Origin of the sequence: Nocardia sp. NPDC059180 (assembly GCF_042754945.1) — a bacterium.
Taxonomy (GTDB): Bacteria; Actinomycetota; Actinomycetes; order Mycobacteriales; family Mycobacteriaceae; genus Nocardia.
The window spans coordinates 569525-624863 of the sequence record NZ_JBHZBU010000001.1; the positions used below are offsets into that span (position 1 = coordinate 569525).

Annotated in this window: 54 protein-coding genes, 2 tRNA genes, 1 other RNA gene and 1 pseudogene (1 of these 58 only partly in view); 31 read left to right on the forward strand and 27 right to left on the reverse strand. The window is 66.7% G+C overall.

Features of this window, described 5'->3' with window-relative positions; genetic code table 11:
* Together ACFXNW_RS02635 and hutC are read left to right on the forward strand one after the other, a co-directional pair.
* Window positions 1-2736: pseudogene (locus ACFXNW_RS02635) on the forward strand (NAD-glutamate dehydrogenase domain-containing protein) (its annotated part extends 597 nt beyond the left edge of the window); the annotation flags it as partial.
* A 38-nt stretch (window positions 2737-2774) separates the two neighbouring features.
* Window positions 2775-3545, forward strand: coding sequence for a histidine utilization repressor (hutC, locus tag ACFXNW_RS02640; protein WP_379415353.1), 771 nt, complete (start codon window positions 2775-2777; stop codon window positions 3543-3545).
* Between the two features lie 39 nt (window positions 3546-3584).
* On the opposite strand, the gene ACFXNW_RS02645 is transcribed toward hutC, so the two are convergent.
* The 3 genes from ACFXNW_RS02645 to ACFXNW_RS02655 form a co-directional block, all read right to left on the reverse strand.
* A complete protein-coding gene (locus ACFXNW_RS02645) occupies window positions 3585-4001 on the reverse strand; it encodes a very short patch repair endonuclease (RefSeq protein ID WP_379415355.1) in 417 nt (138 codons plus the stop codon).
* Window positions 4002-4173: 172 nt separating this feature from the next.
* Window positions 4174-5307, reverse strand: a complete 1134-nt coding sequence (locus ACFXNW_RS02650; protein ID WP_379416259.1) for a DNA cytosine methyltransferase — start codon at window positions 5305-5307, stop codon at window positions 4174-4176.
* Between the two features lie 180 nt (window positions 5308-5487).
* Window positions 5488-5766 (reverse strand): putative quinol monooxygenase, encoded by a 279-nt coding sequence (locus ACFXNW_RS02655; protein WP_379415357.1) that lies wholly within the window; start codon window positions 5764-5766, stop codon window positions 5488-5490.
* A gap of 188 nt (window positions 5767-5954) precedes the next feature.
* Here ACFXNW_RS02655 and ACFXNW_RS02660 point away from each other — a divergent pair, with 188 nt between their 5' ends.
* The 3 genes from ACFXNW_RS02660 to ACFXNW_RS02670 are packed head-to-tail and all read left to right on the forward strand — an operon-like array spanning window position 5955 to window position 10348.
* Window positions 5955-7763: an ABC transporter ATP-binding protein gene (locus ACFXNW_RS02660; protein WP_379415359.1), complete on the forward strand. Its 1809-nt coding sequence runs from the start codon at window positions 5955-5957 to the stop codon at window positions 7761-7763.
* A complete protein-coding gene (locus tag ACFXNW_RS02665; protein WP_379415361.1) occupies window positions 7760-9700 on the forward strand; it encodes an ABC transporter ATP-binding protein in 1941 nt (646 codons plus the stop codon). The genes ACFXNW_RS02660 and ACFXNW_RS02665 overlap by 4 nt, the downstream gene beginning before the upstream one ends.
* Before the next feature lie 36 nt (window positions 9701-9736).
* Window positions 9737-10348: a putative glycolipid-binding domain-containing protein gene (locus tag ACFXNW_RS02670; RefSeq protein ID WP_379415362.1), complete on the forward strand. Its 612-nt coding sequence runs from the start codon at window positions 9737-9739 to the stop codon at window positions 10346-10348.
* A 248-nt stretch (window positions 10349-10596) separates the two neighbouring features.
* On the opposite strand, the gene ACFXNW_RS02675 is transcribed toward ACFXNW_RS02670, so the two are convergent.
* Window positions 10597-11547, reverse strand: a complete 951-nt coding sequence (locus ACFXNW_RS02675) for a prephenate dehydrogenase (protein ID WP_379415364.1) — start codon at window positions 11545-11547, stop codon at window positions 10597-10599.
* Window positions 11548-11605: 58 nt separating this feature from the next.
* On the opposite strand from ACFXNW_RS02675, the gene ACFXNW_RS02680 reads away from it, so the two are divergent.
* From ACFXNW_RS02680 to ACFXNW_RS02690, 3 genes are all read left to right on the forward strand, one after another.
* On the forward strand, window positions 11606-12145 hold the full coding sequence (locus tag ACFXNW_RS02680) for a tRNA adenosine deaminase-associated protein (protein WP_379415365.1): 540 nt from the start codon (window positions 11606-11608) through the stop codon (window positions 12143-12145).
* A gap of 58 nt (window positions 12146-12203) precedes the next feature.
* Window positions 12204-12638 carry a nucleoside deaminase gene (locus ACFXNW_RS02685; RefSeq protein ID WP_379416260.1) on the forward strand — a complete coding sequence of 145 codons (435 nt, stop codon included), beginning with the start codon at window positions 12204-12206 and terminating at the stop codon, window positions 12636-12638.
* 61 nt (window positions 12639-12699) lie between these two features.
* Window positions 12700-12790 (forward strand) — tRNA-Ser (locus tag ACFXNW_RS02690).
* Between the two features lie 58 nt (window positions 12791-12848).
* Here ACFXNW_RS02690 and ACFXNW_RS02695 read toward each other — a convergent pair.
* From ACFXNW_RS02695 to ACFXNW_RS02720, 6 genes are all read right to left on the reverse strand, one after another.
* On the reverse strand, window positions 12849-13100 hold the full coding sequence (locus ACFXNW_RS02695; RefSeq protein ID WP_379415367.1) for a Txe/YoeB family addiction module toxin: 252 nt from the start codon (window positions 13098-13100) through the stop codon (window positions 12849-12851).
* On the reverse strand, window positions 13097-13378 hold the full coding sequence (locus tag ACFXNW_RS02700; protein WP_379415368.1) for a type II toxin-antitoxin system Phd/YefM family antitoxin: 282 nt from the start codon (window positions 13376-13378) through the stop codon (window positions 13097-13099). Before ACFXNW_RS02700 ends, ACFXNW_RS02695 begins: the two co-directional genes overlap by 4 nt.
* 73 nt (window positions 13379-13451) lie before the next feature.
* Window positions 13452-14393: a helix-turn-helix domain-containing protein gene (locus tag ACFXNW_RS02705; protein WP_379415370.1), complete on the reverse strand. Its 942-nt coding sequence runs from the start codon at window positions 14391-14393 to the stop codon at window positions 13452-13454.
* A gap of 96 nt (window positions 14394-14489) precedes the next feature.
* The gene (locus ACFXNW_RS02710) at window positions 14490-15695 is read right to left on the reverse strand and encodes a cytochrome P450 (RefSeq protein ID WP_379415372.1); all 1206 of its coding nucleotides are present in this window, start codon (window positions 15693-15695) and stop codon (window positions 14490-14492) included.
* 159 nt (window positions 15696-15854) lie between these two features.
* Window positions 15855-16163 carry a DUF6191 domain-containing protein gene (locus ACFXNW_RS02715; protein ID WP_379415374.1) on the reverse strand — a complete coding sequence of 103 codons (309 nt, stop codon included), beginning with the start codon at window positions 16161-16163 and terminating at the stop codon, window positions 15855-15857.
* A 205-nt stretch (window positions 16164-16368) separates the two neighbouring features.
* Window positions 16369-16650 (reverse strand): hypothetical protein, encoded by a 282-nt coding sequence (locus ACFXNW_RS02720; protein ID WP_379415375.1) that lies wholly within the window; start codon window positions 16648-16650, stop codon window positions 16369-16371.
* Between the two features lie 197 nt (window positions 16651-16847).
* Here ACFXNW_RS02720 and ACFXNW_RS02725 point away from each other — a divergent pair, with 197 nt between their 5' ends.
* Together ACFXNW_RS02725 and ACFXNW_RS02730 are read left to right on the forward strand one after the other, a co-directional pair.
* Window positions 16848-18020, forward strand: a complete 1173-nt coding sequence (locus ACFXNW_RS02725; RefSeq protein ID WP_379415377.1) for a helix-turn-helix domain-containing protein — start codon at window positions 16848-16850, stop codon at window positions 18018-18020.
* Between the two features lie 40 nt (window positions 18021-18060).
* Window positions 18061-18255, forward strand: coding sequence for a hypothetical protein (locus tag ACFXNW_RS02730; RefSeq protein ID WP_379415378.1), 195 nt, complete (start codon window positions 18061-18063; stop codon window positions 18253-18255).
* Between the two features lie 25 nt (window positions 18256-18280).
* Here ACFXNW_RS02730 and ACFXNW_RS02735 read toward each other — a convergent pair whose 3' ends face one another.
* On the reverse strand, window positions 18281-19426 hold the full coding sequence (locus ACFXNW_RS02735) for an FAD-dependent oxidoreductase (protein WP_379415379.1): 1146 nt from the start codon (window positions 19424-19426) through the stop codon (window positions 18281-18283).
* A gap of 91 nt (window positions 19427-19517) precedes the next feature.
* Here ACFXNW_RS02735 and ACFXNW_RS02740 point away from each other — a divergent pair, with 91 nt between their 5' ends.
* Window positions 19518-20126 carry a TetR family transcriptional regulator gene (locus ACFXNW_RS02740; protein ID WP_379415380.1) on the forward strand — a complete coding sequence of 203 codons (609 nt, stop codon included), beginning with the start codon at window positions 19518-19520 and terminating at the stop codon, window positions 20124-20126.
* Window positions 20127-20132: 6 nt separating this feature from the next.
* On the opposite strand, the gene ACFXNW_RS02745 is transcribed toward ACFXNW_RS02740, so the two are convergent.
* Window positions 20133-21026, reverse strand: coding sequence for a LysR family transcriptional regulator (locus ACFXNW_RS02745; protein ID WP_379415381.1), 894 nt, complete (start codon window positions 21024-21026; stop codon window positions 20133-20135).
* Window positions 21027-21087: 61 nt separating this feature from the next.
* On the opposite strand from ACFXNW_RS02745, the gene ACFXNW_RS02750 reads away from it, so the two are divergent.
* Entirely contained in the window at window positions 21088-21927 is an 840-nt protein-coding gene (locus tag ACFXNW_RS02750; RefSeq protein ID WP_379415382.1) for an oxidoreductase, read from the forward strand.
* Between the two features lie 78 nt (window positions 21928-22005).
* On the opposite strand, the gene ACFXNW_RS02755 is transcribed toward ACFXNW_RS02750, so the two are convergent.
* The gene (locus ACFXNW_RS02755; RefSeq protein WP_379415383.1) at window positions 22006-22380 is read right to left on the reverse strand and encodes a VOC family protein; all 375 of its coding nucleotides are present in this window, start codon (window positions 22378-22380) and stop codon (window positions 22006-22008) included.
* Window positions 22381-22713: 333 nt separating this feature from the next.
* Between ACFXNW_RS02755 and ACFXNW_RS02760 the strand changes: the two genes are divergently transcribed.
* Window positions 22714-22959, forward strand: a complete 246-nt coding sequence (locus ACFXNW_RS02760; RefSeq protein ID WP_379415384.1) for a hypothetical protein — start codon at window positions 22714-22716, stop codon at window positions 22957-22959.
* 162 nt (window positions 22960-23121) lie between these two features.
* Here ACFXNW_RS02760 and ACFXNW_RS02765 read toward each other — a convergent pair whose 3' ends face one another.
* Entirely contained in the window at window positions 23122-25524 is a 2403-nt protein-coding gene (locus ACFXNW_RS02765) for an MMPL family transporter (protein ID WP_379415385.1), read from the reverse strand.
* A 219-nt stretch (window positions 25525-25743) separates the two neighbouring features.
* Here ACFXNW_RS02765 and ACFXNW_RS02770 point away from each other — a divergent pair, with 219 nt between their 5' ends.
* The 5 genes from ACFXNW_RS02770 to tgt all read left to right on the forward strand — a co-directional run bounded on the left by ACFXNW_RS02770 (window position 25744) and on the right by tgt (window position 31899).
* Window positions 25744-26337 carry a TetR/AcrR family transcriptional regulator gene (locus tag ACFXNW_RS02770; RefSeq protein ID WP_379415386.1) on the forward strand — a complete coding sequence of 198 codons (594 nt, stop codon included), beginning with the start codon at window positions 25744-25746 and terminating at the stop codon, window positions 26335-26337.
* Window positions 26338-26376: 39 nt separating this feature from the next.
* On the forward strand, window positions 26377-26874 hold the full coding sequence (locus ACFXNW_RS02775) for an RrF2 family transcriptional regulator (RefSeq protein WP_379415387.1): 498 nt from the start codon (window positions 26377-26379) through the stop codon (window positions 26872-26874).
* A 62-nt stretch (window positions 26875-26936) separates the two neighbouring features.
* Window positions 26937-28670: an ABC transporter ATP-binding protein gene (locus ACFXNW_RS02780; RefSeq protein ID WP_379415388.1), complete on the forward strand. Its 1734-nt coding sequence runs from the start codon at window positions 26937-26939 to the stop codon at window positions 28668-28670.
* Window positions 28667-30577 (forward strand): ABC transporter ATP-binding protein, encoded by a 1911-nt coding sequence (locus tag ACFXNW_RS02785; protein ID WP_379415389.1) that lies wholly within the window; start codon window positions 28667-28669, stop codon window positions 30575-30577. The genes ACFXNW_RS02780 and ACFXNW_RS02785 overlap by 4 nt, the downstream gene beginning before the upstream one ends.
* A 68-nt stretch (window positions 30578-30645) precedes the next feature.
* On the forward strand, window positions 30646-31899 hold the full coding sequence (gene tgt / locus ACFXNW_RS02790; protein ID WP_379415390.1) for a tRNA guanosine(34) transglycosylase Tgt: 1254 nt from the start codon (window positions 30646-30648) through the stop codon (window positions 31897-31899).
* Between the two features lie 8 nt (window positions 31900-31907).
* Here tgt and ACFXNW_RS02795 read toward each other — a convergent pair whose 3' ends face one another.
* On the reverse strand, window positions 31908-32690 hold the full coding sequence (locus ACFXNW_RS02795) for a queuosine precursor transporter (protein ID WP_379415392.1): 783 nt from the start codon (window positions 32688-32690) through the stop codon (window positions 31908-31910).
* 28 nt (window positions 32691-32718) lie between these two features.
* Between ACFXNW_RS02795 and ACFXNW_RS02800 the strand changes: the two genes are divergently transcribed.
* Window positions 32719-33309 (forward strand): DUF4190 domain-containing protein, encoded by a 591-nt coding sequence (locus ACFXNW_RS02800; RefSeq protein ID WP_379415393.1) that lies wholly within the window; start codon window positions 32719-32721, stop codon window positions 33307-33309.
* Window positions 33310-33461: 152 nt separating this feature from the next.
* Here the strand turns inward: ACFXNW_RS02800 and ACFXNW_RS02805 are convergent, their stop codons facing one another.
* Genes ACFXNW_RS02805 through ACFXNW_RS02815 form a run of 3 tightly spaced genes read right to left on the reverse strand, consistent with a single transcriptional unit; the run spans window position 33462 to window position 35739 of the window.
* Complete coding sequence (locus tag ACFXNW_RS02805) at window positions 33462-34208, reverse strand: RDD family protein (RefSeq protein WP_379415395.1); 747 nt, start codon at window positions 34206-34208, stop codon at window positions 33462-33464.
* Window positions 34209-34247: 39 nt separating this feature from the next.
* Window positions 34248-35171, reverse strand: a complete 924-nt coding sequence (gene gluQRS, locus ACFXNW_RS02810) for a tRNA glutamyl-Q(34) synthetase GluQRS (RefSeq protein WP_379415396.1) — start codon at window positions 35169-35171, stop codon at window positions 34248-34250.
* A gap of 25 nt (window positions 35172-35196) precedes the next feature.
* Window positions 35197-35739, reverse strand: coding sequence for a DUF309 domain-containing protein (locus ACFXNW_RS02815; protein WP_379415397.1), 543 nt, complete (start codon window positions 35737-35739; stop codon window positions 35197-35199).
* A 439-nt stretch (window positions 35740-36178) separates the two neighbouring features.
* Between ACFXNW_RS02815 and ACFXNW_RS02820 the strand changes: the two genes are divergently transcribed.
* Window positions 36179-36391: a DUF397 domain-containing protein gene (locus tag ACFXNW_RS02820; protein ID WP_379415399.1), complete on the forward strand. Its 213-nt coding sequence runs from the start codon at window positions 36179-36181 to the stop codon at window positions 36389-36391.
* Window positions 36392-36466: 75 nt separating this feature from the next.
* On the opposite strand, the gene ACFXNW_RS02825 is transcribed toward ACFXNW_RS02820, so the two are convergent.
* Window positions 36467-38083 (reverse strand): cytochrome bc complex cytochrome b subunit, encoded by a 1617-nt coding sequence (locus tag ACFXNW_RS02825; protein WP_379415400.1) that lies wholly within the window; start codon window positions 38081-38083, stop codon window positions 36467-36469.
* 208 nt (window positions 38084-38291) lie between these two features.
* Here ACFXNW_RS02825 and ACFXNW_RS02830 point away from each other — a divergent pair, with 208 nt between their 5' ends.
* Window positions 38292-39854, forward strand: coding sequence for a hypothetical protein (locus ACFXNW_RS02830; RefSeq protein WP_379415402.1), 1563 nt, complete (start codon window positions 38292-38294; stop codon window positions 39852-39854).
* 27 nt (window positions 39855-39881) lie between these two features.
* Here ACFXNW_RS02830 and ACFXNW_RS02835 read toward each other — a convergent pair whose 3' ends face one another.
* Complete coding sequence (locus tag ACFXNW_RS02835; protein WP_379415403.1) at window positions 39882-40292, reverse strand: SRPBCC family protein; 411 nt, start codon at window positions 40290-40292, stop codon at window positions 39882-39884.
* Between the two features lie 182 nt (window positions 40293-40474).
* Here ACFXNW_RS02835 and ACFXNW_RS02840 point away from each other — a divergent pair, with 182 nt between their 5' ends.
* Entirely contained in the window at window positions 40475-41233 is a 759-nt protein-coding gene (locus tag ACFXNW_RS02840) for an SDR family oxidoreductase (protein ID WP_379415404.1), read from the forward strand.
* Window positions 41234-41243: 10 nt separating this feature from the next.
* Here ACFXNW_RS02840 and ACFXNW_RS02845 read toward each other — a convergent pair whose 3' ends face one another.
* Window positions 41244-41606 (reverse strand): hypothetical protein, encoded by a 363-nt coding sequence (locus ACFXNW_RS02845; protein ID WP_379415406.1) that lies wholly within the window; start codon window positions 41604-41606, stop codon window positions 41244-41246.
* A 178-nt stretch (window positions 41607-41784) separates the two neighbouring features.
* On the opposite strand from ACFXNW_RS02845, the gene ACFXNW_RS02850 reads away from it, so the two are divergent.
* Window positions 41785-42870 (forward strand): phosphatase PAP2 family protein, encoded by a 1086-nt coding sequence (locus tag ACFXNW_RS02850; protein ID WP_379415407.1) that lies wholly within the window; start codon window positions 41785-41787, stop codon window positions 42868-42870.
* Window positions 42871-42917: 47 nt separating this feature from the next.
* On the opposite strand, the gene ACFXNW_RS02855 is transcribed toward ACFXNW_RS02850, so the two are convergent.
* Window positions 42918-43628, reverse strand: a complete 711-nt coding sequence (locus tag ACFXNW_RS02855; RefSeq protein WP_379415408.1) for a hypothetical protein — start codon at window positions 43626-43628, stop codon at window positions 42918-42920.
* 280 nt (window positions 43629-43908) lie between these two features.
* On the opposite strand from ACFXNW_RS02855, the gene ACFXNW_RS02860 reads away from it, so the two are divergent.
* Together ACFXNW_RS02860 and ACFXNW_RS02865 are read left to right on the forward strand one after the other, a co-directional pair.
* Entirely contained in the window at window positions 43909-44625 is a 717-nt protein-coding gene (locus tag ACFXNW_RS02860) for an MBL fold metallo-hydrolase (RefSeq protein WP_379415409.1), read from the forward strand.
* A gap of 110 nt (window positions 44626-44735) precedes the next feature.
* Complete coding sequence (locus ACFXNW_RS02865; RefSeq protein ID WP_379415411.1) at window positions 44736-45599, forward strand: Mut7-C RNAse domain-containing protein; 864 nt, start codon at window positions 44736-44738, stop codon at window positions 45597-45599.
* On the opposite strand, the gene secD is transcribed toward ACFXNW_RS02865, so the two are convergent.
* From secD to ACFXNW_RS02885, 4 genes are all read right to left on the reverse strand, one after another.
* Window positions 45523-46416, reverse strand: coding sequence for a preprotein translocase subunit SecD (gene secD / locus ACFXNW_RS02870; protein WP_379415412.1), 894 nt, complete (start codon window positions 46414-46416; stop codon window positions 45523-45525). The genes ACFXNW_RS02865 and secD overlap by 77 nt on opposite strands.
* A 134-nt stretch (window positions 46417-46550) precedes the next feature.
* Entirely contained in the window at window positions 46551-46793 is a 243-nt protein-coding gene (locus tag ACFXNW_RS02875) for a hypothetical protein (RefSeq protein WP_379415413.1), read from the reverse strand.
* 525 nt (window positions 46794-47318) lie between these two features.
* Window positions 47319-47403 (reverse strand) — tRNA-Ser (locus ACFXNW_RS02880).
* A 74-nt stretch (window positions 47404-47477) separates the two neighbouring features.
* A complete protein-coding gene (locus tag ACFXNW_RS02885; protein ID WP_379415415.1) occupies window positions 47478-48455 on the reverse strand; it encodes a hypothetical protein in 978 nt (325 codons plus the stop codon).
* Between the two features lie 121 nt (window positions 48456-48576).
* Between ACFXNW_RS02885 and ffs the strand changes: the two genes are divergently transcribed.
* Together ffs and ACFXNW_RS02895 are read left to right on the forward strand one after the other, a co-directional pair.
* Window positions 48577-48671, forward strand: an RNA gene (gene ffs, locus ACFXNW_RS02890) — signal recognition particle sRNA small type.
* 108 nt (window positions 48672-48779) lie between these two features.
* Window positions 48780-50072, forward strand: coding sequence for an aminotransferase class I/II-fold pyridoxal phosphate-dependent enzyme (locus ACFXNW_RS02895; protein ID WP_379415417.1), 1293 nt, complete (start codon window positions 48780-48782; stop codon window positions 50070-50072).
* Window positions 50073-50158: 86 nt separating this feature from the next.
* Here the strand turns inward: ACFXNW_RS02895 and ACFXNW_RS02900 are convergent, their stop codons facing one another.
* Window positions 50159-50965, reverse strand: a complete 807-nt coding sequence (locus tag ACFXNW_RS02900; RefSeq protein ID WP_379415418.1) for a methyltransferase domain-containing protein — start codon at window positions 50963-50965, stop codon at window positions 50159-50161.
* A 268-nt stretch (window positions 50966-51233) separates the two neighbouring features.
* Between ACFXNW_RS02900 and ACFXNW_RS02905 the strand changes: the two genes are divergently transcribed.
* The 4 genes from ACFXNW_RS02905 to ACFXNW_RS02920 all read left to right on the forward strand — a co-directional run bounded on the left by ACFXNW_RS02905 (window position 51234) and on the right by ACFXNW_RS02920 (window position 55030).
* Window positions 51234-51806, forward strand: a complete 573-nt coding sequence (locus ACFXNW_RS02905; RefSeq protein WP_379415419.1) for an HhH-GPD-type base excision DNA repair protein — start codon at window positions 51234-51236, stop codon at window positions 51804-51806.
* A 138-nt stretch (window positions 51807-51944) separates the two neighbouring features.
* Window positions 51945-52340 carry a hypothetical protein gene (locus ACFXNW_RS02910; RefSeq protein WP_379415420.1) on the forward strand — a complete coding sequence of 132 codons (396 nt, stop codon included), beginning with the start codon at window positions 51945-51947 and terminating at the stop codon, window positions 52338-52340.
* A 336-nt stretch (window positions 52341-52676) separates the two neighbouring features.
* Window positions 52677-53384, forward strand: a complete 708-nt coding sequence (locus tag ACFXNW_RS02915; RefSeq protein ID WP_379415421.1) for a hypothetical protein — start codon at window positions 52677-52679, stop codon at window positions 53382-53384.
* Window positions 53385-53749: 365 nt separating this feature from the next.
* Complete coding sequence (locus ACFXNW_RS02920; RefSeq protein WP_379415423.1) at window positions 53750-55030, forward strand: ROK family protein; 1281 nt, start codon at window positions 53750-53752, stop codon at window positions 55028-55030.
* Window positions 55031-55339: the final 309 nt, after the last annotated feature.

The following is a 55339-nucleotide window of genomic DNA, read 5'->3' on the forward strand; positions in this document are numbered from 1 at the left end:
GGTTTGATCAGGCTCTTCGAGGCCCGGTTCGATCCGACTTCGTCCGCGTCCACCGATTCGTTGCTCGAACTGCTGGAGGAAGGGATCGCCGCGGTTCCGGGCTTGGACGCCGACCGCATTCTGCGTGGATACCTCAGCGTCATCCAGGCCACGTTGCGGACCAACCACTACGTCCATCCCGAGCCCGATGCGTGGACCTGCCTGTCCTTCAAATTCGATCCGCGGCGGATTCCGGAACTGCCGTCGCCGCGACCGCGTTTCGAGATCTACGCCTACTCACCGCGCGTCGAAGGCGTGCATATGCGGTTCGGCACCGTCGCCCGCGGTGGACTGCGCTGGTCGGATCGCAAGGAAGACTTCCGTACCGAGGTGCTCGGCCTGGCGAAGGCGCAGGCGGTGAAGAATGCCGTCATCGTTCCCGCTGGCGCAAAGGGCGGTTTCGTGGTGAAACGTCCGCCCGCACCCACCGGTGACCCGGCGGCCGATCGGGAAGCGGTACGGGCCGAAGGGATCCGGTGCTACCGCTCGTTCATAGCCGCGCTGCTGGACCTCACCGACAATCTCGACCTGACCACCGGTGCGACGATCGCGCCGCCGCGCGTGCGCCGTCACGACGGCGACGACACCTACCTGGTGGTCGCCGCAGACAAGGGCACCGCGACCTTCTCCGATATCGCCAACGACGTCGCGGCGCGGTACGGGTTCTGGCTCGGTGACGCCTTCGCCTCCGGCGGCTCGGTCGGCTACGACCACAAGGCGCTCGGCATCACCGCGCGCGGCGCGTGGGAGAGCGTGAAACGGCACTTCCGGGAACTCGGCGTCGACACGCGTTCCGAGGATTTCACCGTGGCCGGTATCGGCGATATGAGCGGGGACGTCTTCGGCAACGGGATGCTCGCGTCTCGGCATATCCGGCTGGTCGCGGCATTCGACCACCGCCACATCTTCCTCGATCCGAACCCCGATACGGCGGCTTCCTTCACCGAACGGTCGCGCCTGTTCGCGAAACCGCGGTCGTCGTGGGCGGACTACGCACCCGAGCTGATCAGCGAGGGCGGCGGGGTCTGGGAACGCACCAGCAAGGCGGTGCCGATCAGCGACGAAGTCCGAGCAGCGCTGGGGTTACCGGATGGCATCACCCGCATGACTCCGCCCGAGTTGGTACGCGCGATCCTGCGCGCACCGGTCGACCTGCTCTGGAACGGCGGCATCGGCACCTACGTCAAGGCAGGTACCGAAACCCATCTGGATGTCGGCGACAAGAACAACGACGCCGTCCGGGTCGATGGCGCCGAGGTGCGTGCCCGGATCGTCGGTGAGGGCGGCAATCTCGGCTTCACCCAGCGTGGCCGGATCGAATACGCCCAGGCGGGTGGCCGGATCAACACCGACGCGCTGGACAATTCGGCGGGCGTCGACTGCTCCGATCACGAAGTCAATATCAAGATTCTGCTCGACGCCCTCGTCGGATCGGGCAGGCTCGACACCGCCGAACGCAATGAGCTGCTGGCCGCGATGGCGTCCGAGGTGTCCCGGCTCGTCTTGTCGGACAACACCTCCCAGAACCAGCTCATGGGCACGAGCCGCGCCAGGGCGGCTGCCTCGATCGCGGTGCACGGCAGGCTCATCGAGCATCTCGAAGTGACCACCGGCTTGGACCGCGGACTGGAAGTGCTTCCGAGCAAGAAGGAGATCGCCGCCAGGCAACGCGGCGGCCAAGCGCTCACCTCACCCGAACTCGCCACGCTGCTCGCGCACGTCAAACTGGGACTACAGGCCGACCTACTCGCCGGCGACCTCCCCGACAGCCAGGCATTCGCCGACGACCTCGCCCACTACTTCCCACGACAACTGCGCGAGGAGTACGGCGACGCCATCGCCGACCACCCGCTGCGCCGCGAGATCGTGGCAACCGTCTTGACCAATAACGTCGTCGACAACGGTGGCATCACCTACGCCTACCGGCTCTCCGAGGAATCCGGCGCGAGCAACGCCGACGCCGTGCGCGCGTTCGCCGTGGTCGCAGCGGTGTTCGACCTGCCAACGTTGTGGCGCGATATCCGCGGCAGCGGGCTGAGCGCCGAACTCACCGACGAACTGATCGTGCTCAGCCGCAGACTGCTCGACCGCGCATCGCGATGGATGCTGACCCAGCGCCCGCAACCGCTGGCGGTCGGCGCCGAGATCCGGCGCTTCCGTACCCAGATCGCCGAACTGACCCCACACGTCGCGGGCTGGTTGTCCGGCAGCGACGCGGCCGATCTGCGCGCCCGCACTACGGCGTTGACCGATCGGGGTGTGCCCGAGGAACTCGCTGCCCGAGTGTCGTTGCTGCTGGACCGGTTCGCGCTGCTCGACATCGTCGAGGTCGCCGAGATCTCCGGTCGTTCACCCGCCTCGGTGGCCGAGGTCTACTACCTGCTCGGCGAGAGACTTCATGTGGTGCCGCAATTGGTGGCGGTGTCGCGGCTCGAACGCGGCACCAAATGGAACGCCCTGGCCAGAGTCGCCCTGCGCGACGAGCTGTACGCCACGATCCGCGCGCTGTGCCAGGACGTGCTGGTCGACGGTGAGCCCGGCGAACGCGCCGAGGACGTCATCGGTGGCTGGGAGCACCGCAGCGCGGCCAGGCTCGATCGCACGCAACGTATCCTCGGGGCAATCTCGGAATCGGGCGACCGGGATCTTGCGGCCCTGTCGGTCGCGACCAGGCAGCTACGGGCGCTGGCGCGATGACAAGGGCCGGTGCGAAGCCCCGTGAGGCAAGGGAACGGATGTCGGTGGTGGCGATCGAAGTAGTCGACACGGAGCTGGCCGCGCTCTACGGCGGACTGGGAACCGAGTTCGCCGCATACGAACGCGTCAAGCAGCTGATCGTGTCGCAGATCAAGGGCGGCCGGTGGCAGGAGGGCGATCAGATCCCCTCGGAGAATCAGCTGGTGAACGCGCTGGGCCTGTCCCGGATGACGATCAACCGCGCGCTGCGCGACCTCACCGCCGACGGTGTGCTGAACCGGGTCATGGGTGTGGGCACCTTCGTCGCCCCGACCAAGGCGGCGTCACCGCTGTTCGAGGTCAAGAACATCGCCGACGAGATTTCCCAGCGCGGTCACCGCCACCGCACCGAGGTCGTGTTCGTCCGCGCGGAGGAGACCGAGGCCGGGCATCCCGTGCTCGGTAACGACCTGGGCGGGAAGGTCTTTCATTCGCTGATCGTGCATTTCGAGGACGATGTCCCGATCCAGGTGGAGGACCGCTACGTCAACCCGGCCGAGGCACCGCAATACCTCGATCAGGACTTCACCGCCCAGACCCCGAACACCTACCTCAGCGAGGTGGCGCCGCTCGAACGTGGCGAACACGTCGTCGAGGCGGTGCTGGCCAGTGCCGAGGAATGCCGTCTGCTCGGTGTCCCGCGCGCCGAACCCTGCCTGCTGATCCGCCGCCGCACCTGGTCGCACAGCGGATTGGTCAGTGCGGCGCGGTTGATTCATCCAGGTTCGCGGAGTCGGTTGGAGGGCAGTTTCGGGAGCGGGCAGGGCTGAGCAACGTCTTCGGGCCCCGCCGGTCGACAACATCGGTGATCAATCGTGGTGCAGTGCCGCGGAAATCCGGTCGGCCGCCGCAACAGGGTCCTCGTGCTCCCAAATGCGGATGACTTGCCACCCTGCCTCGGCGAGTGCGGCGTCGGTGGCGCGATCACGGGCGACATTGCCTGCGAGCTTCTCCGACCACCATTCGGCGTTGTTCTTCGGGTTGGTGGCGTGTTGCGGGCAGCTGTGCCAGAAGCATCCGTCGACGTAGACGGCGACGCGCAGGCGCGGGAAGACCACGTCGGCGCGGCGGCGCTGGCCGCGAATCGGGGCGCGGTCGACGAAGTAGCGCAGGCCGCGGCGGTGTAGTTCGCGACGCAGGGCCAGCTCGGGCTCGGTGCCCGCACGGCGTTGCCGGGACATGCGGGCGCTCGTCGCGGGGTCGGTGGGCGGGCGCTGACCGGTCATGATGTGTCCAGCGGTGCGTCCCTCACGCGCTCGCACCACCCATCGTGCCCTCCCGAAGCGTCCTGCGGTCCAGCGCCGGATCGCGTGGCTCTGATCTGCCGAGCGCGGCCAGGTGCGGTGCAGATTTGTCGCCGAGCGCGACAACGCCCGGTGACAAACTGCGGCATGGCACTCATGCCGCCCAGCCGCCCATACGGTCGAGATGGGCTTCCATGTCGTCCAGAAACCCCGGGGGAAACCGCAGATTGCCCATCGCGGTGCGGCGCAGGAAACCGGCGGTGGCGCGGGCCGAGAGCAGCCGGGAGTCGGTGAGGAAGTTCTTCAGGTCTTCGTACTGTTCGTGCACCGGCCACGTGGACACGGGGACCTCGAAGGCAGTGCCGTTGCGGCCCCACGCCGCTACCGGCCACGGCTTGCCAGGCGGCAGCGGGCGATCACCGGGCAGCGGGTCGAGCGGCGCGGCCAGCCGGGCGCCCACCCACTCGGCCATTCGGACACTGACGGCATTGCCGACCAGCTTCCAGCGGTGGCCCTGCCGGATACCGGGCACCTCGGTGGCGGGCGCGGTCCAGTCCGGATCGAAGCCCTGCAGCATTTCTGCGTCGACGATGCCCGGCGTGACTATCTCCCCGGACGGCAATCGGACGGCGGGCGGGCTGGCGATACCGAGACCGGAACCACCTTTGAGCGTCGGTACCGCGTTCACCGCCCAACCCAGTCCGCGTACCCCTTCGGTCCAGTAGAAGCCGCACGGATCGCTGCCTGCGTCGCCGACGGTGCGCGCGCCCGCGTCCTCACCGAACAGCACACCGCGCGGGTCCTCGGTGCGGGAGGCGAGCATGAGTACCCGGTTGCGACGCTGCGGCAGTCCGAACGCGCGCGCGTCGACGACCCGGTAGGCCCAGGTGTAGCCGAGTTCCTCGAGCGCCGTAGTGATGTGCCGCATGGCCGCGCCACGGCCGAGTTGCAGCATGAACGGGACGTTCTCGATCAACAGCCAGCGTGGACCGCGTTTGCGCCGCACCAGGCGGAAGACCTCGTCCACCAGGCCGGATCTGTCTCCGGTGATGCCCGCTGTCCGGCCCGCTTGCGACAGGTCCTGGCAGGGAAATCCGGCCGCGACCAATTCCGTTCCGGCGGGGATCGAGCGCAGCCGGGTGATGTCGGCCTGCAGTGCAGTGTCGGGGAACCGCGCAGCCAGCACGCCCTGTGCGCCCGGATCGATCTCGCACAGCAGCTCGGTCTGCCAGCCGTGTTCGGCCAGCCCGAGTTCGAGCCCGCCGATCCCGGCGAACAGCCCGACCATCCGCGCGCCCGTCAACGAACGTCCTCTCCTCAGCGGCTGCCCGCGCACCTAGACCTCGGACGGAACGTTACTGTGTCTGATTTGCGTCGCCTGCGGCGCCGCGGTTCGCGGCCCCTTGGTGTCTCGCTTCGCTCGAAATTTGGTGTTTGACCAGCCCCGTGTTTCGGGGCGTTTGATCCCTTAGAGCCGCATTTCGTTCGTGCACTCGAATTCCCGCACGTCGGCCGCGGTGATGTGCACGTCGAGATCTCCCGAGGTGCCCTCACCGCGGAACACCTCGACCGCGGCGCGGTTGGTCCAGCGTTCGTAAACGTTGACCCGGTCCGGTTCCACCAGATCCGCGCCGAGGGTGAAATCCAGGCAGCCGGGCGCTTCCCGCGCCTGCTCGACGACCTCGCGGCACGCCTCGAGATAACGGTCGCGGTCGGTGACTCGAAGATATCCGGCGACGATCAGCACACCCGGAGTCTATGACCGGTCGCGGCGGTGTGGGCGGGAAGAAAATCGGTTGGCTGTTCGTTGTCGCGATGCCAGTCTGGTTGGACCCGTTTGCTGTCATACCCCGCTGCGATCATCGAAGGCGTCGCCGGAATCGGGGTGCGGATCACCGGAGACGTCGCTGAACCGAAGGGGGAGATTTGTCCGTCATGCTGGACGTGCCTTCCGCCGAAGCGGAGGCCGACAGACCACAGCCGTCGGCGCCTACGCCCGGACGGTTGACCTCGCTGCGCCGGTTCTGGCCGTATCTGCGGCCGCACCGATTCGAGTTGATCGCGGCCACCGCACTGTCGGTCGTGGCGATGCTCACTGCCGTCTTCACGCCGCTGGTGATCGCACGAATCGTCGACGGACCGATCGCGCGCGGTGATCTCGGCGGCATCGTCGCGCCGGTGCTCGCGGTACTGGCGCTCGGTGTGATCGAGGCGGTCGGGGTGTGGGGCAGGCGCTGGCTACTGGCCAAGCCCGCCACCCAATTCGAGATCACCATGCGGGCCAAGATCTTTCGTGAACTACAGGCGCTGGCGATCGGACGCCATGATTCCTGGGAATCGGGTCAGCTGCTCTCGCGCGCCGTCGACGATCTGGCCACCGTGCGCCGATTCATCGGGTTCGCCGGTCCGATGCTGGTGATCCATATCGTGGTGATCCCGGTCGGGCTGGCCGTGCTGGTCGCCATGAGCTGGCAGATCGGACTGATCTTCGCCGCAGCCGCACTGCCTTTGGCGATCATCTGCACCCGTTTCGTCCGGCGCTACGGTGTGGCCTCGCGGCGTTCACAGGACCAGTCGGGCGATCTGGCCACCACGGCGGAGGAATCCGCGCAAGGTATCCGGGTGCTCAAGGCCTTCGGCCGCGGCAGTTACTTCGGCGGCCATTTCACCGCGCAGGCCCGCGAACTGCAGCGCACCGAGATGTACAAGGTGCGCCTGGACGCCACGCTGTGGTCGGCGATGGTGGTGCTGTCGGAGTCGATCCTGGTGTTCGCGCTCGGATTCGGTGCGTACGCGGTGGCGGGCGGCACGATGACGCTCGGCGCCGTCGTCGGTGCGATCACCCTGGCGACCTTCCTGCAGTGGCCGATCATCTGGACCGGCTTCCTGCTCGCCGAACTGAACGACGCGGGCACCGCCGCCGACCGATACTGGGAGATCATCGACACCCCCGTCGACATCACCGACCCGGACGATCCGGTCGCGCTGCCGGAGCGGATCGTCGGTGAACTGCGCCTCGACGGAGTGCGTTTCGCCTTTCCAGAGGCCGAAGATGATGTGCTGCGCGATATTTCGCTGGCCGTCCGTCCGGGGGAGACGGTCGCGCTGGTCGGTGCCACCGGTAGTGGTAAGACCGCCCTACTCAACCTGATTCCCCGCCTGTACGACGTCACCGGCGGCGCCGTCACCATCGACGGTATCGATATCGCCGCTCTGCGGGTGCGCGATCTGCGGTCGCTGGTGTCGGTGGCATTCGAAGATCCGGTGCTGTTCTCGGCGAGCGTGCGCGAGAACGTCGCGCTCGGCGATCCCGACGCCTCCGACGACGATGTGCGCCGGGCGCTGGAGATCGCGCAGGCCATGGATTTCGTGGCGGACCTGCCGTGGGGGCTGGATACCAGGATCGGTGAGCAGGGCCTGAGCCTGTCGGGTGGGCAGCGTCAGCGGCTGGCATTGGCCCGTGCGGTGCTCACCCGGGCCGGTCGGGAAGGCCTCGCCCGCATCGTCGTGCTGGACGATCCGCTGTCGGCGCTCGATGTGCAGACCGAGGAGAAGGTGCAGGAACGCCTGCGCACCGCACTCGCCGGAGCCACCACGCTGCTGGTCGCGCACCGCCCCTCGACCGCCGCCCTCGCCGATCGTGTCGCGCTCCTGGCCGACGGCCGAATCGTCGCCGAGGGCACCCACGACCAACTGCTGCGCACCAGCAGCCGCTACCGCGAACTGATGGGAGGTGAATCATGAGCGTCGACGCTGAGCGGGATCCGGCCGACGCCGGCTTGCGGATCTCGTCGAGTTCCGATGGCGCCGATGCGGGTGTCGGACAGGATGCTCGCACAGGTGTGGCCGTCGCCGAGCGTGCCGACGAGGCCGCTGATTGGCGCGGTATCGCCAGCGAGGACAAGGAGGTCACCGAGACCGGAAACCTGGTGCTCGCGGCCCGGTCGCGGCGGCTGCTGGCCGAATTGGTTCGTCCGTATCGCAGGCTCGCGGCGCTCGCCCTCGCCATCATCATCGTCGACAACGCGGCAACGGTGGCGGGGCCGTTGTTCGTCGCTTACGGGCTCGACCGTGGCATCTCAGAAGGGCGCGTGGGCAACTGGGCTCCGCTGATGTGGGCCGTCGGCGGGTACCTCGGAGCCGCGCTGCTCGGCGGGGTCACCACCTTCTGCTTCGTTCGGGTCGCGGGCAGGCTGAGTCAGAACGTGCTGTTCGATCTGCGGGTGCGTGCATTCGCTCATGTTCAGAGCCTCGATGTCGGGTTCCACGAGAAGTACACCTCCGGCAAGGTCGTCGCCCGGCTCACCGGCGATATCGAAACGCTGCAGGAGCTGCTGGAAGGCGCCCTCAACGAGGCGTTGAGCGCGATCCTGTCGGTGCTCACCATCGCGGTGCTGCTGGTCTACCTGGACCTGACCCTGGCCGCGGTCGTGTTCGCGGGTTTCGTGCCGCTGTTCCTGGTCACCCGCTGGGCGCAGCGCAGGCAGCGCGCCGGCTACCGCCGCACCCGTGGCGCCATCGCCAAAGTGGTCGTGCAGTTCGTGGAGTCGATGGGCGGGATGCGCGCGGTGCAGGCGTTCCGCCGCGAGGAACGCAACGAATCGGTGCTCGCCGCCGAGGACGCCGCCTACCGCGAAGCCAACGTCACCGCGGTGCGCGGTATGGGTGAATATGCCGGCCTCACCCGGCTGCTCGGCAACCTCACCACCGTCGTGGTGATCATCGTCGGCGCCTGGCAGGTCATCGAGGGCAACCTCGCCGTCGGCGTACTGGCCGCCTACCTGCTCTATCTGAAGAACTTCTACGGCCCCCTCGACGAACTCGCCCAGGTCTTCAACTCCTACCAGTCCGCGGCCGCCGCGCTGGAGAAGATCTCCGGAGTGCTGGAGGAGCAGCCGGCAGTCGCCGAGCCGAATGACCCGGTTTCGCTCGGCAAGGTCGCCGGTGGGATGCGGTTGGAGCGAGTGTGGTTCGACTATGCGGCACGTCCGCGCAGTCCGGTGCTGCCCGAAATGTCACTCGACATCCCCGCAGGCCAGGTCGTCGCGCTGGTCGGCCCCACCGGAGCGGGCAAATCCACGCTGGCCAAGCTGCTGACTCGCTTCTACGACCCGTCCGGCGGCGTCGTCAGCCTCGATGGCATCGACCTACGCCGGATCACCGACGCCGACCTGCGCCGGCACATCGTCATGGTCACCCAGGAGGCGTATCTGTTCTCCGGATCGGTCGCCGACAACATTCGGTTGGGCAGGCCCGAGGCCACCGACGCCGAGGTGCACGACGCGGCGCGCGCTGTCGGCCTGTACGAGTTCGTCATGGCCCTGCCGGACGGATTCGACACCGATGTGCGCAGGCGCGGCGGCAGGCTCTCGGCCGGACAGCGGCAGCTGGTGGCGTTCGCGCGGGTGTTCCTGGCCGATCCTGCGGTGATCGTGCTGGACGAGGCCACCTCGAGTCTGGACATTCCCAGCGAACGCCTGGTGCAGGACGCCCTGGAGACGGTGCTGCGCGATCGCACCGCGGTGATCATCGCGCACCGGCTGTCCACGGTGGCCATCGCGGACCGGGTGCTGGTCATGGAGGCGGGCCGCATCGTCGAGGACGGCGCCCCGCAGGAGCTGATCGCGGGCAACGGGCGCTTCGCGGGTCTGCACGCGGCGTGGCGCGAGTCGCTGGTGTGATGCGGTCATGACGGTGTTGTCGCTTACGGTAGATACGTGACGCACGCGACCGACGCAGCATCAGGCCAAGTGAGCCCGTCGCCCTCCCGGTGGCCCGCGGTCCTCACCTGGCGCGCACATGACGCGTCGCGGATGGAATCGGTCCGCGTGACGGTCAACGGCAACCGCATCCGCGCCACCGGCCGCATCATCGGTGGCGCGGGCGCCGAGCATCCGGCGTTCAGCGCCTCCTACGACCTGGTCACCGACGAGAACGGCGCCACCAAACGCCTCTCGCTGCGCAGCACCACCGCGGCGGGGGAGCGGCACGCCTCGATCTCGCGGGACGAGGAGAACTACTGGCTGATCGACGCCACCGGAACCCATATCCGCTCCACCTTCGGCGGTGCACTCGATGTGGACGTGGTGCTCAGCCCGTTCTTCAACACCCTGCCCATCCGCCGCTTCAGCCTCCAGCACGCAGTGGAAGACGTGCAGGTCCCCGTCGTCTACGTCCGCCTGCCCGACCTGACCGTCCAGGAAGCCAGCCTCACCTACAGCAGCGCCAGCGACGGCATCAGCGTCCTCTCACCGGTCTCCAGCGCGACGGTCACCGTCGACCCGGACGGCTTCCTCCTCGACTACCCGGGCCTGGCCGAACGCGTCTGAGCCGCCCGCCGCGGCGCAAGCGCACCGGCCCCTCCGAGCGCGGTCCGGCTCGACTCGATCCAGCCGGGGCTCCTATCGCCTCACCAGCTCCTCGCCGCCGTCGACATCGGGCCGTCAACGTGGACGAGGCATCGGCGAGTGGTACCTGGCTGCGGCAAACATCGAGTAGGGCCCGCCGTCAGGTACCACTCGCGGGCGAGGTTTGGTCTTTGGGTGTGGGCTGAGCGTGTGTCGTGCACGAGGGGCCCTCACTCGATGTGGGTGAGAACCCCGCCTCTCTGGCCCGCCTCCCGCAGCCGCTTCAGCCAGTTCTCGTCACCCGGCCGGATCCCGCTGATCTCCCAGCGCTCGGCCGTCTCGTACCGCTGACGCGCATCGTGGCCGGCCTCGGTGAGATCGGTGAGTGAACCGTCCTCGGCCAGCACCTCGCGGGCGGCATTCAGCACGGTCAGTGTTTCGTCGAGCACCTCGAGCAGGGCCGCGGCGTTGGGTTCGCAGATCGCGCGCACCAGGTCGGGGGCGGTGCCTGCGACCCGAGTGCCGTCCCGGAACGAGCCCGCGGCCAGCCCGAGCGCCAGTTCGCCACCGCCCGCACCGGCCAGCGCCAGCGCCTCGGCCAGTACATGCGGCAGGTGCGAGATGCGGGCCACCGCGCGGTCGTGTTCGTCGGACACGACCGGGACGACCACCGAGCCGCAGGCCAGCGCCAGCCGAACCACCCGCATCCACGGCTGCGGATGCGTGCCCGCGTCGACACCGACTGCCCAGGCCGCGCCCTGGAACAGGGTGGGATCGGTTGCCGCCCAGCCGGACTGCGAGGTGCCCGCCATCGGATGACCGCCGACGAAACTCGCGCCGAGCCCATGCCGCTGGACCGCCGCCGCGACCGGCGCTTTCACACTCACAACATCGGTCAACGCGCACTCCGGCGCGAATGTGGCGACCGCGGACAGGATCTGATCCACCGCTGGCATCGGCACCGCGACCACGATCAGCGCATCGGTCTGAGCGGCCCGGGTCAGCACTGCGGGCAGGTCGCCGGTGACGTCGAATCCGTCCGCGCGGGCGGCCTCGGCGCCGGCCTCCGACCGGTTGTATCCCCACGCCTGAAATCCGGCTCCGACCGCCGCGCGCAGCAGCGATCCGCCGATCAATCCGGTCCCGAGAACGCATACGGACCCTTGCTGGTCACCAGTCACCGGAACAGATTCGCATACGACTTCAACATTTGACCTCGAGCCGACTACCGTTGCGGCCATGGCAGCACAGCGCTCGGGCGGGAACAGGGCGGCGTCGGACGATTTCGACGACGTGGAAGGTTTCGCGGTAGCCGTTGTCCGTGAAGACGGCGCCTGGCGGTGTAGTCCGCTGAGTTCGGCCGCGCTCACCAGTTTGTCCGCGGCTGAAGACGAACTCAAGGAATTGCGCAGCTCGGGCGCGGTGTTCGGCCTGCTCGACGTCGACGACGAGTTCTTCATCGTGGTGCGCCCGGCACCGAGCGGCACCCGGCTGCTGGTGTCGGACGCGACCGCCGCGATCGATTACGACATCGCCGCCGACGTGCTCGAGGCGCTGAACGTGGAGATCCCCGATATCGATCCGGACGAATTGGACGATGTGGACCCCTGGGAGGAGGGCGATCTCGGTGTGCTCGCCGACCTCGGCCTACCCGAACCGGTCTTCAGCGTCATCCTCGCCGAAACCGATCTGTACCCCGACGAGCAACTCGGCATGATCGCCCAGCGCCTCGGCTTCGCCAACGAGCTGTCGGCGGTGCTGGACAAACTGCCGCGCTGACGTGACGGAAGCGCCGTTCGGTTCAGGGCATGCCGGGGTCCGGCCATCCGACGCCGACATGGTCCGCGCCGCCATCGAGGCCGCCCGAGCCGCCGATCCACGCGACGTCCCGGTCGGTGCCGTGGTCTTCGACGCCGACGGCCGCGAACTGGCCCGTGCGGCCAACGCGCGGGAGGCCCTCGGCGATCCCACCGCGCACGCCGAGGTTCTTGCGCTGCGGCGGGCGGCGGAGATCCACGGCGATGGCTGGCGGCTGGAAGGCGCCACCCTCGCCGTCACTCTCGAGCCCTGCACGATGTGCGCTGGCGCCCTGGTACTGGCCAGGGTCGGCCGCCTCGTATTCGGCGCCTGGGAACCCAAGACCGGCGCGGTCGGCTCCCTCTGGGACGTGGTCCGCGACCGACGCCTCAACCACCGCCCCGAAGTTCGCGGCGGCATCCTCGAAACCGAATGCGCCGCCCTCCTCGACGACTTCTTCCACTCCCAGCGCTGACCCAACCCGGACCTGACCTGCCGATTTAGCGATCAGCCGCGATTCCGGTAGCCTAGTCGGCGGTGGCGTGTCCGAGCGGCCTAAGGAGCACGCCTCGAAAGCGTGTGAGGGGTATCCCCCCTCCGAGGGTTCAAATCCCTCCGCCACCGCCATAAAGCCCCTCGCCTGTTCATTCAGGCGAGGGGCTTTTTACGTCAGCAAGCGGGGCCCTCAGCAGGCGATGACGATCACGTTGTCGTCATCCGACCGGTAGACGATCCGGTGTTCGTGATCGATGCGGCGTGACCACCATCCGGACAGGTTCTGTCGCAGTGGTTCAGGTGTGCCGGTGCCTCCGGCATTGCCGTTGTGCCGGATGTCGTCGATCAACTGGTTCAATTTTCTGAACGTCGCGCGGTCGGTGTGCTGCCAGTAGAGGTAGTCGGTCCAACCGGTGTCGGTGAATGCGAGCGTGCGGCTCACAGGTCGTCCTCGGCCGGCGCGTCAGGATCAATGAGTTCGCGCGCGGTGGCCTGCCCCGCCTCGGCCTGTGCGATGCCGACGGCCAGCCATGCGGCGTTGGCCGGATCGGAGAGCAGATAGGCGGTCTCGGTCATCGCCTCCCACTCGCGCAACGATATGACCACGGCGGCTTCCTTTCCGCCACTGCGAGTGATCACTACTTGGTCGTTGTCTTCCGTGGCGGCGTCGAGCACGGCCGCGAAATTCTTGCGTGCATCAGTGGCGTGCATCGCGCGCATGTTGATTCATCTCCTCGAATCTGAACCCACTGCAAGGTGGCGATCCTATAAGTGAAAGGTCGGTGTCCACCGCTCACACAGGGGGCGGACTCACGGCGAGTTGCTCGGACACACGGCGCCGCCGAAAATTCCGTGGCGTTTCGCCGTATTCGGATTTGAACGCCGTCGAGAATCCGGCACTGGTGAACCCGCTGCGTGCGGCCACCTCGCCGATGGACAGTGGGCCTGGACGCGCCAGCAGATCGCGGGCGGCGCGCAGTGCTTCTGTCCGCCGCAGGTCTCGATAGGTGATTCCCGTCTGGTGCAGGACCGACCGTAGTTGGCGCGGCGACCAGCCGAGCGCACGAGCGACCGCGGGCAGCCGCACGTCACCGGAGCCGAGGTTCGTTCGCACGAATGCTCGGATGGCATCGACGGTTTCGGCCACATGGGCCTGTTGCGGCCCGACGTCGCCGATGAGCATCAAGCACAGCAGTTCGGTGACCCGGTCGCAGATGGCGTCGAATTCCAGCGTCGTCAGGTCCGATTGTCCGGCGAGTGTGGTGGTGAGCATGCTCAGCACCACTCGGCCCAGACCCGATGACATATCGAGCACCGTCTGCGAGCTGCTGCCTGCGGGCAGCCGCTGTTCGAGCTGCGCGCGGGGCAGCAGGAGCGCATGGGCCGTCGAGCCGGGTAGCAGGACCCGGCAGGTCCGGTCCAGCTCGAGGACGAACCCGTGCCGGGGTGGTACCCGGGTGAGCCGGTCGGGCTGCTGGATGACGTATTCGCCATGCTCCGGGAACACGATCCAGCAGTGATCGGTCGGGCCGCGCTGGATATGTGAGCGGCTGCGGTTCATCAGGTGGTCTCCGCGCTGCTGTGCGCGCAACAGGGTGTAGCCCGAGGACTCCTGCACCGTGATCCGAGCCCACCAGTCGGCCGGGTCACGGTACCGGTGATCCGCGGTCAGAAGATGATCGGTGACCTCGGTCCACACCGCTGTGCTTGTTACGGTCAGCTCGGAATACCGCATGACGGTAACTCGGTCGCTCTGATGGTGATCTCCACGTATCCGCTCAGCGGTGGTCAGACAGCATTCTTCCGGCTTCCCGCCGGTGGGCGGCCTGGCTCAGTTGATGGCTTGGAGCTCGACCGGCACGCAGAGTGGGCCGTTGGTCATGAACTGCGGGGCGTACGGGATCTCGGCCGGATCGCACGCGAGCCGCAGGTGCGGGAACCGCCCGAACAAGGTGGACAGTGCGATGCGAGATTCCAGCCGGGCCAGGTGTGCGCCGAGGCAGAAGTGCGGGCCGCGTCCGAATCCCAGCTGATCCGAGTGATCTCGGTCGATATCGAAGACATCGGCGTCCGGATACTTCTCCGGATCGCGTCCCACGCCGGCGAACCAGCCCACGATCGCGCCTGCGGGGATATCGACACCGGCGATCTGGGCATCGTGCAGGGCGTATCGGTTGAACATGGCGCAGGCCGCGTTCCGATAACGCAAGGTCTCCTCGACGACATCGGCCCACCGGTCACCGGCCCGGGCCGCCGCGAGCTGCTCGGGATAGGTGTACAGCGCCACCACCGCATTGCCGAGCAGATGCATGGTGGTCTCGTGTCCGGCCACGATGATGATCCACAGCATTTCGACCAGCTCGGCGTCGGCGATACCGTGGTCGGCCTGGGCCTGCACCAGGTCCGAGGTCAGGTCGTCACCGGGGTTGCGGTGCTTGTCGGCGACCAGCTCGGTCAGATAGCCGACCATCTCCTGCATGGCCGCCTGAGTCTGCTCGCCGGTGCTGGTGTGCGAGATGAGCGTGGAGGTCCATCCACGAAACTTCGGCTGGTCGCTGGTGGGTACGCCGAACAGTTCGCAGACCACCCCGACCGGCAGCGGCATGGTGAAGTTCTCGACGAGATCCACCTCAGGCTGGTCGGCGAATCGGTCGATGAGGTCGTTGGTGAGCTGTTGGATGCGTGGTTCGAGTTGGGCGACTCGGGCGGGCGTGAACGCGCGGGCGATGGCCCGGCGCATCCGCATGTGGTCGGCACCGTCCTTGTTGAGCAGGTGATCGGCGTCGGTCAGCACGCGAAGCGGCCAGTCCGCCGGGACCGTCCCGTCGTGCATCGCCGGGCAATTCTTCGCGCTGTGGCTGAACAGCGTGCCGTCACCGGCAAGGACCTCGCCGACCGCCTGATGGCTGACCGCCATCCAAGCTTTCACCCCACCCGGCAGTTCGTAGGGCACGATCGGCCCGGTCCGGATCATCCGGTCGAAGGTGTCGATCACTGGTTCTCCAGCCGTGGGCAGCTGAATGAGGGACTCGGTCATACGGTTCTCCGGTGCGTTGATCGGCCTCTGACGGTGCGCGTTCGATAAGCGCTTGAAGAGTGTGGGCCGGTGCCGGTGACCGAATCGACTCGATCGGGATTCTCTGCCCCGCAGCGAAATCCGCCGGTGCGAAATCCAAAATTCAGGTGTGTGCGGGGTTCACTGCGGTGACGGCGGCCGCAGCACAACGGTATTGCCGTCGAGATCGACCACGACCGGGTGATCGTCGCCGGTCGCCAGGTCCACCCGCAGCGTTTTCTTCGCCTCGACCTCGCTGATCGTGTGCCGGTAGGAGGGCGAAAGCAGCGCTTGCATCTCGCCGAACATCCCCGCCACCCCACCGCCGCCGGACGGCTCGGGCCTGCGCCTGCGCCAGTAGATCCACCCGCGCCGCTCGGCCCAGAACCCGATCTGGTCGACCACCAGCCCGATGATCACCAGGACCGCCCCACCGATAACCCATTGCACGTTCCGCGCCCTCCGCCGATTGTGCGCCGCTCGAAATCGACGGTACCCGCGCCCATCGCCGTATGGCGGTCATGCTCACTCCTCGTCGTCCTCATCGGACCGGCGATCCCGCGCCGAAGGCCACCACACCGCAGCAGCGATCACCGCCAGCGGTAATCCGAGGGCGATACCGAAACCGATCGCAATGCTCACCGCGACGTTCCGATCACGGTCCAACGAGTGAAAGACAGTCGTGGGCAGACAGATCACAGAGGTGCATGATCGAGTCCAGGGCGAGTGGGTCGATGTGGTTCGGGCCAGGGATGATCACCGCATCGACCTCGGCGCCACGGACCTGGTCGGCGACCGGTAGGCGGGAATGTTCCTGTGGGAAAACCAGATGAAACCCGAGCCTGCGTGCGAGGCGCTGCACCTGGGCGGAGTCCCAGTCTGGTGCAGTGCTGATTTCGGGGTCGATCCATCCCAATGCTGCTGGTCGGTCACGCATCGCCTACCCCCTCGGTCGAATGGTGGAATGCTCCCGCCGCCGAGGTTGCTGCCCTCCCGGCGGCGGGGCACGGAACACATTCGCTGCTGGCAGGCATGGGGAGTGCCAGTCGAGTAACAGTGCGGCCATCGCGCGGGGCCTGCTTCGGTACGCTCGGAAGGGAATCGACGTGGACTCCCGACAGATGGAGGGACGCGGTGACGACTACGGGCGACCGCATCGCCGGCCTGCGTAAACTCGCGGGCCTCAAGCAAGTCCAGCTAGCTCAGCGAGCCCGCTACAGCCTTTCGATGGTGCGCGCTGTCGAGCAGAACCGAGAACCCGCGTCGCCTGGTTTCGTTGCCGCCGTCGCCGGTGTGCTCGGCGTCGAACCCGAGTATCTGACCGGTACTCCGTACTACGACCTGATCGAGGAAGACGGGCCGCTGGAAGGTCTGGCCGAGCTGCGTTCAGTGCTGGCCGAGGGGCCGTATGTCCGCGCGGTCGAGCCGCCGTCGTTGGCCGAACTCGAGGCGGAGATGACGGCAATCGACTCGGCCTACCGGAACGACAAAGGGCGCACGGCGCTCGCCCGGATCCCGGTACTGCTTCGCCAGTTGTACGGCGCATTGCATGGCGCGCCCGATGACGAGCGCGGCAAGGTGTTCTCGCTGCTATGCGGTGCCTATGTGACCACCGAACGGCTGTGCAGGCGTTTCGGCTTCACCAGTCTGGCGCCGTCTGTGCTGGACCGCCTCGACTGGGCCGCCGCCCAAGCAGACGACCCGCTCTACCTGCCACAGGCGAGGATCAAGCGCGCTCGAATCCTCATGTACCACAACGCGAATGACGTAGGGTTGCAGCTTGTCGAACAAGGCTTGGACATGATCGAGGGCGACAACCGGCGCGCGAAGGCGGTGCGTGGCTACGGACATCTATGCGGCGCGATCGTTGCCGCGCGAGGCATTCGCCCGGACACGGCGGCCGACCACATCGAGCACGCGCGTGCCTTGGCGTCGACGATGCGTGGTGAATCCGACCTGTACGGAACCCTATTCGGCCCCGCCAACGTCGGAATCCACGCCTGTGCGGTGGCGCTCGAGTCCGGCGATCCCGACCGCGCTGCCCGCGAAGGCTCCGTCCTGACCTTGCCCGCCGAGATCGCCCCGCCACGCGCCGGCCACCATTGGCAAGACGTCGCACGCGCTTGGGTCCTGGTCGGGCAGCCGGACAAAGCGCTGCGAGCGCTCTACTCCGCCCGCGCCGCCGCCCCCCAGCAAACCCGACTCCACCCCTCCGTCCGCGAAACCGTCTACGGCATAGCCTCCGCCCAACGCCGCCAATCCGACAGCCTCCTCGGCTTCGCCCACTGGCTCGGCACCACGCTGTAGAGCGTCGTCCGCACCGTTTCGCCGCGGAACAATGGTCCGCATGGAGATGACGCGGCGATTGGATGAGGACGACGCCCGGAAGGCGAGTGAACGCGCCGATGTTCCGGGTCGCCGAGGCGAGGTTGACGACGATGAGGGCGTCGACTGGGATGGCACCAGGCGCCGGGAGCACGTTGCAGCCCTGATCAATGAATCGATCGCCAAGCACGCTGCGCTCTTATCGAAGCTGGAGTGAAGCTGGCGCCAGGTTGCGTTCACACTCAACGGCGGTCGAGGCCGGACAGGCGCCAGGCGAGGCGGCGGCGGATCGCCGGAATCTTGCCTGCGAGGCGCATGGCCAGGTTGCGAAGAGGCCGCACCCGCGCGGAAACGGTTGCCACGTCGGTGAGCCGGCTCGCGATCGAGACCACGCTTTCGGCGGTGTTGCGGCGGGAAGTGGCGAGATCGTCGAGGAGGGTGTCGGGGGCGCCGCCGAGGACTTGCGACAGGGCCTCGGCGGAGGTGATCGCGTCCTCGATGCCGAGGTTCATGCCCTGACCGCCTGCCGGTGAATGCACGTGGCCCGCATCCCCTGCCAGCAGGATTCGGCCGAGGCGGAAGCTGTCGGCGATGCGGTGGTGGACGCGGAAGCGGGAGCCCCACACCACTTCCTCGACCACTGCGGGGTGGGATTGCGGGCCGCGCTCGTCCAGTAGCCGCTGCACGAAGCTGATGTCGGGGTCGTGCGGGGCTTCGTCGACGGTGGCGACGATGCGGTACATATCGTCCGGCAATGGTGCGACGACGACCAGGCCTGCGGGGGAGAAGTACAGGATCACCTCGTCCTGCGGGACACCGCCGGACATCCGGACGTCGGCGAGGGTGAACGACTCACCGTAGGTTCCGCCGGTGAATCCGATGCCTGCCTGTTCGCGCACCAGGCTGTGCATGCCGTCGGCGCCGATGAGGTAGCGGGCGCGGATCTGCTTGCCGTCGTCGAAGGTCGCGGTGACGCTGTCGGCGTCCTGCACGACCTCGGTCACCGTCGCGGGTCGGATCACCTTGCCGCCGAGCTCGGAAAACCGCTCCAGCAGGAACTTTTCGGTGTCGGCCTGGGAGATCATCAGCGTGTAGGGGTAGGCCGTGGGGAGGTTGCTGAACGGGACGCCGATCAGCAGTTGGTCGCGGTCGCGGATGGAGAAGGCCGGGGTGTGCAGGCCCCGCTCGACCAGCGCGGGCGTCACGCCGTAGGGCTCGAGCAGTTCGAGTGTGTGCGGGTGGACCACCGCGGCCCGCGAGGTGTTCGCGCCTTCGCTCTGGCTGTCGACGATCACCACATCGTGGCCGAGCTGTTCCAGGACGACCGCTGCGGTCAGGCCGACGGGACCGGCTCCGATGATCAACACGTCTGCGATGGAGTTCATCATTTCGCTCTCCTCAGAAAGTCAACAACTGTTGGCATTCAAGGTAGAGCGGCAGATTCGCTATGTCAACAGTCGTTGGCCTACACTCGTTGACATGAGAAGGTCCTCGGGTGAAACGAAAGCCGTCATCCTCGCCGCGGCTCGTGAACGCTTTGCCGCCGACGGATACGACCGGGCCACCATTCGCGCCATCGCGGCCGACGCCGGCATCGATCCGGCGATGGTGATGCGCTACTTCGGCAACAAGGAGGGGCTGTTCGCGGCCGCTGCGGAATTCGACCTGGAACTACCGGACCTGTCGACGGTGCCGCGAGAGCGACTCGGCGCCACCGTCGTCGCGCATTTCCTGGAACGTTGGGAGCGCGATGAAGCCCTGCTGATCCTGCTGCGTGCCGGCGTCACCAACGCTGCCGTCGCCGAGCGGATGCGGTCGATCTTCGCCGCGCAACTGGCGCCGGTGGTCGCCCGCACGGTCGAGGATCCGCAGCAGGTGCCGTTGCGGGCCGGGCTGGCCGCCTCGCAGATCCTCGGCATGGCGCTGTGCCGGTTCGTGCTGGAGTTCCCGCCGCTGGTCGCGATGAGCAGACAGGAAGTCGTCGCGTGGATCGGGCCTACGCTCCAGCGCTATCTCACCGGGGAGCCCGATGCCGGCGCTGTGGAGCTGCTGCCGCCGGCTGTGGACCAGGAAGGCCGCCCCTGCTGATAACGCTCAGCGCTCAGCGGTAGCGCGGCGGGTCGCCTCGATATATCCGAGCACGAGCGGGCGATGGTCGTCGCGGCGACGAGCGACGGCAAGTTCGGCAGGGGCGATCCCGTGCACGGGCCGCACCACCACATCGTCGCGGGCGATCAGCGGCGCATTGCCGGCCGCGAGTAGCACGAGCCCCAACCCGGCCGCGACGGCTTCGTGGGTTTCCTCCGCGCTGGTGATTTCCGCGCCGATCACCGGCGGACGTCCACCACGGGAGTCCATGGCCAGCCAGTAATCGCGTAGTGCGCCCGCCTCCGGCGGCAACGCGAGGAAGGGCTCAGCGATGACGTCGGCGAAATCGATGAACTCACGTCCGGCCAGCGGATGCGAGGCAGGAAGCGCGATATTGTGTGGTTCACGCGCCACCACGACGGTGTCGAAACGGTCCTGCTCGGACAACGGCAGCCAGACGAACGCCACATCGGTACCGCCGTCGGCCAGTCCGGCCGTGGGATCGTTCCACGCGATCTGCCGCAAAGTGATGCTGACCTGCGGAAATCGTTCGGTCATGCGGGAGCGGATGGCCGGTAGCAGCCCGCGGCTGGGGCTGGTGCTCATGCCGATGACGAGGGTGGCCGCCTGGGCGGTCTTCGCGGCGTCGACGTCGGCGCGGGCGTCGGTCCATTGGGCGAGGATCGCGCGAGCGTGCGGGAGCAGGGCCGCTCCGACCGGCGTCAGAGTGACGCTACGGCGGTCGCGTTCGAACAGCTGTGCGCCGAGCTGACGTTCCAGTGCGCGGATCTGCTTGCTCAAGGCGGGCTGGGAGATGAACAGCCGTTCGGAGGCCCGGCCGAAGTGCAGTTCCTCGGCGACGGCGACGAAATATCCGAGATCCCGGCCGTGTACATCCATAACCAATGGTTATCACAAAGGGTCTTGGACGGGCGACCCTGCGCCGGGACAGGATGGTCCCATGAACGAATCCAAGGTATGGCTGATCACCGGCGCGACAAGCGGTTTCGGCCGCGCACTCACCGACGCTGCCATCGCGGCCGGCGATACGGTCGTCGCGGCGGTGCGGCGCCCCGAAGCGCTCGACGCCCTTGTCGCTGCCCACCCCGACCAGGTGGATCCGGTCCAGCTCGACGTCGCCGATGTCGCACGCGCCGAGGAAGTGGTTGCCGACGTTCTTGCCCGCCACGGCCGCATCGACGTGCTGGTCAACAATGCGGGTCGCACCCAGGTCGGCGCCGTGGAAGCGACCACCGATGCCGAACTGCGCGACCTGTTCGACGTGCACTTCTTCGGCCCGTCGGCCCTGATCCGCGCCGCACTCCCGCCGATGCGCGAACGCCGAAGCGGCGCGATCGTCAACCTGAGCAGCATGGGTGGGCAACTGTCGTTCGCCGGGTTCTCCGCCTACAGCGCAACGAAATTCGCGCTGGAAGGACTGTCGGAGGCGCTCGCCGACGAGGTCAAGGGCTTCGGTATCAAGGTGCTCGTCGTCGAACCGGGTTCCTTCCGCACCAACCTGTTCGGCAAGAACGCTGCCTATTTCAGCGCCGACCACCCGGCCTACGCCGAGACCGTCGGTGCGACCAAGCAATTCGTGCAGGGCGGCGACGGCGGGCAGGCCGGTGATCCGGCAAAGGCGGCCGCGGCAATCGTCACCGCGCTCAACGCCGAGCAGACTCCGCTGCGACTGCCGCTCGGCAGCGATGCCGTCGACGCCATCATCGGTCACCTCGACGGCGTCCGCACTGAACTGGACGAGTGGGAAAAGCTGGCCCGCGACACCGCTTTCGACGAATGAGCGCCGAGCTACTCGACGCTCAGATCCCGACGAGAGCGCGAACAGCCGGTGATCGCTGCTCGTGAGGACCCGAGTCGCTCAGTGCGGCAGCCACACCAGGCAGAAGGTGTGGCCCACCGGATCGGTATACACCCGGAAGTTCTCCGCCGCGAGAATGAACTTCGCGCCTGCCTCGAGTATCGCAGGCTCGGCAACGTCGACATCGCTGACGAGGATATCCAGGTGGAGCTGCTGTGAGGCCTTCGGATCAGGAAAGCGGGGCGGTTGGTATTCGGGGGCGAGCTGGAATGCGAGTCGGCTACCCTGCGGCTCGACCATCGCGACCCAGGTGTCGTCGCTTTCGCTCTCGATGATCTCCCCACCGAGTAAGTCCAGATAGAACTCGGCGAGTCGACGTGGTTCCGGACAATCCAGAACCACCGTCCGCAAGCCGACAACGCCTTGCAATGCCATCCACGGCCTCCTGATTCCGTCGGGTGATCACCCGACGGTTACCCGGTGACGCGACAGGTAATCGGTCGTTGATTGTCAGCCCGATGACGGCGGCGGGTCCGGTGACTTCGAGCAGGCACTTGGCCCCCGCCGTCCCGGGCTGAATACTGGTTCCTAGCGTCCGAGTTGATCAGGGGCGCGGGCACGCTGCCGAACCTTCGTTCGGTCGGGCCGTACGCCGACCGGGCATCAGTGTCCGGTTCGGCCGCGATGGTGACACCACCTGCCCGGCTGATAGCCACGGGCCGGGCCGGGTACCCCACCGGTACTCGGAGATGGAAGGAAGCGATTGCCATGCGCGAGCCTTCGATTCGCGCCAGATCGTCGCGCGGCTTCGGCGCGAGCATACTGAGTTTGCTGTTGATGGTGTGGTTGGTGATCGGGTTTGTCGCGGCATTCCAGCGCGACTACTTCACCGCAGCCCCGGCCGAATGCCGCGATTTCGCCACCATCGCATTGACCGTGGTTGCGGGCCCACTCAACTACGCGGGCCTCAACCCGAAGGTCGAGCACTGCACATTGCCGGAACCGAGCCAGTAGTAGCTCGGTGATCGGCCCTGTGGTCGTCGGTCGCCGGCCGACGAGCACAGGCCACGTATGTGGCTGCCACGGGAGGGCGGCCTCCGGGACACTCGGGAAAAGGACGAACCCCGCCCGGCAGATCGCCGGACGGGGTTCGTGTCATCAGTGGAGCCGTGGGAATCAGACCCCGGCTTCCACCGGCTTCTTCGCGGCTTCGGCATCGCGCTGCTGAAGTTCGCGCAGCTTGGTGCCTTCCACGTCGATATCCGGCAGGATCTTGTCCAGCCAGGCCGGCAGCCACCAGGCCCACTTACCCATCAGCACCAGCAGCGATGGGATCAGCACCATGCGGACCAGGAAGGCGTCGAAGAACACGCCCGCCGCCATCGCGAAGCCCATGGACTTCGAGGTGACATCCGAGGACAGCATGAATCCGGCGAACACCGAGATCATGATGATCGCGGCCGAGGTCACGACGCGGGCGCCGTGGTGGTAGCCGTCGATCATCGCCTCCGTCGGCGACTTGCCGTGCACGAATTCCTCACGCATACGCGTCACCAGGAACACCTGGTAGTCCATGGCGAGACCGAACACGATGCCGATCAACATGATGGGCAGGAAGCTGATGATCGGATGGGTGTCCTCGATGAGGCCGAGCGCGCCCTCCTGGAAGAACAGCACGGTGACACCGAAGGTGGCCGCCATCGACAACAGGAACCCGAGTGCTGCGGTCAACGGCACCAGAATCGACCGGAACACCAGCACCAGCAGCAGGAACGCCGCACCGGCCACGATCGCCAGGTAAGGCACGATGCTGGCGAGCAGCACGTGGTTGACGTCGGCGTAGATCGCGGTCTCACCGGTGATGCCGTATTCCATGCCGTACTTCGAGGTGAACTCACCTTCGGCATCGCGGACATCGGAGACCAGATCCTGGGTCGCAGCACTGTTCGGGCCGGACTTCGGCACCGCCATGAACAGCGCGGCCTGCCCGTCCTCGCTCGGCTGAGCGGTGGTCAGGTAGTCCATGTCCTCGTAGCCCGACAGCCGGTCCCGCAGCTCCGTCAGCGCGGTGTCGCGCTGATCCTGCGGCACCTCGGACAGGTCGACAGCCACCACGAGCATGCCGTTCTTGCCCTCGCCGAAGCCTTCGGTCTGCAACTCGTAAGCCTTGCGGATCGAGGAATCCTTGGGTGCGCTGTCACCGCCGGGCAGGCCGAGGTTCAGGTTCAGCGCCGGCGCGGCGAGCGCACCGAGCACCACAACGCACAGGATCAGCGTCACGGCGGGAGCCTTGGCGATGAGCTTGGCGAACCGCATGCCGTTGGTGACCGAGGTGTCGTCTTCGGGATCGTGCTTGGCGACGAACGGGACCTTCGGCTTGAAAAGGAACCGGCCGAAAGCGCCCATCAGCGCAGGCAGCAGGGTGATCGCGGTGACGACGGCGAACGCGGCGGCGATCGCACCACCGATACCCATGGCGGTCAGGAAGCTGACGCCGACAATGCTGAGCCCGAGCAGCGCGATGAGCACGGTCAGGCCGGCGAATACGACCGCCGAACCCGCGGTGCCGACCGCGACACCCGCGGCCTCTTCCGGCGAATCCTGGACGACGAGTTCGTGTTTGTACCTGGACACGATGAACAGCGCGTAGTCGATCGACAGTGCGAGACCGATCATGGAGGCCAGGATCGGGGTGAAGGTCGGGACAGCGGTCAGCGAGGTACCGGCCACGATCACCAAGCCTGCGGCGCCGACGCCGACGATGCCGGTGATGATGGGCACGAAGGCGGCGACCAGCGCGCCGAAGGCGATGATCATCACGATCAGCGCGACGCCGATGCCGATCATTTCCGCCGAGCCCTGCTCGGGCTGCTCCTGGGCGAGGACGCCGGTCATCTCGGCGGTCAGGCCTGCCTCATGGGCGCGCTCGGCAACGGCCTCGGCGGCTTCCCGATGCTCGGGTTTGACGTCGGAGAACTCCGCCATCGTGAACGGCACGGTGATCACCGCGACGGTGCCGGGCTTCTGCTCGTTCAGCACGTTCAGCGGCGCACCGGAGCACATGCCCTTGAAGTCGGGCGCCTCGGGATTGTCGAGGCAGTTGGGCGACGGGATCGGTGGTGTCTGACCCGGTTCCAGCGCGGCCATGGCCTCGGCCTGCTGCTTGGCCGCCTCAGGGCTCGCGGGCATCATCTGGGTCTCGGTGACCGGATTGACGATCTTGCGCGTGTGGTCGACGATCTCCTGGTCACCGAGCTTCGGCGCGTTGAGCTCCGCGACCATCGCGTCGAGGGCGGCCATGTTGTTCGGATCGGAGAGCTTGCCGTTCTGGGCGGCAACCACGTAGGTGGCGGTGATCGCGTCGATGCTGAAACCCGACGCGTACTCCGGCATGTGCTCTTCGAGGATCTGGGTGGCCCGCTCGGACGGTAGGCCGGGCATCTCGAATTTGTCCTGGAATGGCTTCGACAGCGTCGTCGCGACCCCGCCGAGCAGCACCAAAAGGAGCAGCCAGACGGGCAGCACTATCCACTTCCGGCGGAAAGCGAACTTTCCCCATCGGTATAGATAAACGGACACGGGGGTCTCTCCTAGCTATCGCTGGGCTTGCTATGGGTCGGTTCAATTGCTGGAGCGTGTAGACAGCACCTCTGCCGCGGGTGCTTGCCGTCCCCGCCTCCAATTGACGCGCTCTGCCTACCGTGCGGTAGGTAGACTACCGTAGGTACTAATCGGAGGCGCAACCTCAATTTCTCGGGCACCCGGAGCCGGGCAGGACAGTGATGAGAGGATCATCCCATGACCATCAGTGACGCATCGGGCACTGTTGTCGCAGGTGGAGGCACTAAACAGGCCATCCGGGACGCCGCGGTCACACTCTTCACGAACAAGGGTTTCGAGCAGACGAGCCTGCGCGAGGTCGCGGATGCGGTGGGAATCACAAAGGCGTCCCTCTACTATCACTACGCTTCCAAGCTCGATCTGCTGCTCGCGATCATCGACCCGGTGATCGACCACATGCGCTCGGTGGTCGAGGACATCGACGCCGTCCCGCACAACCCCGAAGGCATCCGGGCGGTCCTGCGCACCTACGTCCGCGGCATGGTCCGCCACCGCGATGCGGGTGCGATGTGCATGCGCGACACCATCGCCATCGTCAACGCGATGGCCGACCGCTACCCCGACGTGGCCGACAGCACCAGGGAACTGCGCCGTTGGCTCGCAGGCCCGAACCCGACCGACGAGGCCATGCTGCGGGCCAGTGCCGCACTGGAAATCCTCGGCGTGGCGCTGCTGTCCACCGAAATCGTGCCGGGCGCGTCGGACTCGCTGGTGGAAGCGACGCTGCTCGACGCCGCCACATGTGTGCTGACCGCCCACGCGACCGCGTAGATTCGACCGCGTCAGTCGCCGACGTCAGGAGCCGGACAGTTGCACATCACCGCGAAGGTCGATCACGCGGTGCGAACGTTGCTCGAGATCGCCGACGCGGCCGGGACCGGTGCGGCGGTGAAAGCGGAGACGATCGCATCGGCGCAGCGGATCGCCCCGAAAGTGCTCGAGGGTGTGCTTGCCGAGCTGCGCCGGGCGGGTCTGGTGACGAGCAGGCGCGGGCCCGACGGCGGCTATCGGCTGGCCAGGCCTGCCGCCGCCATCTCCATCGCCGACGTCATCCGCGGTATCGAGGGCCCGCTGGCCTCGGTGCGCGGTGAACGTCCCGAGGATGTGCGCTACACGGGCACAGCGGAACCCTTGCAGCGGGTGTGGATCGCGCTGCGGGTCAATATCCGTGCGGTGCTCGAGGACGTGTCGATCGCGGATATCGCCGAGAACCGGCTACCGGGGTTCATCGAGGCGCTGACCGCCGATCCTGGCGCATGGGCTCGGCGCGAGCCGCGCGACGACCAAGAGCTACTCGGGCGTAACTGACCAGCCGTCCAGGGCGAATGTCCTCGTCACGCCTGCCGGATTGCCGGTAGCCTCCATTCATCATGTTGATCTCACTGCTTCGCACGTATTTGGCTCCTTATCGAGCGCAGCTCGCGGGAGTCGTCGCGTTGCAGCTGATCTCGGTCATCGCGATGCTCTACCTGCCGAGCCTGAACGCCGACATCATCGATGACGGCGTTACCAAGGGCGATATCGGCTTCATCTGGCGCACCGGATTGTGGATGCTCGTGGTGACCGGCGTGCAGATCGTCGCCTCGGCTGCCTCGGTGTATCTGGCCGCGCAGGCCGCCATGGGTGGTGGCCGCGATCTGCGCGGTGCGCTGCTGCACCGGGTGGGCACGTTCTCCGCCCGCGAGGTCGGCACCTTCGGTGCGCCCTCGCTGATCACCCGCAACACCAATGACGTCCAGCAGGTGCAGCTGCTGATCGTGATGGCTGCGACGATCCTCGTCATGGCCCCGATCATGTGCGTCGGCGGCATCATCATGGCGCTGCGCGAGGACCTGAAACTGTCCTGGGTGCTGCTGATCGCGGTGCCCGCGCTCGGTCTGAGTATGGCGCTCATCATCGCCAGGATGGTGCCAGGCTTCCGTGCCATGCAGACCCGCATCGACGAGGTCAACCGGGTGCTGCGCGAGCAGATCACCGGTATCCGGGTGGTGCGCGCGTTCGTGCGGGAACGGCAGGAGACCTGGCGGTTCGGGGTGGCCAACACCGAGCTCACCGAGACCTCGCTGCGGGTCGGCCGACTGATGGCGCTGATGTTCCCGACGGTCATGCTGATCAGCAATCTCACCGCCGTCGCCGTCATCTGGTTCGGTGGGCACCTGGTCGATTCCGGCGAGATGCAGATCGGTTCGCTGACCGCGCTGCTCGCCTACATCATGCAGATCCTGATGGCGGTCATGATGGCCTCGTTCCTTGCCATGATGGCCCCGCGCGCCGCCGTCTCCGCCGACCGCATCAGCGAAGTGCTGCAGACCAGCTCATCGGTGCATCCGCCGGCGAAACCACAGCTCTTCCGCGGCGATCCGGCCGAGGTCGACATCCAGTTCGCCGAATTCAGCTACCCGGGTGCGGAGAAACCGGTGCTGCACGCGATCCGGTTCCGGGTCGGACCCGGCCAGACCACCGCGATCGTCGGCTCCACCGGTTCCGGTAAGACCACGCTGATCAACCTGATCCCGCGCCTGATCGACGTCACCGACGGTGCGGTCTACGTCGGCGGCACCGATGTGCGCCACCTCGATCTCGCGGAGCTGCGCGGGCAGATCGGGCTGGTGCCGCAGAAGGCGTACCTGTTCTCCGGCACCATCGCCAGCAATCTGCGCTACGGCAACCCCGAGGCCTCCGACGAGGAACTGTGGCGCTGCCTGGAGATAGCCCAGGCCGACGACTTCGTCCGGGAGATGCCCGAGGGCCTGGAAACCCCGGTCGCCCAGGGCGGAACCACGGTCTCCGGCGGCCAACGGCAACGTCTGGCCATCGCACGCGCCTTGGTGCGCAAGCCTCGCGTCTACCTGTTCGACGATTCGTTCTCCGCACTCGACGTCGCCACCGACGCCCGGCTGCGCGAGGCGCTGCGCCCGGAAACCCGCGAGGCCTCGGTGATCATCGTGGCCCAGCGCATCGCCACCATTCGCGACGCCGACCAGATCGTGGTCCTCGAAGACGGCGCCATGGCGGGCATCGGTACGCATGAGCAGCTGCTGCGCGACTGCGCGGAATACCGGGAGATCGTCGAATCGCAGCTGAGCGTGGAGGAGGCCCGATGAGGCCGGGGGCGGTTCCGGGTGCACCGGACAGCAAGGCGAAATCCTTCGGCCCGTCGCTGAAGCGGCTGCTGCGCAGGCTCGCTCCGGAGCGGGGCAGCGTCATCGCGATCGTGACCCTGGTGATCGTGTCGGTGGTGCTCAACACCCTCGGTCCCTACATCCTCGGCCAGGCCACCAACCTGGTCTTCGACGGCGTCGTCGGCAAACAGCTGCCTGCTGGCATCAGCAAGGACGAGGCGATCGCGGGGCTGCGCGCCCAGGGCGACAACACTCTTGCCGACATGCTCTCGGGCATGGATGTGGTGCCAGGTGTCGGCGTCGATTTCGACGCGGTCGGCCGGGTGCTGATGCTGGTGCTGCTGTTGTACATCGGCGCCGCGATATTCAGCTGGTTGCAGGGTTACCTGCTCAACAACGTCATCAACCGGACGGTGAAGCGGCTGCGCAGCGATGTCGAGGACAAGATCCACCGGCTGCCGCTGAGCTACTTCGACTCCGCCCCGCGCGGTGATGTGCTCAGCCGGGTCACCAATGACGTCGACAATGTCTCGCAAACCCTGCAGCAGACCATGAGCCAGCTGCTGACCTCGGTGTTCTCGGTGCTCGGCATTCTGGTGATGATGTTCTGGATCTCGCCGCTGCTTGCGTTGATCGCATTGCTGACGGTGCCCGCCGCGATCGTGGTCACCACCCAGATCGCGAAACGGTCCAAACCGCATTTCGTCGACCAGTGGAAGTACACCGGCCTGGTGAACGCCCAGGTCGAGGAGGCCTACACCGGCCACGAGATCGTCACCGCGTTCGGCCGCAGCCGTGAGGTCGGCAAGGAATTCGACAAGCGCAACGACCAGCTGTACCAGTCCAGTTTCAAGGCGCAGTTCATCTCCGGCCTGATCATGCCGGCGATCATGTTCCTCGGGAACGTGAACTATGTGCTGGTCGCGCTGGTCGGCGGCCTGCGGGTGGCCACCGGCCAGCTCTCGCTCGGTGAGGTGCAGGCGTTCATCCAGTACTCCAGGCAGTTCAGCCAGCCACTGACCCAGATCGGCGCGATGGCCAACCTGCTGCAGTCCGGGGTGGCCTCGGCGGAGCGGATCTTCGAGATCCTCGACGCCGAAGAGCAGAGCCCGGATCCGGTGATGGAGGACGCGCGTCCCGTGGATCGCGGCCGGGTCGAGTTCGAGGCGGTGTCGTTCCGGTACGAGCCGGACAAGCCGATCATCGAGCGGCTGTCGCTGGTCGCCGAGCCCGGCCATGTCGTCGCGATCGTCGGCCCGACCGGTGCGGGCAAAACCACGCTGGTGAACCTGCTCATGCGGTTCTACGAACTCGACGCGGGCACCATCACCATCGACGGCGTCGACATCACCGACATCACCCGCGACCACCTGCGTTCGCGCATCGGCATGGTGTTGCAGGACACCTGGCTGTTCAAGGGCACCATCCGGGAGAACATCGCCTACGGCAATCCGAACGCCAGCGAGACCGATATCCTCGCGGCCGCCCGGGCGGCCTACGTGGACCGGTTCGTGCACGCGTTGCCCGACGGCTACGACACCGTCATCGACGAGGAGGGCACCGGGGTCAGCGCCGGTGAGAAGCAGCTCATCACCATCGCGCGAGCCTTCCTGGCCAAGCCGTCGATCCTGATCCTGGACGAGGCCACCAGCTCCGTCGACACCCGCACCGAATTGCTGGTGCAGCATGCGACGTCCGCGCTGCGCCGAGACCGCACCAGCTTCGTCATCGCGCACCGGCTGTCCACCATCCGCGACGCCGACGTGATCGTGGTGATGGAGAAGGGGCAGATCGTCGAGCTCGGCAGTCATGAACGGCTGCTGGAGAATCGCGGCGCCTACTACCGGCTCTACAGCGCGCAGTTCGCGGCGGCGGCAGCGGAGGCGTAGCCGGCGCGATGTGCGATCGCACGTCGCCACGGTCCCGCCTGTGAGGACGCCCCGCGGTTGCTGCGAAGATGGGCGGCGTGTCTGACCGCGATGCTTTCTCCTTCACCGTCGGTACCCGCCTCGACGGGCAGTACGGGCGGACCGGGGTGATCAGCACACCGCACGGCGATATCGCCACGCCCGCGTTCATCCCGGTGGGCACCAAGGCCTCGGTCAAGGCGGTGCTGCCGGAGACGATGAGCGAGATCGGCGCGCAGGCGTTGCTCGCCAATGCCTACCACCTGTATCTGCAACCCGGCTCCGACATCGTCGACGAGGCCGGTGGACTGGGCCGGTTCATGAACTGGCCGGGGCCGACCTTCACCGACAGTGGCGGCTTCCAGGTGATGTCGCTCGGCGTCGGGTTCAAGAAGGTGCTGGCCATGGAGGCCGTCGACGTCCGCAGCGACGACGTCATCGCCAAGGGCAAGGAGCGCCTGGCCACTGTCGACGACGACGGCGTCACCTTCCGCTCCCACCTCGACGGTTCGAGTCATCGCTTCACTCCCGAGGTGTCGATGGGTATCCAGCATCAGCTCGGCGCCGACATCATGTTCGCCTTCGACGAGCTGACCACTCTCCTCAATACCCGTGGCTACCAGGAGAAATCGCTGCAACGCACGCATGAGTGGGCGCAGCGCTGCATCGATGAGCACGAGCGTCTCACCCACGCGCGCGCCCACCGCCCGTACCAGGCGCTGTTCGCGGTGATCCAGGGCGCGCAATACGAGGACCTGCGCCGCAAGGCCTGCCGCGAACTGGAGGCCATCCGCGGTCAGGACGGCACCGAGTTCGACGGCTACGGCATCGGCGGCGCGCTGGAGAAACACAATCTCGGCACCATCGTCGGCTGGTGCAGCGCCGAGCTGCCCGAACACAAGCCGCGCCACATGCTCGGCATCAGCGAGCCGGAGGACGTGTTCGCCGCGGTCGCGAACGGTGCCGACACCTTCGACTGCGTCAACCCGTCACGGGTGGCCCGCAACGCCGCCATCTATGTCGACGCAGGCCGTTTCAATATCAACACCAGCCGGTTCCGCCGCGACTTCACTCCGATCGACGAGAACTGCGACTGCTACACCTGCGCCCACTACACCCGCGCCTACCTGCACCATCTGTTCAAGGCCAAGGAGATGCTGGCGGCGACGCTGTGCACGATCCACAACGAGCGCTACACCATCCGTCTGGTGGACCGGATCCGCGAAAGCATCGACGGCGGGTACTTCGAGGAGTTCCAGGCGGAGACGCTCGGACGGTGGAAGGGACGGATCTCAGCGCCCTGACACTCCGCTCAGGCGTGCAGCGGGTCGAAGTCCTTTGGCGCGTAGCTCGGTTCGTGCTTCTTCAGCAGTGCGATCACCTTATAGGTGATCGGCATGACCAGGATCTCGACCAAGGTCTTCCACAGGAAGCCGATGATCACGTAGTTGGCGAACTGCGCCCAGCTGTCGATGCCGATGGCCGTCGCCGCGATCGAGCAGAAGATGAGGGTGTCGGCGAGCTCGCCGACCACGGTGGAGCCGATCAGCCGAGCCCACAGATGCTTTTCCCGGGTCCGTTCCTTGATCAGTACCAGCGTCGCCGAGTTCAGCAGCTGGCCAACGAAGTATCCGGCGAGCCCGGCCGCCACCAGCTGCGGTGTGGTGCCGAGGATGGTGCGGAAGGCTTCCTGGTTCTCGTAGAAGACCGCGGGCGGCAGCTGGATCGCGATGGCGAAACACGCCACCATCAGCAGCAGCGCACCGAATCCGTAGTAGATGGCGCGACGGGTGGCGCGGAAGCCGTAGACCTCGCTCAGCACGTCGCCGAGGATGTAGGCCAGCGGGAAGAGGAAGAACGCGCCGTCGGTGGTGATGGGCAGCATCTCCAGCGGCCCGACCGTCACCGCATGGTCGGTGAAGAACTGCACGCCCTTGGTCGCGCAGACATTGGAAACGATCAGCGTGGCCGTGAACAGCGCCACGATGGGGGTGTAGTAGCCCCGCGCGACCTGGGCGAATGCCGCATGGTCCGACGCGGGGCGCCCAGACTCCCCGTGCTCTGCGGGTTTGGTCGAATCACTCACCCGCCTCATCCAACCAGGTTTGCCATATGGTGTATCCATGACCAATCCGGGCGATTCCGACGAATGGTGGAAGCAGTACGGCGGCCAAGGTGTGTCGTCGGAATCAGGTGGTGCCGGTTCGGTCCCGCAGCAGCCCACCCCCGAGCAGCCCGGGTATCCGTCGGGGCAGCAATACCCGGCGGCACCGCAGTATCCGTCGCAGCCGGGCGCGCCCGCGCAGCCGCAGTATCCGGCGGGATCGCAGCCGCAATATCCGGCGGCGCCGCCGCAGTACCCTGGCTACCAGCAGCCCGCGGCTGACCCGTACGCGCAGCAGGCTTATCCCCAGCAGGGGTACGGGTATCCGTATCAGGCGGGTTATCCGGGGTACGGGATGCCCCCGCAGGGCACCAACGGTATGGCGATCGGCGCCCTGATCACCTCATGCATCGGCGTGCTCTGCTGCGGGTTGTTCGTCGTGTCGGCCGTCGGGTTGATCTTGGGCGTCGTCGCGACGAAGCAAATCGATCAAACCGGCCAGGAAGGTCGTGGGTTCGCCCAAGCGGCGATCTGGGTCGGTGCGGTGAGCATCGGGCTCGGTGTGCTGGTCTGGATCCTCAATATCATCGGCATCGTGTCGGGTCCATAGCGATCGTCGCTGATGTCGGCCGTTGAAGGCCGAGGGTTCGAGTCATGCGGACGCGCACTGTCGAGCCCGACCATAGACAACGAAGGGGCGCACCGGATTCGGTGCGCCCCTAGTCATATCGGTTACGCCGTCGATAACGGCATCGCCGTCGCTCAGCCCTTGACGACCTGAGTGCCGCCGGCGAACTTGTCGTGCCAACCCTGCTTGTTCGGGTCCTGCTCGATGGTGATGGCCATGTAGATCATCAGACCGAACGCGATGAGCGGGCCGAGGCACGGCACGATGGCGATCGCCAGATACGCGTTGCGCTTCAGCGAGACCTCAGGGCTGATCTTCGGCGCGCCACCAGGGGCGACGACGCGCATGCCGAGCAGTTTCTTACCCAGGGACATGCCGCCGTTCATCTCCATCAGCACCATGTAGGCGAGTATGACGATGTAGATGATCGGGTAGCCGAGGAACAGCATGGCCATCAGGCTGTCCGCGAAGGCGAAGTTGAGGATGACAGCGGGGATGATTCCGGCGATGAGCGAGTCGATGAGGCGTGCGCCGAACCGCGGCCACAGCTCACCCGGCTGCCCACCGAATCCAGGCTGATACCCGTACTGGCCCTGCGGAGCCTGCCCGTACTGCTGCTGCGCGTAGGGGTCCTGCTGCGGCTGCTGGCCGTACTGCGGCTGCTGCCCGTACTGAGCCTGCTGACCGTAGGGGTCCTGTGGCTGACCGTACTGCTGCTGGGGCTGCCCGTATTGCTGTTGCGGCTGCTGCCCATACTGCTGCTGCGGCTGCTGGTCGTATTTCGGCTGCTCCCCGTACTGGGGCTGCTGACCGTACTGCGGTTGCCCGTACGGCTGCCCGCCCTGCGGATACTGGTTGGGGTCGTACCCACCGCTTGTCATATGAATCCTCGTCCGTCGAAAGATCGGTCGCTGGGTACGTTACGGACAACGATCATGTTGCAACAACCCGTCCGGATCGAGCGTCCAGGGCTCGGAGGGCAGGTCGGCGGGGTCGAATTCGCTCAGTAGATCGGCCGCGGTGTGTCCGCTGTAACCGAGTGAGCGGGCCAGCGCGGCGACCACCTGTTCGGTGGTATCTCCGAGCGCGCGCCGGTCGGCGAGGGTGACCGCGCCGTCGCGTTTGGCCAGCCGCTGCCCGGATGTGTTGAGTACCAAAGGGACATGCGCGTAGTGCGGCACCGCCAGTCCGAGCAGCGTGGCCAGATACGCCTGCCGCGGCGTTGACGGCAGTAGGTCGTCGCCGCGCACCACTTGGTCGATGCCCTGTTCGGCGTCATCGACCACCACCGCGAGGTTGTAGGCGGGAATGCCGTCGCCGCGACGCAGCACCACATCGTCGACGGGGCCGCGGTAGCGTCCGTGCAGTTGATCGGTGATCTCGAATTCGGTCACCGATGCGCGAAGTCGCAGTGCGGCCGGCCTGCCCTTATCGCGTTTACGTGCGCGGTCGGTGTCGGTCAGATTGCGGCAGGTACCCGGATAGGCGCCCATCGGCCCATGCGGCGCTGTCGCGGCCTGCTGGATTTCTCTTCTGGTGCAGAAGCATTCGTAGGTCAGGCCTGCGGCGGTGAGCCGATCGATGGCCGCGGCGTAGTGCGCGAGGCGGTCGGATTGGCGGACCACCGGCAGGTCCCAGTCCAAGCCGATCGCGGCGAGGTCGGCCAGCTGCCGCGCTTCGGCGCCGGCCCGCACCCGGTCCAGGTCGTCGACGCGCAGCACGAACCTGCGGCCGGAGCCGCGCGCGAAAAGCCAGGCCAGCAGTGCCGTTCGCAGGTTGCCCAGGTGCAGGTCACCGGACGGGCTCGGTGCGTATCGGCCGGCGGGAGCGAGGTCGGTCGGCATGCTGGTCATGGTAGATACGGCCAGGTCACGGGCGCTGTGAGGTGGCGCCGCACAGGCGAGGCTTGAGCCGGTCCTCGGTGATCGGTATGCCTGCGTCCAGATCTGCGAGCAGAGTCTGCGCATGTGCGATCAAGCCCGGCGCGTCGATGCCGTAGGGAATGGGAGCGGCGGTTTCGTCACCGGTTTCGGTGTAATCAGAATCACTATCGAAAGCCCCATCAAATGACGAAAGCCGGTTTATTGCTCGCGTCAGTAGGGTATGTGCACCCTTCGTGTTCCCGCGCTGAATGTGGGTGAGCCCCACGGCATACTGCGCCAACCCCTGCCACAGCATCCGTTCGGCGAACGGCCCGTTCTTCCAGGCTGCCTCCAAAACCTCATGTGCGTTGAATGCGAGGCCGTCGTCCAGCAGTTGCTGAGCGAAGGAGAGAGTTTGCTGGGGTGGCAGATTCAAGTCATCCGGAATTCGCGGCACACCCTCGCTACCCGGCGGCAGCGGCCGCCCGAACCGGTCTCGCGGGCGGGCGTTGAGGGCGCGACCTGTGGTGTCGCGATCGCGTTCGACCATGTACTCCATGATCCACGCCCGCCCGGCGTTGCGCTCACGCGGTGTATCGGCCTGCGCGTTTATGACCGATCACAGCCCGATCACATCCGATGAATACTGCAACCACCGAAACCGTCTCAGAAAGAATGCCCTCCACTGGCAATGTTTCCGCAACGACAAAACTTCGCAAGCTTGGCAAAAGTGTTGTGGTAGTGGGCAAGAGCCCGGCAAACTATGGATGAACCTGCTAGGGTTCAGTCCGCGGTGCCCGCCCACGTGGGTGTTTTCGCCGCGCAACCCGTGCGTTCTCGGAAATGCGAGTGCAGGCAGGGGTTCAGGGGAAGTTGCGCGCTATCACCAGGCGCACCACGGCGTTCGTCGTTCGGTGTCGGATGCCGGTTGATCGGAGCAAGTCAGAAGTCAGAACAAAATATCGTGACGCAGCAAAGGAGTCGGTGCCGTGGAGGTTGATTTGTCGGGCGCTGTGTGGCGGAAGAGCCGGCACAGTGGCCCGGACGGGAACTGCGTGGAAGTCGCGCATCTCGTCGACGGCAACGTGGCGGTCCGGGACACCAAGGACAGCGGGAACGGACCGGTGCTGGCCTTCGCCCCCGGCGAGTGGGACGCATTCCTAACCGGCCTGTCCAGCGATCAGTTCGGACGCCGACAGTAGCGTCGGGCCGCAGCCGGAACACACAGCATCACGGGCCCCGGGTCGATTCGGACTCGGGGCCTTCGCAGTGCCGGATCAGTGTTCGGCCTCGCTGTCCTGCTGCATGCGCAGCACCGCGAGCTGCCGGTGTTCTTCCTCCTCCTCGATCGCCAGATTGCGATCGGATTCCGCCCGCGGATCGGCCCGCAGCAAACTGCCGGTGCCGGGTTTGCCCGCCAGGCCGAGCTTGTTCATCTTCTTCGGCACCGTCGCGCCCTGGTACTCGAGCGGGATCGGATGTCCGTGCTCGTCGACCGGACCCAACGGCTGGTGCACCTCGATGTACTCACCATGCGGCAGCCGCTTGATCACACCGGTCTCGATGCCGTGCTCGAGCACTGCCCGGTCGCTGCGCTGCAAGCCCAGGCAGAACCGATAGGCCAGGAAGTAGGCGATCGGCGGGGCGAGCAGCAGGCCGATGCGGCCGGCCCAGGTGGTCGCGTTCAGCGAGATGTTGAATTTGTAGGCAATGATGTCGTTGACGCAGGCCAGGGTCAGGACCACATAGAAGGTGATCGACATGGCGCCGATCGCCGTACGCACCGGAACGTCGCGGGGACGTTGCAGCAGGTTGTGCGCGGCTCTGTCGCCGGTCAGCCGTTTCTCGATCCACGGGTAGGCGATCAGCAGGGCGAACACCAGGCCCATGGTCAGCGCCACCCACGTCACCGCGGGAACGGTGTAGCGGCCCAGGTACAGCTCCCACGGCGGCATGAGCCTGGCCAGGCCGTCGGTCCACATCATGTAGAAGTCGGGCTGTGAACCGGCCGAGACCTGCGACGGGTTGTAGGGCCCGAGATTCCAGATCGGGTTGATCTGGAGCAGCCCGCCCATCACGCCGACCACGCCGAGGGTGAACGCGAAGAACGCGCCCTGATCCGCCGCGAACACCGGCACGATGCGGGCGCCGACCACGTTCTTCTCGCTGCGTCCCGGCCCTGGATACTGCGTGTGCTTCTGGTACCAGACGATGGCCACGTGTGCCGCGATCAGCGCAAGCATGATGCCGGGGAACAGCAGCACGTGCGCGACGTACAAGCGCGGGATGATGATGTCGCCGGGGAAGTCGCCGCCGAATATCAACCAGTGCATCCAGGTGCCGATCACCGGTAGTCCGAGGGTGATGCCGGAGAACGCGGCCCGTAGCCCGGTTCCCGAGAGCAGGTCGTCGGGCAGCGAGTAACCGAAGAAGCCTTCGAACATCGCCAGGATCAGCAGCAGCGAACCGATCACCCAGTTCGCCTCACGCGGCTTGCGGAACGCGCCGGTGAAGAAGATGCGCAGCAGGTGCACGATGATCGAGGCCGCGAACAGCAGCGCCGCCCAGTGATGCACTTGGCGCACGAACAGGCCACCCCGCACCTCGAAGGAGATGTTCAGCGCCGTCTCATAGGCCCGCGACATGCCGACACCGCGCAGCGGCTGATAGGCGCCGTCATAGATCACGTGCGCCATGGACGGGTCGAAGAACAGGGTCAGATACACGCCCGAGAGCAACAGGATGATGAAGCAGTAGAGCGCGATCTCACCGAGCAGGAACGACCAGTGGGTCGGGAAGACCTTGTTGATCGAGCGCTTCATGAATGCCGCGGCGCGATACCGATCGTCCACCGCGTTGGCTTGCGAACTAATAGTCCGAGCTAGTGCAGCCATAGTCGACACCCGACCCTGGATAGAGTGAATGGGGTTCTACTACAGACGGTAGCACTGCCCGTGGTGTCCAGTCGATGGTTTTCTGCCCAGCTCCGCCGACTCGCCGTCGGGTCGTTATCGTCGGCCCGGTGAGCGAGCGCAGTGAGCGGACAGTCGACGCAGCAGCGAGCGTGCTCGTGCTGGAGCCGAGCGCCGGCGAGGTGCGAACATGACCACGGTCCAGCCGCAGGACGCGACGATGTACTGGCTGTCCCGCCGCACTCCGAACGACCTGTTCCTGGTGTACTGCTTCGCCGAATCCGACCTGAGCACCGAGGTGCTGCGCGCTGCCGTCGAACGGCGCAGCGCCCACATCCCCGACCTCCGCGTGCGGCTGCGCCCGGCCCACCGCGACCTCGCCTACCCGGTATGGGTGCCATGCGGGTTCGACCCGGAACAGTTCGTCGAACATCGGCTCCCACAAGCTGATTGGATGCATCTGGAGGAAGCGCTCGGCGCATTGCTCGCGACGGGGGTCGACGCCGCTGTACATCCGTGGCGGATACATGTCTTTCGCGCGGTCACCGGAGCGCCACTGCCGAGCGGGGTGCCGGACGAGACCGGGCCCGCTGGATTCGCCGCCGGGGCGCATCGCGACAGCGGGTCACGTGGGGATTCCGCCTCGCCTGCGATCAGGACACATGACAGTAGCGGGAATGATGAATCCGCCGATCGGAAGCAGGTGACCGTCGCGGTGTTGCAGATGTCGCACGCTCTGGCCGACGGTAAACGTGCCGCAGGGATTGCGCGCGCCCTCTTCGCATCGAGCGCGGTGCGCGACGGGGGTCCTTTGGCTTCGGGCGATCGCATCGGAACACAAGTCGGCGCGATCGAATCAATAGAACGACCCGCGCTGCAGCGCCCCGCGTCCGTGGCGACCGATCTGGTGCGGTCAGGTGCTGACAAGGTCCGGCTCGGGATGGCGGTCACCGGGATTCCGGTGCGAATGGTGCGCACGATGATGGGCGGTCTGCGGGCCTACCGGGCGCAGCGCGAGCTGGCGGAACTGACCGCGGTGGGGGAGTTGCCGGAGGCTGGTGGTGGTTTTTCTCCCGGCGTGTTGAACGGGCCGGGAGAGGTCGGCGGGCATCGGGTGCGGATGATCGTGTGCCCGGCGCGGCAGTTGCGGGTACCCGGTTTCAGCGTGACGGTGGTGGCGCTGACAGCGGTGTCGATCGCGGTGGAGCGGTATCTGCTCGAGCGAGATGAGTCGGCGGATCGGCTGGGGGCGCAGGTGCCGATGGCGCTCACCGCACCGTCCGCGGCGCGCAACAACTACCGCAGCCTCGGCATCGACCTGTTCGCCGGGGAGCCGGACCCGCGGCGCCGTGCCGAGCGGATCGCCGCTGATCTCGCCGCGCGTCGCACCCGCGCTGCGCATCCGCTGCTGTCGATGCAGGACCGTGTCACCGCCGCCCTGCCCGCCCCGATCCTGCGCCGCGACGTCGACCGCTATCCGATCGACACGGTCCCGGATTCGATCGCAGGCCATACCGTCGTCTCCAGCGTCCACCGCGGACCCGCCGACCTCACCTTCGGCTCGGCCCCCGTCCTGTTCACCGCGGGCTTCCCCGCCCTCGGCGCCGTCATGCACCTCACCCACGGCATTCACGGCCTCGGCGACACCATCACGATCTCGATCCACGCCGACCCCGGCAACGTGCCAGGTCTCGACGATTACGCCGACATGGTGCGATGTGCCCTCGATGACGTGGGTCGCGCGCTCAGCTGACCGAACCCGGCCCCTCCAGCAGCGCCTTCAGAGTGGCGAAGTTCGAGGCGAAGTCGCGGCGCAGGCTCCGCGCCACCAACGGGTCCGCGAGTTGAACAGCCCCTTCTGTTCCATCCGCATCTCGCAGCTGAGGCGGGTGCCGCCTGCCTCGGGTTCGGTGCGGTAGGTGACCTCCATGCGGCTGGGTCCGGTCGCGACGGTGAATGCGATCTCTCGTCCCGGCTCGAACCGGACGTATTCGTTGGTCAGTTCCAGCCTGCGGCCGAGGAAAGTGCGGACCACCGAGTGCGCGGTTCCGACACCGACCGGGCCGTCGGTGGTCCGGCGGACTTCGGTCAAACCGTCCTGCCAGTGGGGTGCGTTGGTTTGATCGGCGACGTAGTCGAAAACCACGTCGACCGGTCGATCGATCTGGATGCTGTCGCTTACCTCGATCATCTCGACACTTCCTCGCACGAGCGCGAACTTCCTACCGAAATTTTCGCACCCTCGGTGAGACAGTGGTCACCATCGGGCAAGGCCGTCACATTCGTAGCCCATCGCTCGTCTGAGACGTAGACCGAAAAACTGCTGATCACCGGGGCGATCGCCCGGTGGCGCGATGCGAACGGAGAACGGCGATGCCTTCGAACATCTTGGTCACCGGCGGTACCGGCACCCTCGGACGCCATGTGACTCCGCTGCTGAGCCACGCGGGCGTCCCGTTTCGGGTGCTGAGCCGTCACGGTGGGCACACTCGCGACGGGATCGAATTCGTCACCGGTGACCTGCTGAAGAACGAGGGCATCGATGCCGCCGTCACCGGCGTCGACACGATCCTGCACCTGGCAGGCGATGCCAAGAACGACGCCGCGACCACCCGCACGTTGATGGCGGCGGCGGCGCGCGCCGGCGTCGGCCATGTCGTCTACATCTCGGTCACCGCGCCGGATTCGCTGCCGGTGCGGTACTACAAGCAGAAGACGGCCGCCGAGAAGGCCGTGGTCGAGTCGGGCGTGCCGTGGACGACGTTGCGCGCGGCCCAATTCCACGATCTGGTGTTCACCATCGTCAGCACCATGGCGAAGTCACCGGTGATCCCGGCGCCGGGCGGGATGCGATTCCAGTCGGTGGAGTCGGCCGAGGTCGCGCAACGGCTGGTCGAACTCACCCTCGGCGAACCGTCGGGGCTGGTGCGTGATCTCGTCGGCCCCGAGGTGCTCGAGCTAGCCGAGGTCACCCGCCAATACCTGCGCGCGACCGGGAAACGCCGTCTGCTGCTTCCGCTTCGGATGCCCGGCGCGATGGGCCGCGCGTACCGCGCGGGCGACAACCTCGTTGCCGGCTGCGACGAGGGCAAGCGGACCTGGGCCGATTTCCTCGCCGAGCGCACCAGGTGATCCGGGTCGATCAGCGGCCGATCCTGGCCTCGGTGGCGCCGGGGCCGACGGTGGCGCCTTCGAAGAACTGGTTTTCGCTGACCCCGAGCCGTGAGGTGACCAGTTCCAGCGCCAGTCGCACCACTGATGACTCGTCGGGCGCCACGACCTGGGACTGTTCCAATCGCGAGGTACCGCGCTCGACGCGGATGCGGCAGCGCCAGCCGCGCCCGGTGGCGTATGGCTCCGGGCGGCCGATCATCACTCGGACCGCGGTGCCGTCGACGGTGAATTCCTTGGTCGCCAGCAAGTCGTCGACCGGCGTGTCGGCCGCGATCATGCCGCCGCTGCGGCTGCCGCGAGCAAGGTGGCAGCTATTGGTCGTGTTGCCCATCGAATTCTCCCGGTCCCATGCGAACGGCCTGGGAGTCGTCCGTCTCCCGTTGGGCATGACCGTATCCCGCGATCCGGAATTCAGCAACACTTCAGCAAACGAATTCATCGTGGCGTCGCACACTGGACTTCTCCCGGATGTCGCGCGGGCCCGCGCGTCGGGCATGGAAACTGGATAGATGGGCGTGCCAACGGCGAGTGCACCGGTCACACAGCGTCAGCGTCCGGGGCGCCGGCTGTTCCGTAGTGGGGTCTGGTGCGGGTACCTCGCGGCGTTGGCCGTCGTCAGTATCGTCTTCGGAATTCCGACCGACCGCGTCTATCAGGCCGCCTGGATCATGGTCGGCATCGCCGCCTTCAACCCGCATCGGCCGTGGCGCGAGCATGTGCGGATCCTCATCGATTGGGTGCCGCTGATCGCCGCGCTGGTGGTGTACGACCACACCCGCGGCATCGCCGACAAACTCGGAATGCCCATCCGCGTGGAGGAACTCGTCTCGGTCGAGAGCTGGCTGTTCGGCGGGACCATCCCCACCGTCTGGTTGCAGGAACACCTGATGACGGGCGACGAACGCCCGTGGTGGTCGGTGCTCACCGGCATCGTCTACACCAGCCACTTCATCGTTCCCTGGCTGGTGGCCGCCATCTTCTATGTACAGTCGCGCGGCCGATTCTCGAAGTACATGCGCCGCATCGTGCTGCTGTCCTACCTCGGCCTGCTCACCTACATCCTGGTTCCCGCCGCGCCGCCCTGGTACGCGTCTCGGGAGGGGGTGATACCCGAGGATGTCGGCCGGGTCAGCGGCTTCGGATTCGGGATGGTGTCCTTCGACACGAGCGCGGATTGGCTGGAAGCGCAAGGCAATCTGGTCGCCGCGCTGCCGTCGCTGCATGCCGCGTTCTCGCTGATGGTGGCGGTCGCGCTGTGGCCCTACGCACCGAAATGGTTCCGCGTCATCCTGGCGCTGTACCCGCCTGCCATGGCATTCACGCTGGTCTACGGCGGCGAGCACTACACGGTGGATGTGTTGCTCGGCTGGGCCTACGTCGGGGTGACGATTCTGCTCGCCCGCGCATGGGAGCGTCGTCGACCGCCCCCACCAGATGAGCCGCGTGAGCTTGTTCCGGCCGATCCACGCGAGCTGTCTTCGGCCGATCCACGCGGGCCGTCTCCGGCCGGATCGCGCGTGCCGCCCCCCGCTGAACCATGCCGGCCGTCGCCAGAACCGCGAGAGCCGTCGCCGGCCGATTCACAGGAAAACTGAACCGGCCACCGACGGCATTCGACGGAGCTCCCGATCGGGCAGGACTCTTAGTTGCCGCGCGGGGGGAACGGTTCGTTGATCGTGGTGAAGTATTGCGTCAGGGCGGCGATGGCGACGGGCGCGGTCACGAGGAGCAGCCCGGTGAATGTGCCGAGCGCGCCGATGGCGAGGATGCCACCAAGGCAGCCGACGGCCGCGGCCGGGATGAACGGGCCGAACATGCCGACGATCGTTGCCGCCGCGACCGTGGCACCGGCAATTCCGCCGAGCACACAGCCGACGATGCCGCCGCCGATCCCGCCGACCATCGTGCCGATCGAGGCGCCGGTCGAGATCGTGTCCTTCAGGCGGGTGAAGGCCGCAACCTCGCGGTCGTACGGAGTCTCCCACTGCGCCTGGTCTTCGAAGGGAAGTGCTACCGGACGGTAGGCGGCGTGTTCGAGGTCGAATCGGGGCGTGAGGGTCGCGGTCTGGCCCTGGATATCGGCGGCGATGGGGAACACGAAATCGTCGACTCGGAATTCGAGCGGTGTGCCGGCGAGGACGGTGCCGTTGGCGGCTTTGATTTCGAAGACGCCGTTTTCTGCGGTGAGCGAGCCCGAATCGATGGAGATGACGCTATTGGTCGGGGTGGTGGTAGCTGTGTAGTTGACCGCGTCGGCTTGCGCGGCATGCGGATTCGCGCCTGCGGGTCCGACCGTGGCGACAGTAGCTGCGATGACCAGGGTTGATACGGCGGTAATCTTGCGCAGAAGCATCGGACGAAACCTCCAGTGGGGGTGGTTATTTCGAAGTTGCCGCTAACCGTCTCAGGTGCGGCTGAAGCTAGCCTGAAGCAACCTTAAGTTGCTTTCAGGGAAGGTGGCCGAATCGCTCTGCCCATTGCTGGGCATAAAGTACGCGGGCAACGGGCGCGTGGCTCCGGAAACCGACCGATTGTCTTCTTATGCGATATTTCGGCTTCCCCGATTCGCGAGTAAGATGCGAGGTCGCGCGTGGTTGTGAGGAGGGGGGTCAGCACTACCAGGGGACTCTGTTATGGATACCCATACCGACGAGATCGCGGACGGCATCTATCGCATCTCTACCTTCATCCCTGATGCCGGACCCGGCGGGTTCACCTTCAATCAGTTCTTCATCGACGCCGAGGAACCGCTGCTGTTCCATTGCGGCATGCGTGCGCTGTTCCCGCTGGTATCCGCGCAGATCGAACGGATACGGCCGGTCGAGCAGTTGCGCTGGATCACCTTCGGCCATGTCGAGGCCGACGAGTGCGGGGCCATGAATCTGTTCCTCGCGGCCGCACCGAACGCTCAGGTCGCCCACGGTGCACTCGGCTGCATGGTCTCGATCGACGATATGGCCGACCGCCCGCCGCGCCCGATGGCCGACGGCGAGGTCATCGATCTCGGTGGCCGTCGCGTGCAGCATTTCGATACCCCGCACGCACCACACAATTGGGAAGCCAGGGTGCTCTACGAGCAGACCACCGGCACGCTGTTCTGTGGCGACCTGATGACCCAGCTGGGCAACGGTCCGGCGCTGACCGCCGCCGATCTGGTCGGGCCCGCATCGGCCGCCGAGGACGTATTCCACGCGACCTCACTCGGACCTGCCGTGCCCGCGGCGCTCTACCGACTTGCCGACCTCGAGCCGACCACGCTCGCGATCATGCACGGTTCGAGCTTCCTCGGCGACGGCGCGACCGCATTGCGCGAACTCGCGGCGGAATACGAGCAGCGGTTGGCCGCCTGATCGAGCGCACACTCACGGCATCGGCTGATGCCATGACCATCGTTTCGTGCGCTGGACCCAGGCGCCGACGGTCCTCGCCTGGCGCCCGCACCCCCGGGACAATGGTGGATATGACCGCAGGTGTCGAACTGCGCGTATATGCGGAGCTGAACGACTTCCTGCCGCCGCAAGCTCGCTATCAGGTGCTGTGGCGGCCCGCTCGTCCGCACCAGACGGTGAAGGACGTCGTCGAGGCCGCCGGTGTACCGCACACCGAGATCGACCTGCTCCTGGTGAACGGCGAATCCGTCGATTTCGCCCACCGCCCCCATTCGGGCGATCGGCTCGCGGTCTACCCGGTGTTCGAAACTCTCGACATCGGGTCGCTGACCCGCGTGCGTCCACGCCCACTGCGCGACCCGCGCTTCCTGGTCGACGTCAACCTCGGCGGCCTCGCGCGCTTCATGCGACTGATGGGATTCGACATCCGCTGCGAATTCGCCGCCGACGACGCCGAGCTGGCCGAGATATCGGCTGCCGAACACCGCATCCTGCTCACCCGCGACCGCGGCCTGCTCGCCCGCCGCATCGTCACCCACGGTGTGTTCGTGCGTTCGGACCGCCCGCTGGACCAGATCGTCGAGGTCATCACCCGGCTCGACCTCGCAGAACGCCTGGCCCCGCTCACCCGCTGCGTCCGCTGCGGCGCCATCCTCGCCGACGTCGCCAAGCGCGATATCGCCGACCAGCTACCCCCGCTCACCCGCCGCTACTACGACACCTTTCGGCAATGCCGCGGCTGCGGCCGGATCTATTGGGCCGGTGCGCATCAGCATCGTCTCGACGACCTCATCGCGCGCATCCGCCGCGCAGTCGACGAACGAAGTAGGGCGGGGACCGGCGAGCCGTCAGCGGAGGCTAGCGTTCGGCGAACGTCACCGGCAGCGCACCGAACCGAAGCGAGTTCGCCAGCTCGTCGGCCGAATCGGCCGTGAAATTCCCGGCGATCTGGGTGGACCCGCCCTTGATGGCTTCCATCATCTGCGGCGCGCTGACAACGCGCGTGTCGACGACGAATGCGAATCGGTTACCGACATTCTCGGCGGTGTAGCTGCTGAAGGCGTCCCGCCCGTCCGCGGTGAAGGTCACCTCGACCACGTGGCCGGCGTTCTGCGGGATGAACTGCGATTCGGCGCCGTCGACCGCGTCGTTGTCGAGGATCGCCGGTCCGAGGACCATGACCTCGGTGCCATCGGTCGAGCAGGTGACCAAGGGCAGCAATGGGTCGTCGTTGCTGCGCAGGGGATCCGTTGTGCCACAGTTCAGTTCGGTAAGTGCCTGCTGCTGAGTCGCGGGATCGACGCTCTGCCTGGAGATTTTGGCGGCCATCGCGTCGGTGACCACCGGCCCCGAGCCCATCGGCGGTGCTGCGAAAAGCACCGGCCGCATATTCAGCCTGCCCGTCTGCCCGAGCGTTCGCGCCTTCGCTCCGTCGTCACCAGGGACGGTGATCACCACCGCGTTGTCGGTGATCTCGACCGACGTGCCGGTGAGCTGCATACCCTCGGCCCGCCATTGGATGATCTGCTGCGTGGCGTGCATGGTCTCCGGCGTCGGTCGGGTGCCGTCGGGGGTGCGCGCGGTCAACGTGACCGGTGTGCCCGGGGGTGCCTGCTGCGATGACGACAGCTCCGATGCGGCCGGCGCTGCCGCTCCTTGCTCGGGGTCGCCGCATCCGCTGAGCGCAGCCGCACCCACCATGACCATCAGTACGGCACCGCGAACTCGTCCGGATCGTGTCGGATTGCTCATTGCCGGCCCCCCAATCTGAGCTGTGTACCGCCGAGCGTATTCGACTGCCCCGCAACAGGCGGTGGATAACTGCGCGCTGTCAGTCGAAACGGCCGGCCTGCACCGGATCCTGGGCCGAGCCGGCGCTGATTTGATCAGGCGGCCCCGAGCGGCAAATCCCGCCACCACGCCTTCAAGTCGTCGAAGCCGATCAGACCGGAGGAATACACCATGAAGTGAGACCTGTCGGAGTGGTCGGGGAACACCGTGGCGATCTTCGGTAGCGCCAGGCAGCAGCCATACAGCTCGAAGCTGGTATAGCTGACACCGTCGTTGACGTCGGTGTACTCGGAGTTCGCGCCCTGCCCGCCGATGAGCGCGACGATCACCGCCAGCACCGCGCCGACGATGATGATCGGCGTCCGCGAGCTCGGTCGTGGTGCTTGATATCCAGGCTGTGCGTACCCAACGACTGGCGCTACCTGTGGATAACTGAACCCACCCTGGGCCGGCGGACTTCCCGGCCCCGCGCCGGGCTGTGGATAACCAGGAGTCATGCCCGGCTGTAGGTGGCCGGAGGGTGCACCGAGTTGTGGATAACCGAGTGCTGCGCCCGAGTGGGGATACCCGGCAGCTCCATCTGCCTGTGGATAGCCGGGCATCGAGTTGGGCTGGAGATGTCCCGGCGCCGCCCCGGGCTGGGGATCGCTGATTGTCCCCGGCTGGGGATAACCCGGCATGGCCCCTGGCCGGGCGAGGGCGGTAACCCATGCGGTTGAGATCCGTGCGGCCGCATTCCCCGACGCCCCCTCGTTGTTCGCACGCCCGTCGTTCGGCAGATGCCCGACGACAGGCAACCGACCCCCCGGCCTTGAAACGACGACAGGTCAGGACATCGAGATGTCCTGACCTGTCGTTCACTGCGGAGGATAGGGGATTTGAACCCCTGAGGGCGTTAACCCAACCCGCGTTCCAGGCGAGCGCCATAGGCCACTAGGCGAATCCTCCGTGGTGCAGCATACCGGCTGTACCCCGGCCGATGCCAAACGGGCCGGTCGTAGCGGGTGCGGAGCCCGCTACGGCTACTTGCGCAGTGCGTCGAGCACCTTGTTGACCTGCGCCCGCGCGGCCGCGTCGATGCCGTCGCGGTCGAAGCTGCTCATCGACGAGACGCTGATCTCGACCTTGACCGAGATATTGCTGTCGTTGACGGCGACGATGTGGTCGAGGGTGCTGGGGATGTAGCTGTAGGTGCGTTCCTCGGTGGCGTAGTAGGCCCGCTCGCCGAGACCGCTCACCGTGCCGTTGTCGTATCCGGTGCCTGTCGTTCCGGTGTCGAAGCTCTTCCACATGTCATAGCGGGGTTTGTCCTGGTACTTGGAGTCGAACGAGACTTCGAGGGACAGCGAAGCTTCGTCGCCGTCCTCGCCGGGGTCGGTGTTCTTCGCCCGGCAGGTGAGGTCGCCGCCGCCCATGCGTTCCATCGGCCCGTCCTCTTTATGTGTGGTCTCGTCGCGGTTGGCCGCCCACTGCTCGAGGACATCGAGGTCGACCAGCTCGCAGGCGTTGCCCTCCTTGAAGGCGTAATTGCCGTCCCAGGGCTGCTCACCCTCGCCCTCGGAGGCGGCCGTCGCGATGGCGATGATGCCGATGACGACCACCAGCACAACCACCGCGGCGACAGATCCGCCGATGATCCACGGCGCCTTGCTACTCGACCGCGGCGGCGGCGGTGGCATGAAACCGGGAGGCGGCACCGGCTGCCCCGGCGCCGGGGCCCACTGCTGCTGCCCGGACGGGTAGGGATTGGCGGCGCTGGGGTAGGGGTTCGCACCCGGGTACGGCGCGCCGCCGCCATACGGAGTGGCGCCACTGGCGTATGGGTCGCCCGGAGGGGTCAGATCCGAACGCAGGATGGTCGGATCAGCGACCGGCTGATTCAGGTCCGACCGCAGGATCGTCGGATCCGACCGGGACGGGTCGGCTCCGGCTCCCGCGTTCGGTGTCTCCCACCACTGTGGTCCCGAGCCGCCCTGATCCGGCGGATTCTGGTTCGTCATCTGTCGATCCCCTCGTGCCTGAGGGCAAAGGCCCCTCCGATATTCAGAAGGATCGTAGCCAGCGATCTTGCTGTGCGCTGCCCCCGTCTGCGCGCACCCGCCATGGACCGCTACACTGGCCGACGGATCCCGCGCGGCGCGCATCCTGTGAACTCCCCCAGGGCCGGAAGGCAGCAAGGGTCAACGGGCTCTGCCGGGTGCGCGGGGTCCCCTTATTTTATTGCCCCCAATTCGCAGCAATCGCCGGGTAACGTTGACCGGGGTGTGCCGAGTGATCGGCCCCCGACTCCCACCACCCCACGCTGCTTGGAAAGGCTGCCCAGGATGCCCCGGCAAATGCAGATCGGTTTGATGAGCCATGAGGAACTCGTGTCCGAACACGAGACTCAGACCGCGAATTACGCGACGCTCCGAACCGAGAAGCTCACGCTGGATCTGACCAGGGGTAAACCCTCACCGGAACAACTCGATCTGTCCGATGCACTGCTGTCGCTGCCCGGCGACGGCGACTTCCGCGACGGCACGGGCACCGATTGCCGCAACTACGGTGGCCTGCACGGTCTGCCGGAACTGCGCGCCATCTTCGGTGAGCTGCTCGGCATTCCGGTGTCGAACCTGCTGGCCGCCAACAACGCCAGCCTCGAGCTGATGCACGACGTCATCACCTTCGCCACCCTCTACGGCGCGCCGGACTCGCCGCGCCGCTGGGCCGATGAGCCGACGGTGAAGTTCCTGTGCCCGAGCCCCGGCTACGACCGGCATTTCGCGATCACCGAAGCGCTCGGGTTCGAGATGATCCCGATCCCGATGCGCCACAACGGCCCCGACACCCAGGCCATCGCGGCATTGCTGGCCGATGATCCGCAGATCAAGGGCCTATGGGCGGTGCCGAACTACTCGAATCCCACCGGTGTCGTCTTCTCCGAAGACGTGGTGCGCGAACTCGTTTCGATGCCCGCCGCCGCCCCGGACTTCCGGCTGTTCTGGGACAACGCCTACGCGGTGCACCCGCTCACCGATATCGCCGCACCGGTTCTCGACGTGCTCGGCATGGCCGAGGCGGCCGGAAACCCGAACCGCCCCTTGGTGTTCGCCTCGACATCGAAGATCACCTTCGCCGGGGCAGGCGTGAGCTTCATCGGCGGCTCCACCGCCAACCTGGACTGGTACCTGAACCACTCGGGCAAGAAGAGCATCGGCCCCGACAAGATCAACCAGCTGCGTCACCTGCGCTTCTTCACCGATGCCGCCGGCGTGCGCGCGCATATGCAGAAGCATCGTGCGCTGCTGGAGCCGAAGTTCGCGCTGGTGCTGAAGATTCTGGAGGATCGGCTCGGCGCGTCGAAGGTCGCGTCCTGGACCGAGCCCAAGGGTGGCTACTTCATCAGCCTCGACGTCTTGGAGGGCACCGCGGCCCGCGTGATCGCCCTGGCCAAGGACGCGGGAATCGCGCTGACCGCAGCAGGTTCGGCCTTCCCGTATCGGAAAGATCCGGAAGACAAGAACATTCGCATCGCACCCAGCTTCCCGTCGCTCGAGGAGCTGGCCAAGGCCATGGACGGCCTCGCCACCTGCGTGCTGTTTGCGGCTACCGAGAAGATGCTGGATAAGCAGTAGATCCGAAGCAGCGGCCCCGGCGGAACATCGTGTTCTGCCGGGGCCGCTGTCGGTTGAGCGGGGATCCTGCCGTCGTCGACCGTCGTCTAGGCCGGTTTGTGGGCGAGTACCGCGAACATCGTCACCGACAGGTGGATATCGCCGCTGGCGGCACCCGCGGCCAGGTCGGCCAGCAGCTGTTCGCGCTCGGCCTCGGTGATCGACCCACGGGCAACGGCCATCGCGGAGACGCGCGAGACCAGCGCGCCCGCGCCGGCCGGACGCTCCTGGACGAGTGCGTGCGAGCCGATATCGTCGATGACCAGGCCCGCCTTGGTCAGCTGGCCGGGCAGTCGGCGGCCGGAGAACGGGTTGGTGGTCGCGGAGACGAGGGTGTCGACGACCTCGCGGACCACACGGCGATCACCCGGATGCACGATGGCGGTGCCCCAATCCGAATCCACCACCACGACCCGCCCGCCGGGGCGCACCACGCGCGCGATCTCGCGGGCAGCGCGATCGGGTGCGGTGAGGTGCTGGAAGACGCGCTCGCACAGCACCGCGTCGAAGGTGTCGGCGCCGAACGGAATGCCGTAGGCGTCGCCGGAATGGAACTTCGCCGGTGAACCGCTCTGCGCGGCGTTGCGTTCGGCCGCTGCCAGCAGATGCGGATCGGGTTCGACGCCGATCGCGGTCCCGTTCGGTCCGACCGCCTCGGCGAAGGTGATGACCTCCGAGCCGGTACCGGAGCCGATATCGACGGCGGTCTCACCGGGACGCAGGGCGAGAGCGTCATGTGCCCAGTCGCGCAGTCGCGCCAGTCCGGGCAGCGCGGCCTGAAGGTCGCGCACGTCGATCAGTTGTTCCTGGCCCGCTGAGTCGAAGCGGTCGGGACGTAACCCGAAGCTGTTCATGGGTCCATCCATCGTGGGTGTTGCGGATGTGGGTATCGCCGTTTGGGGCATGCGCCGAGCCTACGTGGGCGCCATACCGCCCGCCGCGCAGGTCTGTGACTCCAGTCACTACCGATCGGTAACCTGATGCTGCGTGTTTGCGCTGGTCCAGCTGGTGCAGAGCCCGGCTTCCACCGGATTTCGAGTGGTGCCGGTGCCGCGCTCGTGCATCGGGTACGGGCGGGGTGGGATGATCGTGGGACGTCCGGACGGGTAGGAGGAGAGCATCATGGGCAAGTTGACTCTCGCGCAGGAACCGGAGGCGGACGAGCTGCTCTCGGAGAGCTCGCTTGCCCTGGTCATCGGCATGTTGCTGGACCAGCAGTATCCGCTCGAGCACGCGTTCCGCGGTCCGAAGAAGATCGCCGACCGCATGGGCGGGCTCGATATCCACCGGATCGCCGAGGCCGATACCGCCGAGTTCGAGGAACTGTGCGCGACCCCGCCGGCCATCCACCGCTACGGCCGGTCGATGGCCCGGCGCACCCAGGATCTGGCCCGCTACGTCATCGAGCATTACAACGGCGATGTCGAGGCCATCTGGACCAAGGGTGATCCGGACGGCAAAGAGGTGCTGCGCCGCCTCAAGGACCTGCCCGGATACGGCGACCAGAAGGCCCGTATCTTCCTCGCTCTGCTCGGTAAGCAGCTCGAGATTCGCCCGAAGGGCTGGGAGGACGCCGCAGGCGCCTATGCCGAACCGGGCTCACGCCGTTCGGCCGCCGATATCGTCGACGCGGAGTCCCTGTTGGAAGTGCGCGCGTTCAAGAAGCAGATGAAGGCCGCCGCCAAGAAGGGCTGAGTTCGACCCTGACCATATTTTCTGTGCCTTGCCCGGTGCATGGGGAACCCGAAAGATGGGGTCTGCGGCCGTGATCGGTTCCGGGCCGCTGATTCTCGACCCCCTCGTCACTTCCAGCACCAGGAGTTGGTCTCCATCATGCGTATTTTGCGCGCACTCGGTCCCGTCGCCCTCGCCGCCGCGGCGGGACTCGTCATCACGGCGCCGTCGGCGTCGGCCGCCGTCGTCCACAGCGTCACCGTGTCGCCGGGCCTCGGCAACGGTTTCGGCACCACCTGCTCCTACGAGATCAAGGCCATCGTCGACGCCTCGATCGCGCATCGGACGATGTTCCGGGACAACGGCTGGGAGATCCGCGGTAACGGCGGACCGAAGAAGGTCGACGGCGACACCGTCACCCAGATGTGGACCCCGAGCACCCCTGGCGAGCACGTGATCACCGCCGAGATTCACGTGGGCACCGACGAAACCGTCAGCACCGTCATCCAGGTGGGCAACGGCATCAACCTCGGCAGCGCCTGCCTCGTGCGCTGACCGGTACCTGAGCGCGGGGCCTTCTCGACCGACGCCGCGGCGGCCGCAGACTTTTCCCGACGGGTATCAGGTTCCGAAGCTGAAACTGCTGGACACCAAGCTTTTCCGCAGTGGAGTCACCTACTCGTCATACGCAGTCGCCTGATAATGCCCGGGCCGCAACCCGGCGCGGTGGCCCGGGCGCGCCGTTCGTGGATCGCGGAGGCGTGGAACGGTCGCGAAGGCTCGCTGGGATGTAGCCCATTTGAAATCTCGCCGGGTTTTAACCTCGGCACCTCGCGCAATTCGGTCGATGCTCTTCCTCGAAGGTTTCATTGAGATGAGGGATTGCGTTTCATGAAGATGAGGAAGCTTGCCGCAATTGCGGCATTCGTGACGGTCGCGACCGGTGTTGCTGCCGGAACATCGGGTGCGACGCCGGAAAAGGAAACGGGCGCGGTGAATTTCACCGCGGAATCGACCGATACGCAGTCGATCATCACCACCGATGCCGGATCGCTGGTGGTCGAGGACGGAACATTCAAGGTCGAGGCAGTCGACGGAACGGTGCTCGCCGGCACTCCGCTGCGTTTCCGGGTGGATGAATTCGAATTTCCGATCGCTGCCCAGATATCTGGCCGCACCGCGACACTGACGCCGCAATTCGGCGTCGAGCACGCGGTATATAAGCCGGTCGCGCTGCCATTCGAGGACAAGGCTCCGTTCAAATCCGAATATGATCGCGAAAAGGACGCGTGGACGAGGTTGACCACTACCGTCGCCCTCGGTGCGTCGATCGGCACGCTGGCCGGTGGTCTCGGTGGCGCGGCGGTGGGCTGCGTGCTCGGCGGAATCGCAGGCGCCACGGTCGCCTCGGCCACCATTGTCGGCCTGTTCGGTCCGTTCATTCCGGCTGCCGCCATCGGCTGCCTCGGCGGTGTCCTGGCCGTCGGCGCGCTCGGCACGGTCGCCGGTCAATTGCTGGTAACCGCACCCGTCGCCATCGGCGCGGCGATCCAGTACTTCTCGACGATCAACCAGCCGTTCCCGGCTCCGGCCAAGTAAGCATCGACCACGTCCCCGCCCGGCGATGCGCCGGGCGGGGCTTTCGCGCGCCCGCATCCATGAGATGTCAGGCAACGCTATTACCTGCGGAAACAGTTGTGTCCGGACGCACATCGGCGTGCCGGGGCTTGGTGCGTCGCGCGAATCGGTGTTACCTTCGATCGCATGTTCACCGGCCGCATCACCGCTCAGCGAGTCACTTATGTGACCGCCGGGCTCGGTCTGCGGCTCCCGCTCACGCGGGAACTGTGTTGTTCCTGCTGCCGCGGCTGAGCGAGTTCTCCGGGTTCTCCCGCTCGCGCGCTGCCGCCTCGCCATACGTGTAGGCACGTCCCGTTCGCCGGGACTTCAGCAAGGAATAACAGATGTCCCTTCCTACCCTGGAACGTACCGTTTCTCGGTCCACGGCCCGTGTCCGCAGCACTCGTCCGGTGGTCGTCGCGCCGGAATTGCGGATCTCCGACAACCCTGCCGCCGCAGTTCTCCGTGCGGCGACCGGCGGTCCTGTCTCTCGTGATAATGCCGCTCGCGCAACAGGTTTGAGCATCGCGACGGTGAACCGTCAGGTCTCGGCACTGTTGAATGCCGGACTGCTGCGGGAGCGGCCCGATCTGACCGCTTCCGGTGCGGTAGGCAGGCCGCGGGTGCCCTTCGAAATCGACCACGACGCCTATCTGACGATCAGCGTGCACATCGGTGCCGCCGCCACCAAGATCGTCGCGGCCGATCTACGCGGACGCATCCTCGGTGGTCTCGCCATCGCCACCCCGCAGACCGGCCAGGAATTCGCCGTCACCACCGTCGCCCGCAGTGCCCGCGCGTTCTTGCAGCGCTGGCATCGGCGCAAACCGTTGTGGGCCGGGGTCGCGATCGGCGGCCGAGTCGACTCGCAGACCGGTGTGGTCGATCATCCCAAGCTCGGCTGGCGCGGCGCCCCGCTCGGTGCGGTGCTGGCCGAGGTGCTCGAGCTGCCGGTATCGGTAGCGCCGCACGTCGAGGCGATGGCCGCGTCGGAACTGTTGCTGCCCACCGTCGAACGTGAAGCCGCCGACGTCTGGTCCGGCCTCACCAAGGGCAGCAGCCTCTACTTCTACGTCCGCGAAACCGCCGGCGTAGCAGTCACTTTGGATGGCCGAGTGCACACCCCGAGCAACGGCCCCGGCTCGATCGCGCACCTACCGACCGGCTCGGACGTCGAATGCGGCTGCGGCCGCAAGGGTTGCTTCGAAGTGACCGTCGGCGACCGCGCCCTGCACGCCCGCGCCGTAGGCCGCGGAATCATCCCGGCGCACAACGGCACCGGCGGCACCACCATCGCCGACCTCTACCGCGCCGCCGCCGACGGCTCCCACCCAGCCCGCGACCTCCTAACCGAACGCGCCACCACGCTAGGCCACACCGTAGCCCTGATCCGCGACCTCCTGAACCCCGACCGAGTAGTCCTAGGCGGCCAAGCCTTCACCACCTACCGCCCCGCCCTAGCCCACGTCTCCCGAGCCTTCAACCAAGCAACAGCGCTCCCACCGACGGACATCCGAATCACCGGCTTCGCCCCCAAAGTCCAAGAATTCGCAGCCGTAGTAACCTCCCTAACCCCCCTCTACACCGACCCGTTAACAGCCCTCCGCCGCGCCACCCTCACGTAACCCCCCGGTCCATCCGCCGAGTGGTACATGAGGCAGGCATTTTCGGCGTGTCGCCTGCGCCATGTACCGCTCGGCGGCGGGCGGGGGTGGGGGGTTGTGTGTGGGGGTGGGTGGGGTGAGGATTTAGGGATGGGGGAGAGGGCGTTTTGTGGGTCGCGGGCTGTGCGGGGTGGGGTTGTTGGGCGGTGGCAGCTTGGGCGGGAGTTCGAGCGGGTGCATCCGGATGTTTATGTGCCGTTGGGGGCTGTGTTGGATGCTCGGGGGCGGGCTCTTGCGGCTGGGGAGTGGGCTAAGGGGGAGGGGGTTTTG

Bases quoted from the DNA above. Each gene is read 5' to 3' on its own strand.
- hutC (WP_379415353.1), top strand. From the start codon at position 2,775: ATGTCGGTGGTGGCGATCGAAGTAGTCGACACGGAGCTGGCCGCGCTC.
- ACFXNW_RS02645 (WP_379415355.1), bottom strand. From the start codon at position 4,001: ATGACCGGTCAGCGCCCGCCCACCGACCCCGCGACGAGCGCCCGCATG.
- ACFXNW_RS02650 (WP_379416259.1), bottom strand. From the start codon at position 5,307: ATGGTCGGGCTGTTCGCCGGGATCGGCGGGCTCGAACTCGGGCTGGCC.
- ACFXNW_RS02660 (WP_379415359.1), top strand. From the start codon at position 5,955: ATGCTGGACGTGCCTTCCGCCGAAGCGGAGGCCGACAGACCACAGCCG.
- ACFXNW_RS02665 (WP_379415361.1), top strand. From the start codon at position 7,760: ATGAGCGTCGACGCTGAGCGGGATCCGGCCGACGCCGGCTTGCGGATC.
- ACFXNW_RS02680 (WP_379415365.1), top strand. From the start codon at position 11,606: ATGGCAGCACAGCGCTCGGGCGGGAACAGGGCGGCGTCGGACGATTTC.
- ACFXNW_RS02685 (WP_379416260.1), top strand. From the start codon at position 12,204: ATGGTCCGCGCCGCCATCGAGGCCGCCCGAGCCGCCGATCCACGCGAC.
- ACFXNW_RS02700 (WP_379415368.1), bottom strand. From the start codon at position 13,378: ATGCGCGCGATGCACGCCACTGATGCACGCAAGAATTTCGCGGCCGTG.
- ACFXNW_RS02705 (WP_379415370.1), bottom strand. From the start codon at position 14,393: ATGCGGTATTCCGAGCTGACCGTAACAAGCACAGCGGTGTGGACCGAG.
- ACFXNW_RS02710 (WP_379415372.1), bottom strand. From the start codon at position 15,695: ATGACCGAGTCCCTCATTCAGCTGCCCACGGCTGGAGAACCAGTGATC.
- ACFXNW_RS02720 (WP_379415375.1), bottom strand. From the start codon at position 16,650: ATGCGTGACCGACCAGCAGCATTGGGATGGATCGACCCCGAAATCAGC.
- ACFXNW_RS02730 (WP_379415378.1), top strand. From the start codon at position 18,061: ATGGAGATGACGCGGCGATTGGATGAGGACGACGCCCGGAAGGCGAGT.
- ACFXNW_RS02735 (WP_379415379.1), bottom strand. From the start codon at position 19,426: ATGATGAACTCCATCGCAGACGTGTTGATCATCGGAGCCGGTCCCGTC.
- ACFXNW_RS02740 (WP_379415380.1), top strand. From the start codon at position 19,518: ATGAGAAGGTCCTCGGGTGAAACGAAAGCCGTCATCCTCGCCGCGGCT.
- ACFXNW_RS02745 (WP_379415381.1), bottom strand. From the start codon at position 21,026: ATGGATGTACACGGCCGGGATCTCGGATATTTCGTCGCCGTCGCCGAG.
- ACFXNW_RS02750 (WP_379415382.1), top strand. From the start codon at position 21,088: ATGAACGAATCCAAGGTATGGCTGATCACCGGCGCGACAAGCGGTTTC.
- ACFXNW_RS02755 (WP_379415383.1), bottom strand. From the start codon at position 22,380: ATGGCATTGCAAGGCGTTGTCGGCTTGCGGACGGTGGTTCTGGATTGT.
- ACFXNW_RS02760 (WP_379415384.1), top strand. From the start codon at position 22,714: ATGCGCGAGCCTTCGATTCGCGCCAGATCGTCGCGCGGCTTCGGCGCG.
- ACFXNW_RS02770 (WP_379415386.1), top strand. From the start codon at position 25,744: ATGACCATCAGTGACGCATCGGGCACTGTTGTCGCAGGTGGAGGCACT.
- ACFXNW_RS02780 (WP_379415388.1), top strand. From the start codon at position 26,937: ATGTTGATCTCACTGCTTCGCACGTATTTGGCTCCTTATCGAGCGCAG.
- ACFXNW_RS02785 (WP_379415389.1), top strand. From the start codon at position 28,667: ATGAGGCCGGGGGCGGTTCCGGGTGCACCGGACAGCAAGGCGAAATCC.
- tgt (WP_379415390.1), top strand. From the start codon at position 30,646: ATGGGCGGCGTGTCTGACCGCGATGCTTTCTCCTTCACCGTCGGTACC.
- ACFXNW_RS02795 (WP_379415392.1), bottom strand. From the start codon at position 32,690: ATGAGGCGGGTGAGTGATTCGACCAAACCCGCAGAGCACGGGGAGTCT.
- ACFXNW_RS02800 (WP_379415393.1), top strand. From the start codon at position 32,719: ATGACCAATCCGGGCGATTCCGACGAATGGTGGAAGCAGTACGGCGGC.
- ACFXNW_RS02805 (WP_379415395.1), bottom strand. From the start codon at position 34,208: ATGACAAGCGGTGGGTACGACCCCAACCAGTATCCGCAGGGCGGGCAG.
- gluQRS (WP_379415396.1), bottom strand. From the start codon at position 35,171: ATGCCGACCGACCTCGCTCCCGCCGGCCGATACGCACCGAGCCCGTCC.
- ACFXNW_RS02815 (WP_379415397.1), bottom strand. From the start codon at position 35,739: ATGGTCGAACGCGATCGCGACACCACAGGTCGCGCCCTCAACGCCCGC.
- ACFXNW_RS02825 (WP_379415400.1), bottom strand. From the start codon at position 38,083: ATGGCTGCACTAGCTCGGACTATTAGTTCGCAAGCCAACGCGGTGGAC.
- ACFXNW_RS02830 (WP_379415402.1), top strand. From the start codon at position 38,292: ATGACCACGGTCCAGCCGCAGGACGCGACGATGTACTGGCTGTCCCGC.
- ACFXNW_RS02835 (WP_379415403.1), bottom strand. From the start codon at position 40,292: ATGATCGAGGTAAGCGACAGCATCCAGATCGATCGACCGGTCGACGTG.
- ACFXNW_RS02840 (WP_379415404.1), top strand. From the start codon at position 40,475: ATGCCTTCGAACATCTTGGTCACCGGCGGTACCGGCACCCTCGGACGC.
- ACFXNW_RS02845 (WP_379415406.1), bottom strand. From the start codon at position 41,606: ATGGGCAACACGACCAATAGCTGCCACCTTGCTCGCGGCAGCCGCAGC.
- ACFXNW_RS02850 (WP_379415407.1), top strand. From the start codon at position 41,785: ATGGGCGTGCCAACGGCGAGTGCACCGGTCACACAGCGTCAGCGTCCG.
- ACFXNW_RS02855 (WP_379415408.1), bottom strand. From the start codon at position 43,628: ATGCTTCTGCGCAAGATTACCGCCGTATCAACCCTGGTCATCGCAGCT.
- ACFXNW_RS02860 (WP_379415409.1), top strand. From the start codon at position 43,909: ATGGATACCCATACCGACGAGATCGCGGACGGCATCTATCGCATCTCT.
- ACFXNW_RS02865 (WP_379415411.1), top strand. From the start codon at position 44,736: ATGACCGCAGGTGTCGAACTGCGCGTATATGCGGAGCTGAACGACTTC.
- secD (WP_379415412.1), bottom strand. From the start codon at position 46,416: ATGAGCAATCCGACACGATCCGGACGAGTTCGCGGTGCCGTACTGATG.
- ACFXNW_RS02885 (WP_379415415.1), bottom strand. From the start codon at position 48,455: ATGACGAACCAGAATCCGCCGGATCAGGGCGGCTCGGGACCACAGTGG.
- ACFXNW_RS02895 (WP_379415417.1), top strand. From the start codon at position 48,780: ATGCCCCGGCAAATGCAGATCGGTTTGATGAGCCATGAGGAACTCGTG.
- ACFXNW_RS02900 (WP_379415418.1), bottom strand. From the start codon at position 50,965: ATGAACAGCTTCGGGTTACGTCCCGACCGCTTCGACTCAGCGGGCCAG.
- ACFXNW_RS02905 (WP_379415419.1), top strand. From the start codon at position 51,234: ATGGGCAAGTTGACTCTCGCGCAGGAACCGGAGGCGGACGAGCTGCTC.
- ACFXNW_RS02910 (WP_379415420.1), top strand. From the start codon at position 51,945: ATGCGTATTTTGCGCGCACTCGGTCCCGTCGCCCTCGCCGCCGCGGCG.
- ACFXNW_RS02915 (WP_379415421.1), top strand. From the start codon at position 52,677: ATGAAGATGAGGAAGCTTGCCGCAATTGCGGCATTCGTGACGGTCGCG.
- ACFXNW_RS02920 (WP_379415423.1), top strand. From the start codon at position 53,750: ATGTCCCTTCCTACCCTGGAACGTACCGTTTCTCGGTCCACGGCCCGT.